Origin of the sequence: Catellatospora sp. KI3 (assembly GCF_029948125.1) — a bacterium.
Lineage (GTDB): Bacteria > Actinomycetota > Actinomycetes > Mycobacteriales > Micromonosporaceae > Catellatospora.
The window spans coordinates 112,126-168,268 of the sequence record NZ_JASAMB010000007.1 but is presented as its reverse complement, the minus strand read 5'-3'; the positions used below and the strand labels follow the sequence as shown (position 1 = coordinate 168,268).

General features: G+C 73.5%; 51 protein-coding genes and 1 pseudogene (2 of these 52 running past the window's edge). 16 read left to right on the top strand and 36 right to left on the bottom strand.

Going from position 1 to position 56,143, the window contains the following annotated elements:
• The 4 genes in view from QEZ54_RS14235 to QEZ54_RS14220 are tightly spaced (each overlapping or abutting the next) and all read right to left on the bottom strand, a layout consistent with a single transcriptional unit that may run on beyond the window.
• A protein-coding gene (locus tag QEZ54_RS14235; protein WP_281305055.1) for an aldo/keto reductase crosses the window boundary here: on the bottom strand, positions 1–790 show its 5' portion. Its footprint begins 188 nt before the window's first position; only the first 790 of its 978 coding nucleotides appear in the window; its start codon is at positions 788–790; its stop codon lies off the left edge, out of view.
• Complete coding sequence (locus tag QEZ54_RS14230) at positions 787–1,317, bottom strand: LUD domain-containing protein (protein WP_281305054.1); 531 nt, start codon at positions 1,315–1,317, stop codon at positions 787–789. Before QEZ54_RS14230 ends, QEZ54_RS14235 begins: the two co-directional genes overlap by 4 nt.
• On the bottom strand, positions 1,307–2,737 hold the full coding sequence (locus QEZ54_RS14225) for a lactate utilization protein B (protein ID WP_281305053.1): 1,431 nt from the start codon (positions 2,735–2,737) through the stop codon (positions 1,307–1,309). Before QEZ54_RS14225 ends, QEZ54_RS14230 begins: the two co-directional genes overlap by 11 nt.
• A complete protein-coding gene (locus QEZ54_RS14220; RefSeq protein ID WP_281305052.1) occupies positions 2,734–3,414 on the bottom strand; it encodes a (Fe-S)-binding protein in 681 nt (226 codons plus the stop codon). Before QEZ54_RS14220 ends, QEZ54_RS14225 begins: the two co-directional genes overlap by 4 nt.
• Before the next feature lie 117 nt (positions 3,415–3,531).
• Here QEZ54_RS14220 and QEZ54_RS14215 point away from each other — a divergent pair, with 117 nt between their 5' ends.
• Together QEZ54_RS14215 and QEZ54_RS14210 are read left to right on the top strand one after the other, a co-directional pair.
• On the top strand, positions 3,532–4,839 hold the full coding sequence (locus QEZ54_RS14215) for an enolase C-terminal domain-like protein (RefSeq protein WP_281305051.1): 1,308 nt from the start codon (positions 3,532–3,534) through the stop codon (positions 4,837–4,839).
• Positions 4,832–5,569 (top strand): SDR family oxidoreductase, encoded by a 738-nt coding sequence (locus QEZ54_RS14210; protein ID WP_281305050.1) that lies wholly within the window; start codon positions 4,832–4,834, stop codon positions 5,567–5,569. The genes QEZ54_RS14215 and QEZ54_RS14210 overlap by 8 nt, the downstream gene beginning before the upstream one ends.
• A 25-nt stretch (positions 5,570–5,594) precedes the next feature.
• Here QEZ54_RS14210 and QEZ54_RS14205 read toward each other — a convergent pair whose 3' ends face one another.
• The 3 genes from QEZ54_RS14205 to QEZ54_RS14195 form a co-directional block, all read right to left on the bottom strand.
• Entirely contained in the window at positions 5,595–5,975 is a 381-nt protein-coding gene (locus QEZ54_RS14205) for an STAS domain-containing protein (protein WP_281305049.1), read from the bottom strand.
• 171 nt (positions 5,976–6,146) lie between these two features.
• Complete coding sequence (locus QEZ54_RS14200; RefSeq protein WP_281305048.1) at positions 6,147–6,989, bottom strand: fumarylacetoacetate hydrolase family protein; 843 nt, start codon at positions 6,987–6,989, stop codon at positions 6,147–6,149.
• Complete coding sequence (locus QEZ54_RS14195) at positions 6,986–7,828, bottom strand: amidohydrolase family protein (RefSeq protein WP_281305047.1); 843 nt, start codon at positions 7,826–7,828, stop codon at positions 6,986–6,988. The genes QEZ54_RS14200 and QEZ54_RS14195 overlap by 4 nt, the downstream gene beginning before the upstream one ends.
• 129 nt (positions 7,829–7,957) lie before the next feature.
• Here QEZ54_RS14195 and QEZ54_RS14190 point away from each other — a divergent pair, with 129 nt between their 5' ends.
• Positions 7,958–8,647: a GntR family transcriptional regulator gene (locus QEZ54_RS14190; RefSeq protein ID WP_281305046.1), complete on the top strand. Its 690-nt coding sequence runs from the start codon at positions 7,958–7,960 to the stop codon at positions 8,645–8,647.
• A gap of 146 nt (positions 8,648–8,793) precedes the next feature.
• On the opposite strand, the gene QEZ54_RS14185 is transcribed toward QEZ54_RS14190, so the two are convergent.
• Genes QEZ54_RS14185 through QEZ54_RS14175 form a run of 3 tightly spaced genes read right to left on the bottom strand, consistent with a single transcriptional unit; the run spans position 8,794 to position 11,192 of the window.
• Positions 8,794–9,357 (bottom strand): NADAR family protein, encoded by a 564-nt coding sequence (locus QEZ54_RS14185; RefSeq protein WP_281305045.1) that lies wholly within the window; start codon positions 9,355–9,357, stop codon positions 8,794–8,796.
• A gap of 42 nt (positions 9,358–9,399) precedes the next feature.
• The gene (locus QEZ54_RS14180; RefSeq protein WP_281305044.1) at positions 9,400–10,596 is read right to left on the bottom strand and encodes an FAD-dependent monooxygenase; all 1,197 of its coding nucleotides are present in this window, start codon (positions 10,594–10,596) and stop codon (positions 9,400–9,402) included.
• Positions 10,593–11,192, bottom strand: coding sequence for a PadR family transcriptional regulator (locus QEZ54_RS14175; RefSeq protein ID WP_281305043.1), 600 nt, complete (start codon positions 11,190–11,192; stop codon positions 10,593–10,595). Before QEZ54_RS14175 ends, QEZ54_RS14180 begins: the two co-directional genes overlap by 4 nt.
• 609 nt (positions 11,193–11,801) lie before the next feature.
• Here QEZ54_RS14175 and QEZ54_RS14170 point away from each other — a divergent pair.
• The 3 genes from QEZ54_RS14170 to QEZ54_RS14160 all read left to right on the top strand — a co-directional run bounded on the left by QEZ54_RS14170 (position 11,802) and on the right by QEZ54_RS14160 (position 14,237).
• Positions 11,802–12,359, top strand: a complete 558-nt coding sequence (locus QEZ54_RS14170; protein WP_281305042.1) for a helix-turn-helix domain-containing protein — start codon at positions 11,802–11,804, stop codon at positions 12,357–12,359.
• Between the two features lie 157 nt (positions 12,360–12,516).
• Entirely contained in the window at positions 12,517–13,245 is a 729-nt protein-coding gene (locus QEZ54_RS14165; protein WP_281305041.1) for a lysophospholipid acyltransferase family protein, read from the top strand.
• Positions 13,246–13,298: 53 nt separating this feature from the next.
• Entirely contained in the window at positions 13,299–14,237 is a 939-nt protein-coding gene (locus QEZ54_RS14160) for an acyl-ACP desaturase (RefSeq protein ID WP_281305040.1), read from the top strand.
• A gap of 141 nt (positions 14,238–14,378) precedes the next feature.
• Here the strand turns inward: QEZ54_RS14160 and QEZ54_RS14155 are convergent, their stop codons facing one another.
• The 4 genes and pseudogenes from QEZ54_RS14155 to QEZ54_RS36385 form a co-directional block, all read right to left on the bottom strand.
• Positions 14,379–17,111 (bottom strand): PQQ-dependent sugar dehydrogenase, encoded by a 2,733-nt coding sequence (locus tag QEZ54_RS14155; protein ID WP_281305039.1) that lies wholly within the window; start codon positions 17,109–17,111, stop codon positions 14,379–14,381.
• A gap of 227 nt (positions 17,112–17,338) precedes the next feature.
• Positions 17,339–19,222: a cellulase family glycosylhydrolase gene (locus tag QEZ54_RS14145; protein WP_348650542.1), complete on the bottom strand. Its 1,884-nt coding sequence runs from the start codon at positions 19,220–19,222 to the stop codon at positions 17,339–17,341.
• Between the two features lie 246 nt (positions 19,223–19,468).
• Entirely contained in the window at positions 19,469–20,674 is a 1,206-nt protein-coding gene (locus QEZ54_RS14140; RefSeq protein ID WP_281305173.1) for a saccharopine dehydrogenase NADP-binding domain-containing protein, read from the bottom strand.
• Between the two features lie 495 nt (positions 20,675–21,169).
• Positions 21,170–21,547 (bottom strand): annotated as a pseudogene (locus QEZ54_RS36385) (metallophosphoesterase); the annotation flags it as partial.
• A 155-nt stretch (positions 21,548–21,702) separates the two neighbouring features.
• Between QEZ54_RS36385 and QEZ54_RS14130 the strand changes: the two are divergent.
• The gene (locus tag QEZ54_RS14130) at positions 21,703–24,525 is read left to right on the top strand and encodes a LuxR family transcriptional regulator (protein WP_281305038.1); all 2,823 of its coding nucleotides are present in this window, start codon (positions 21,703–21,705) and stop codon (positions 24,523–24,525) included.
• A 444-nt stretch (positions 24,526–24,969) separates the two neighbouring features.
• Here the strand turns inward: QEZ54_RS14130 and QEZ54_RS14125 are convergent, their stop codons facing one another.
• The 17 genes from QEZ54_RS14125 to QEZ54_RS14045 form a co-directional block, all read right to left on the bottom strand.
• The gene (locus tag QEZ54_RS14125; protein ID WP_281305037.1) at positions 24,970–25,803 is read right to left on the bottom strand and encodes an AbfB domain-containing protein; all 834 of its coding nucleotides are present in this window, start codon (positions 25,801–25,803) and stop codon (positions 24,970–24,972) included.
• A gap of 63 nt (positions 25,804–25,866) precedes the next feature.
• The gene (gene yidC, locus QEZ54_RS14120; protein ID WP_281305036.1) at positions 25,867–26,583 is read right to left on the bottom strand and encodes a membrane protein insertase YidC; all 717 of its coding nucleotides are present in this window, start codon (positions 26,581–26,583) and stop codon (positions 25,867–25,869) included.
• Positions 26,584–26,661: 78 nt separating this feature from the next.
• The gene (locus QEZ54_RS14115; protein ID WP_281305035.1) at positions 26,662–26,955 is read right to left on the bottom strand and encodes a DUF6412 domain-containing protein; all 294 of its coding nucleotides are present in this window, start codon (positions 26,953–26,955) and stop codon (positions 26,662–26,664) included.
• 165 nt (positions 26,956–27,120) lie between these two features.
• Positions 27,121–27,963, bottom strand: a complete 843-nt coding sequence (locus tag QEZ54_RS14110) for a putative protein N(5)-glutamine methyltransferase (RefSeq protein WP_348650541.1) — start codon at positions 27,961–27,963, stop codon at positions 27,121–27,123.
• A gap of 60 nt (positions 27,964–28,023) precedes the next feature.
• Positions 28,024–28,968, bottom strand: a complete 945-nt coding sequence (locus tag QEZ54_RS14105) for a S41 family peptidase (RefSeq protein WP_281305034.1) — start codon at positions 28,966–28,968, stop codon at positions 28,024–28,026.
• A gap of 561 nt (positions 28,969–29,529) precedes the next feature.
• Positions 29,530–31,638, bottom strand: a complete 2,109-nt coding sequence (locus QEZ54_RS14100; protein WP_281305033.1) for a LysM domain-containing protein — start codon at positions 31,636–31,638, stop codon at positions 29,530–29,532.
• A gap of 30 nt (positions 31,639–31,668) precedes the next feature.
• A complete protein-coding gene (locus tag QEZ54_RS14095) occupies positions 31,669–32,082 on the bottom strand; it encodes a hypothetical protein (RefSeq protein WP_281305032.1) in 414 nt (137 codons plus the stop codon).
• Positions 32,079–32,507 carry a TadE/TadG family type IV pilus assembly protein gene (locus QEZ54_RS14090; protein ID WP_281305031.1) on the bottom strand — a complete coding sequence of 143 codons (429 nt, stop codon included), beginning with the start codon at positions 32,505–32,507 and terminating at the stop codon, positions 32,079–32,081. The genes QEZ54_RS14095 and QEZ54_RS14090 overlap by 4 nt, the downstream gene beginning before the upstream one ends.
• On the bottom strand, positions 32,504–32,944 hold the full coding sequence (locus tag QEZ54_RS14085) for a TadE/TadG family type IV pilus assembly protein (protein WP_281305030.1): 441 nt from the start codon (positions 32,942–32,944) through the stop codon (positions 32,504–32,506). Before QEZ54_RS14085 ends, QEZ54_RS14090 begins: the two co-directional genes overlap by 4 nt.
• A 3-nt stretch (positions 32,945–32,947) precedes the next feature.
• Positions 32,948–33,151, bottom strand: coding sequence for a hypothetical protein (locus QEZ54_RS14080; protein ID WP_281305029.1), 204 nt, complete (start codon positions 33,149–33,151; stop codon positions 32,948–32,950).
• 21 nt (positions 33,152–33,172) lie between these two features.
• Positions 33,173–34,048: a type II secretion system F family protein gene (locus QEZ54_RS14075; protein WP_281305028.1), complete on the bottom strand. Its 876-nt coding sequence runs from the start codon at positions 34,046–34,048 to the stop codon at positions 33,173–33,175.
• Entirely contained in the window at positions 34,045–34,944 is a 900-nt protein-coding gene (locus QEZ54_RS14070; protein ID WP_281305027.1) for a type II secretion system F family protein, read from the bottom strand. Before QEZ54_RS14070 ends, QEZ54_RS14075 begins: the two co-directional genes overlap by 4 nt.
• Positions 34,941–36,482 carry an ATPase, T2SS/T4P/T4SS family gene (locus QEZ54_RS14065; RefSeq protein WP_281305026.1) on the bottom strand — a complete coding sequence of 514 codons (1,542 nt, stop codon included), beginning with the start codon at positions 36,480–36,482 and terminating at the stop codon, positions 34,941–34,943. Before QEZ54_RS14065 ends, QEZ54_RS14070 begins: the two co-directional genes overlap by 4 nt.
• Positions 36,479–37,267: a ParA family protein gene (locus tag QEZ54_RS14060; RefSeq protein ID WP_281305025.1), complete on the bottom strand. Its 789-nt coding sequence runs from the start codon at positions 37,265–37,267 to the stop codon at positions 36,479–36,481. The genes QEZ54_RS14065 and QEZ54_RS14060 overlap by 4 nt, the downstream gene beginning before the upstream one ends.
• Positions 37,268–37,277: 10 nt before the next feature.
• Complete coding sequence (locus QEZ54_RS14055; RefSeq protein ID WP_281305024.1) at positions 37,278–37,952, bottom strand: SAF domain-containing protein; 675 nt, start codon at positions 37,950–37,952, stop codon at positions 37,278–37,280.
• A gap of 43 nt (positions 37,953–37,995) precedes the next feature.
• The gene (locus tag QEZ54_RS14050) at positions 37,996–38,943 is read right to left on the bottom strand and encodes a hypothetical protein (protein ID WP_281305023.1); all 948 of its coding nucleotides are present in this window, start codon (positions 38,941–38,943) and stop codon (positions 37,996–37,998) included.
• Positions 38,937–39,503 (bottom strand): hypothetical protein, encoded by a 567-nt coding sequence (locus tag QEZ54_RS14045; RefSeq protein ID WP_281305022.1) that lies wholly within the window; start codon positions 39,501–39,503, stop codon positions 38,937–38,939. Before QEZ54_RS14045 ends, QEZ54_RS14050 begins: the two co-directional genes overlap by 7 nt.
• Before the next feature lie 401 nt (positions 39,504–39,904).
• Between QEZ54_RS14045 and QEZ54_RS14040 the strand changes: the two genes are divergently transcribed.
• Positions 39,905–41,110, top strand: a complete 1,206-nt coding sequence (locus QEZ54_RS14040; RefSeq protein ID WP_281305021.1) for a cytochrome P450 — start codon at positions 39,905–39,907, stop codon at positions 41,108–41,110.
• 131 nt (positions 41,111–41,241) lie between these two features.
• Here the strand turns inward: QEZ54_RS14040 and QEZ54_RS14035 are convergent, their stop codons facing one another.
• From QEZ54_RS14035 to QEZ54_RS14020, 4 genes are all read right to left on the bottom strand, one after another.
• Positions 41,242–44,037 (bottom strand): LuxR family transcriptional regulator, encoded by a 2,796-nt coding sequence (locus tag QEZ54_RS14035; RefSeq protein ID WP_281305020.1) that lies wholly within the window; start codon positions 44,035–44,037, stop codon positions 41,242–41,244.
• Between the two features lie 130 nt (positions 44,038–44,167).
• Positions 44,168–44,371, bottom strand: coding sequence for a hypothetical protein (locus QEZ54_RS14030; protein ID WP_281305019.1), 204 nt, complete (start codon positions 44,369–44,371; stop codon positions 44,168–44,170).
• 149 nt (positions 44,372–44,520) lie between these two features.
• Positions 44,521–44,781, bottom strand: a complete 261-nt coding sequence (locus QEZ54_RS14025) for a Prokaryotic metallothionein (RefSeq protein WP_212832537.1) — start codon at positions 44,779–44,781, stop codon at positions 44,521–44,523.
• Between the two features lie 134 nt (positions 44,782–44,915).
• Entirely contained in the window at positions 44,916–45,245 is a 330-nt protein-coding gene (locus QEZ54_RS14020) for an SH3 domain-containing protein (protein ID WP_281305018.1), read from the bottom strand.
• Positions 45,246–45,386: 141 nt separating this feature from the next.
• Between QEZ54_RS14020 and QEZ54_RS14015 the strand changes: the two genes are divergently transcribed.
• The gene (locus tag QEZ54_RS14015; RefSeq protein ID WP_281305017.1) at positions 45,387–46,823 is read left to right on the top strand and encodes a hypothetical protein; all 1,437 of its coding nucleotides are present in this window, start codon (positions 45,387–45,389) and stop codon (positions 46,821–46,823) included.
• A gap of 130 nt (positions 46,824–46,953) precedes the next feature.
• On the opposite strand, the gene QEZ54_RS14010 is transcribed toward QEZ54_RS14015, so the two are convergent.
• The gene (locus tag QEZ54_RS14010) at positions 46,954–47,808 is read right to left on the bottom strand and encodes an NAD(P)H-binding protein (RefSeq protein ID WP_281305016.1); all 855 of its coding nucleotides are present in this window, start codon (positions 47,806–47,808) and stop codon (positions 46,954–46,956) included.
• A gap of 91 nt (positions 47,809–47,899) precedes the next feature.
• Here QEZ54_RS14010 and QEZ54_RS14005 point away from each other — a divergent pair, with 91 nt between their 5' ends.
• The 7 genes from QEZ54_RS14005 to QEZ54_RS13975 all read left to right on the top strand — a co-directional run.
• Positions 47,900–48,295 carry a helix-turn-helix domain-containing protein gene (locus QEZ54_RS14005; RefSeq protein ID WP_281305015.1) on the top strand — a complete coding sequence of 132 codons (396 nt, stop codon included), beginning with the start codon at positions 47,900–47,902 and terminating at the stop codon, positions 48,293–48,295.
• Positions 48,296–48,331: 36 nt separating this feature from the next.
• Complete coding sequence (locus QEZ54_RS14000) at positions 48,332–49,234, top strand: ADP-ribosylglycohydrolase family protein (RefSeq protein ID WP_281305014.1); 903 nt, start codon at positions 48,332–48,334, stop codon at positions 49,232–49,234.
• A 690-nt stretch (positions 49,235–49,924) separates the two neighbouring features.
• Positions 49,925–50,635: a hypothetical protein gene (locus QEZ54_RS13995; RefSeq protein WP_281305013.1), complete on the top strand. Its 711-nt coding sequence runs from the start codon at positions 49,925–49,927 to the stop codon at positions 50,633–50,635.
• A 193-nt stretch (positions 50,636–50,828) separates the two neighbouring features.
• The gene (locus tag QEZ54_RS13990; RefSeq protein ID WP_281305012.1) at positions 50,829–52,568 is read left to right on the top strand and encodes a VWA domain-containing protein; all 1,740 of its coding nucleotides are present in this window, start codon (positions 50,829–50,831) and stop codon (positions 52,566–52,568) included.
• A gap of 37 nt (positions 52,569–52,605) precedes the next feature.
• Positions 52,606–53,094, top strand: a complete 489-nt coding sequence (locus QEZ54_RS13985) for a hypothetical protein (protein WP_281305011.1) — start codon at positions 52,606–52,608, stop codon at positions 53,092–53,094.
• Between the two features lie 123 nt (positions 53,095–53,217).
• Positions 53,218–54,420, top strand: coding sequence for an FIST N-terminal domain-containing protein (locus tag QEZ54_RS13980; protein ID WP_281305010.1), 1,203 nt, complete (start codon positions 53,218–53,220; stop codon positions 54,418–54,420).
• A gap of 7 nt (positions 54,421–54,427) precedes the next feature.
• Positions 54,428–56,143 carry the 5' portion of a bifunctional diguanylate cyclase/phosphodiesterase gene (locus QEZ54_RS13975; protein ID WP_281305009.1) on the top strand. It continues 582 nt past the right edge of the window, so the window shows 1,716 of its 2,298 coding nt (coding positions 1–1,716); it begins with the start codon at positions 54,428–54,430; the stop codon falls past the right edge of the window.

The window sequence follows — 56,143 nt, the reverse complement described above, 5'->3', positions numbered from 1 at the left end:
TGACGCCGTGGCGGGCGCAGACGGCGGCGATGGCGCGGGTGCGGGCGAGTACGGGTGCGGGCACGCGGCCGTACTCGAAGGTGGCGGTCTCGTCGGGGCGCTCCAGGGCGAGCAGGCCGCTGTTGAACACGCTGGCGTTGAGCACGCGGATGCCGCGCGCGGCGCAGGCGGGCAGTACGGCGTCCAGGGCCCGCTGCTCCAGCAGGGTGTAGCGCCCGGCGACCATGAGCACGTCCACGTCGGTGTCGGTGGCGAACCGTTCGAGCAGGCCCAGGTCGTTGGTGCCGATGCCGATCGCGCCGAGCACGCCCTGCGCGCGCAGGGCGGCCAGGGCGGGGTAGCCCTCGCGCAGCGCCGCAGCCGGGTCGGGGCTGGCCTCGGGGTCGTGCAGGAGCGCGATGTCGATCCGGGTGTGGCCCAGGCGGGTGAGGCTGTCGTCGAGGCTGCGGCGTACGCCGTCGGCGCTGAAGTCCCAGACGCGCCGGTGCGTGGCCGGGGTGTCGAAGCCGTGGTCGAGGTCGCTGCCGCCGCCGGGGTTGTCCACCAGCACCCGGCCGACCTTCGTGGACAGCGCGTACTGATCGCGCGGGTGCTGCGCGAGCACCCGGCCGAGGCGGCGTTCGGCCAGGCCGACGCCGTAGTGCGGGGCGGTGTCGAAGTAGCGGACCCCGTCGGCCCAGGCCCGCTCGACCGTGGCGGCGGCGCGGTCGTCGGGGACGGCCCGGTACAGGTTGCCCAGCGGGCCGGTGCCGAGCCCGAGCGGGGTGACGGCGGCGAGGGGGTCGGTCATCGCGGTTCCTTCCCGGCGTCGGCGTGGACGCACACGATGTCGAGGCGGCGCGGCCCGTGCACGCCCTCCACCCGGTCGAGTTCGATGTCGCTGGTGGCGGAGGGCCCGGAGATCATCGTGAGGGGGCGGGTGGGATCAGGCAAGACCGCGAACAGGTCGGGCACGTCGGCGACGACGCGGTCGTCGTACACGACGCAGACGTGGTGGTCGGGGACCAGCGTGAGCAGGCGGCGGCCCTGGCCGGGGCCGGTGTCGAGCACGATGGTGCCGGTCTCGGCGATCGCGGCGGCGCAGCCGGTGAGCACGGACAGCCCGGGTGCGTCCAGGTCGGCCGGGGTGAGCCCGTGGTCGGGCAGCTGCGGCCCGGCCAGGTCGCGGGTCCACGCCTGCGGCAGCCCCGGGGGTACGACCACAGCCGACGCCCCGGCCAGCAGCCCCGCCAGCACGCCGGGCAGCTCCGCCTCGGTGCAGTGGTGGACGCCCGCCCGGTAGTCCCCGGCCCGCTCGGCGAACAGTTCACTCAGCATGGGTGCGCCTCCACCAGTCGCGGAAGGACTCGGGCGGGGGCAGCGGCGCGTCGCGGTGCGCCGTCCAGGCCGACACCGGCCACGGGGCGCGCCGCAGGGTGCCGCCGCGCCGCCGGGTGAGCGCGCGCAGCGGCACCGCGCCGGTGCGGGCCGCGCGCAGGGCCCCCCGCCAGCGCCTGCGGTCGCGCATGACCCAGCTGAGTGTGGCCATGGCGGCCCGTTCGGCGGCGGGCTTGGGCCCGGTCTGGCGCAGGTGCACCAGGATCTCCGGGATATCGATCTTCACGGGGCAGACGTCGTAGCAGGCGCCGCAGAGCGTCGAGGCGAACGGCAGCGAGCTGTTGGCGCCCGCGTCCTGGCCGGTGAGCTGCGGCGACAGGATCGCGCCGATCGGTCCGGGGTAGACCGAGCCGTACGCGTGGCCGCCGGTGCGCTCGTACACGGGACAGACGTTGAGGCAGGCCGAGCAGCGGATGCAGCGCAGCGCCGCCCGCCCGACGGGGTCCTGCGCGGTCTTCGTCCGCCCGTTGTCCAGCAGCACGATGTGCAGCCGCCGCGGCCCGTCGTCCGGGGTGACCCCGGTGAACACCGAGGTGTACGGGTTCATCCGCTCCCCGGTCGACGAGCGCGGCAGCAGCCGCAGGAAGTCGCCGAGGTCGGCCATCCGGGGCAGCAGCTTCTCCACGCCCACCACCGCGATGAGGGTGCCCGGCAGGGTCAGGCACATCCGCCCGTTGCCCTCCGACTCCACGATCACCAGCGACCCGGTCTCGGCCACGGCGAAGTTCGCCCCGCACACGGCCACCTCGGCCGACAGGAACGTGCGCCGCAGGTACTCCCGGGCCGCGCCCGCGAGCACGGCGGGCTCGTCGGACTCCGCGCTGAACCCCGGCATCCGCGCGGCGAAGATCTCGCGGATCTGGCTCCGGTTGTAGTGGATCGCCGGGACCAGGATGTGCGACGGGGTGTCGTCGGCCAGCTGCACGATCAGCTCGGCCAGGTCGGTCTCGATCGCGGTGATCCCGGCCTCGGCCAGGGCCTCGTTGAGCCCGATCTCCTGCGTCGCCATCGACTTGATCTTCACAACCCGGTCGGCGCCCTGGGCCCGGACCAGCTCGGCCACGATCGCGTTGGCGGCCGCCGCGTCGGCCGCGTGGTGCACGCTCGCCCCCGCCGCCGCCGCGGCCCGCTCGAACCGCGCCAGCAGCTCGGGCAGCCGGTCCAGCACCTCGTCCTTGGTACGCGCCGCCCGCTCGCGCAGCTCCTCCCAGTCGGGCACCTCGGCCACCACGCGGGCCCGCTTGTCGCGGATGGTCCGGGTGGCCCGGCCGAGGTTGGCGCGCAGCTGCGCGTCCTTCAGCTCGTGCGCGGCGGCGGCCGGGAACGGCGTCACGGCCACGATCGGCAGGTGCCTGCTCATGCGGCGGCTCCCGTGCCGGCCAGGATCTCGGCGTAGTGGACGGGCTTCGGGGCGCCGGGGCGGCGGGCCAGGCCGCCGCCGATGTGGGCCAGGCACGAGTTGTCGGCGGCGGCCAGGTACTCCGCGCCGGTGGACACGGCGTTGGCGCACTTGTCGGCGAGCATCGCCCCGGAGACGCCGGGGTTCTTGAGCGCGAAGGTGCCGCCGAAGCCGCAGCACTGCTCGGGTTCGGGCAGGTCGACCAGCTCCAGCCCGGACACCGCGCGCAGCAGCCGCTGCGGGCGGTCGCCCAGGCGCAGCATGCGCAGGCCGTGGCAGGTCGGGTGGTAGGTGACCCGGTGCGGGAAGCGGGCGCCCACGTCGGTCACCCCGAGCACGTCGACGAGCAGCTCGGACAGCTCGTACACGGGCAGCTCGGTGTGGGCGCGCAGGTGGGCGGCGCAGGAGCCGGACGGGGTGACGATGACGTCGTGCCCGGCGAAGGCCGCCTCGGTGTGCCGCTCCAGCTCGCGGGCGGGGGCGGCGTAGCCGGTGTTGGCGTGCAGTTGGCCGCAGCAGGTCTGCTCCGGCGGGAACGCCACGGTGTGGCCCAGCCGTTCCAGCACGGTCACGACCGCCATCCCGGCCCGTGGGAAGAGTGCCTCGTTGAGACACGTCACGAGCAGCGCGATACGCACAGCGCCTGGCTCCTCTCTGGACGCGGGTTCCGCTCTTGCCGTCCGATCCTATAGGATCCATGATGTAGGCGAAAGGAGCCACGAGATGACCGACCAGCAGCCTGCGGGCAGGGACCGATGAAGGTTCTCGACCTGCGCGTACGCGACATCCGCTTCCCCACCTCGCACTCCCTCGACGGCTCCGACGCGATGAACCCCGACCCCGACTACTCGGCGGCGTACGTCGAACTCCTCACCGACGGTGCGGACCACGGCCACGGGTTCACCTTCACGATCGGGCGCGGCAACGACATCTGCGCGGCCGCCATCGAAGCGCTTCGACCGTACGTGATCGGCCAGGATCTGGACAGCCTCGACCTCGGCGAGTTCGGCCGCCGGCTCACCCACGACTCGCAGCTGCGCTGGCTCGGCCCGGAGAAGGGCGTGGTGCACCTGGCCGCGGGCGCGGTCATCAACGCCGCCTGGGACCTGGCCGCCCGCCGCGCCGGGCTGCCGCTGTGGAAGTTCCTCACCGCGATGCCCCCGGCCGCCCTGGTCGACTGCGTGGACTGGCGCTACCTCACCGACGCGCTCACCCCGGCCGCCGCCCTCGACCTGCTCACCGAGCGGGCACCCGGCCGCGCCGAGCGCGCCGCCGCGATCGAGGCCAGCGGCTACCCCGCCTACACCACCTCGGCGGGCTGGCTCGGCTACGACGACGCCAAGGTCACCCGCCGCGCCCTGCGCGCCGCCGCCGACGGGTTCGGCATGGTCAAGCTCAAGGTCGGCGCGGACCTCGGCGACGACCTGCGCCGGTTCACCGCCGCGCGGCAGGCGCTGGGCGCGGGCTTCCCCATCGCCGTCGACGCCAACCAGCGCTGGGGCGTGGGTGAGGCGGTCGACTGGATGACGGCGCTGGCGCACCTGGACCCGTACTGGATCGAGGAGCCGACCAGCCCCGACGAGATCCTCGGCCACGCCGCGATCCGCACCGCGCTGGCCGCGGCCGGCCCCGGCGGGCGGCCGATCCGGGTCGCCACCGGCGAGCACGTGCACAACCGGGTCATGTTCAAGCAGCTGCTGCAGGCCGACGCGGTCGACGTGGTCCAGATCGACTCCGCCCGGGTCGGCGGCGTGAACGAGAACCTGGCGATCCTGCTGCTGGCCGCCGCGTACGGCAAGCCGGTGTGCCCGCACGCGGGCGGGGTCGGCCTGTGCGAGCTGGTGCAGCACTTCTCGTTCTTCGACTACACCTCGGTCTCGGCGAGCCTCGACGGCCGCATGATCGAATACGTGGACCACCTGCACGAGCACTTCACCGACCCGGTCCTCGTCACCGGCGGCCGCTACGCCGCCCCCACCGCCCCCGGCTTCTCGGCGCGCATGCACGAGGAGTCGCTGACCCGATTCGAGTTCCCCGACGGTCCGGAGTGGAAGCATGACTGACTTCGCAGGCCTGGTCGCCGCCGTCACCGGCGGCGCCTCCGGCATCGGCGCCGCCTGCGCCGACCTGCTCGCCGACCGGGGCGCCCGGGTGGCGGTCCTCGACCGCGAGCCCGGCACCCCGCAGCGGCACCTGCCGGTGTTCGCCGACGTGACGGCGCCGCTGGAGGACGCCATGGACCGGGTCGCGCTCGCACTGGGCGGCCTGGACATCCTGGTGAACTGCGCGGGCGTCAGCGCCGTCGGCACGGTCGAGCAGGCCGGCGACGACGAGTGGCACCGCTGCCTCGACGTCAACGTGGTCGGCGTCGCCCGCGCCAGCCGCGCCGCGCTGCCGCACCTGCGCCGCTCGGGCAGCGGCGTGATCGTGAACATCTCGTCCATCGCCGCCGGGGCGGGCCTGGTCAACCGGGCGGTCTACGCGGCGACCAAGGGCGCGGTGCACGCGCTGACCCTGGCCATGGCCGCCGACCTGGTCGCCGACGGGGTACGCGTGTGCGCGGTCGCCCCCGGCACCGTGGACACGCCGTGGGTGGCCCGGCTGCTGGCGAACGCGGCCGACCCGGTCGAGGAGAAGCGGCGGCTGGCCGCCCGGCAGCCCACCGGTCGCCTGGTCACCGCCGCCGAGGTGGCCGAGGCGGTGGCGTACCTGGCCTCGCCCCGCTCCGGCGCGACCACCGGCACGTCCCTGGCGGTCGACGGCGGCATGTCGGGGCTGCGCCTGGTCCGCTGACGCCCCGGACGGCACGGTCCCGGGTTCAGTGCAGGCGGTGCCGGACCGGCAGCACCGAGCGCCGGCCCGGGTCACCGGCCGCCGCTCCGGCCACCGAGTCGTAGCAGGTCAGCACCTCGGACAGGCCGACCATGCCGAGCAGGTTCGCCAGCAGCTCCCCCACCCGGGCCAGGCGCAGGAAGCCGCCCTGCGCGGCGCAGGCACGATGCGACAGCAGCAGGGCCGACAGGCCGACCGAGTCGCAGAAGCGCAGCTCGCCCGCGTCGACCACGATCCGGAACCGGCCGCGGTCGAGCAGGTCGCTGAGCACCGCGCGCAGCATGGGCGCGCTGTCGAGGTCGAGCTCCCCGATCAGTTCGACCACGACCACGCCTAGGTCGTCGCGCTGCACGATCTTCACTGTCATCGGCTCACCGCCAGGTGTGGAAGAGGCGCCCCGTCCAGCAACGACCGCGGTCACGACCGGTCACGGGGCGGGGTGCGTCAAGGGGCGCTCTCACAGAGTATTCGGGTGCCTCGTCTCATCGATACCGCGCAACCGGTCGCCGCAAACCCGGCGACCGGTTGCCGACACTTCTCAGGCGGCCGCGCAGACGCTCCGCTGGCGGCCCAGCCCGTCGATCTCGACCTCGACCACGTCGCCCGGCGCCAGGTACGGGAACCGCCCCGACAGCGCCACCCCCTGCGGCGTGCCGGTGTTCACCACGTCGCCCGGGTCCAGCACCGTGTACTGCGACAGATGCCAGATGAGGTACGCCACGTCGAAGATCATGTCCTTGGTGGTGGAGTCCTGGCGCGGCTGCCCGTTCACCCAGGAGCGCAGCCCGAGGTCGCCGACCCCGCCCAGCTCGTCCGGGGTGACCAGCCACGGGCCCAGCGGCTGGAAGGTCTCGCACGACTTGCCCTTGGACCACTGCCCGCCCGACTGGTGCAGCTGGAAGTCGCGCTCGGACACGTCGTCGGAGAGGACGTACCCGGCGATGTGGTCCAGGGCCTGGGCCGGGGACTCCAGGTAGCGGGCGCGGCGGCCGACGACGACCGCGAGTTCGACCTCCCAGTCGGTGGTGGTCGAGCCGCGCGGGATGAGGATGTCGTCGTACGGCCCGACGACCGTGTTCGGGGCCTTGTAGAACATGATCGGGGTGGTCGGCGGCTGGGCGCCCGACTCGGCCGCGTGCGCGGCGTAGTTCTGCCCGATGCAGACGACCGCACCCGGCCGGGCGATCGGGGCGCCCACCCGCAGCCCGGTGGCGTCGAGTTCGGGCAGCTCGGCGGCGGCCGCCCGGACCCGGTCGAGGCCTCCGGCCGCCAGGAAGGCGCCGTCGATGTCGGCGGTGAGCCCGGACAGGTCGTAGTGGCGGCCGTCGGCGTACAGGACGGGGCGTTCGGCGCCGGGCGCGCCGAGCCGCATGAGCTTCATCTGGGGACCTCCAGGCGGTAGGTGCGGATCGCGGTACCCCCGGACACGGCGGCGTGCTCCGGGGCCGTCAGGGGCGGCAGGGCGGCCGTCAGGGCCGCGACGGTCGGCGCGTACGCCGCGACGAGTTCGCAGACCGGCCAGTCCGAGCCCAGCATGGTCCGGTCGGCGCCGAACAGCTCCAGCGCGGTCGCCGCGAACGGGGCGATCCGCTCGACCGTCCAGTCCGGACCGGCCTCGGTGAGCAGGCCCGACAGCTTCACCACCACGTTGGCGCAGGCGGCCAGCGGCGTCACGGCCGCCCGCCACGCGGCCAGCCCGTCCGGGGTGATCCGCGGCTTGCCGAGGTGGTCGAGCACGAACACGGTGCCGGGCAGGTCGCGGGCGGCGCGGGCGCAGGCGGGCAGCTGGTCCTCGCGTACCACCAGGTCCACCACCAGCCCGGCCGCCCCGGCCGCCGCCAGGCACGCCCGCACCTCCGGCCGGTCCAGCCAGTCCGGGTCGGGTCGGCCCTGCACCTGGTCGCGCACGCCGACGAGCAGGTCGCCGCCGGGGGCGGCGCGCAGGGCGGCCAGCGTGCCGGGCAGGTCCGAGTCGGCGAAGGAGACCCAGCCGACGACTCCGGCGATCCGGGGCTCGGCGGCGGCCAGGGCGAGGAACTCGTACGTCTCGGCCAGTTCGCACCGGCCCGCCTCGACCAGCACCGCGGCCCGCACGCCGTTCGCGTCGAGGTGGGCGGTCAGCTCGGCCGCGGTGTAGTCGCGGCGCAGCGGCTCCAGGCCGGGCTCGGCCAGCCAGGCGTAGTCTGCCGTCCAGAGGTGGTGGTGGGCGTCGATTTCCACGGTTCACCCTTCCTGGCGACATGCTCGCGCCGGTGTCGCCGTACCGCGACACCGATCGTAGATCCTATAGCATAATGGATGTCGGTAAGGTTTACTCGCTCACGCCGGTGAGAGTCAAGGGGGACCGTGATGACCACGCCATCCGTCAGCGGCCAGGTGCGCCCGGCGCAGCGGCTCACCCTCACCGATGACGTCTACGAGTCGCTCAAGACGCTGATCATGGAGCACGCGATCGCACCCGGCGACCGGGTCAGCATCGACGGCCTGGCCCGCAGCCTGGAGGTCTCCCCCACGCCCGTGCGCGAGGCACTGGCCAGGCTGGAGTCCGACGGGCTGGTGCGCAAGCGGGCGATGTCCGGGTACACCACCACGCCGCTGCTCACCCGGGCCGAGTTCGAGGAGCTCTTCGAGATGCGGCTGCTGCTCGAACCGGCCGCCGCCGCCCGCGCCGCCCAGCACGCCTCCGCCGAGGACCGCGCGCTGCTGCGGACCGAGGCGGCCGCCGAACCCGCGGTGGAGAGCGGCGACGGCTACCGGCGCCACGCCGCGTTCACCGCGCTCGACGCGCGCTTCCACGACCTGGTCGCCGAGGTGTCCGGCAGCGTCCTGCTGCGCGACTCGATCATCCGGCTGCACTCCCACCTGCACCTGCACCGGCTCTACTTCCCGTCCACGCAGGCCGGGGACACCGCCGCCGAGCACGGGCGCATCGCCACGGCCGTGGCCGCCGCCGACCCCGATGCGGCCTCGGCCGCCATGCACGCCCACCTCACCGCCGCCCGCACCCGCCACCTCCCCGCCTTCACCCGCCCCCAGTAAGGAAGGGCCCCTTCTTATCGCTTTCCGAGGTAGAAGGGCCCCTTCTTAACGGGCGCACCGGCCCGCCATGCCGCGAGTCGTGCGGGAGGGTTAACCAGGGTCCCTTCTACCTCGGATTCCGATAAGAAGGGGCCCTTCCTTTTCTCTCAGAGGGTGGGCGTTTCGCGGAGCGTGGTGCGGGCGTGCATGAGGGCGAAGCCGAGGAGGTTGAGGCCCGGCCAGGCCGCCGGGTCCCCCGCGCGGCGGTCGTCGGCGGCCACCCCGATGCCCCAGACCGCGTCCAGCGGACTGGCCTCCACGAGCACCCGCTCGCCCGTGCCGATCAGATAGGCCCGCAGGTCGTCGTGCTGGCCGAACTTGGCCAGGCTGGCGGCCAGGACGATGTCGGCGCGGTGCTGCCGCCATACCCCCTCGTCGAAGCCGCGGACCTCGCGGCCGAACGCCTTGGCCTGGGCCGGATGCTCGGCCTCAAGGATCTTCGCGGCGGCCGCGGCGTCGCGGAACAGCACCGCCTTGCGCCACATCATGTAGTGCTCGGCGCTGGCGAAGGTCTGCCCGTCGGCGGTGAACCCGACCGGCCACCACTGGCTCAGGCAGCCCCGGCCGAGGCTGCCGTCCGGCTCGGGCCGGTGGCCCCAGAAGTACAGGTAGCGGACCCGGGCACCGGTGGCGCGCAGGGCGATGACGTCGGCGGCGGACTGAGGTGTCACGCCCGACAGTGTCCCGGCAGCCCGCCACCGGCGCCAAGCCGGTTACGCGGTGACCGGGGCGTCCCAGTCGACGCGGTAGCCGTGCATCCAGCCGAACATCCGCTTCGGCGTGAGCACGGTACGCATCATCAGCGGCGCGAGCGCGCGGAACACCGCCTGGCCGACCGGGCCGGCGGCCTTGCGGCCGTTCTGCCGGGCGGCGAACGCGGCCACCCGCTGCACCCTGGGCCGCCGCAGCCGCTCGTACGCGGCGAAAGCGCTGGGCAGGTCGGGCCGGTCGCGCAGGCAGCGGGCCAGGTGCAGGGCGCTCTCGGCGGCCAGCGACGCACCCTGGCCGCTGCTGGAGGACGGGGCGTGCGCCGAGTCGCCCACCAGCACCATCCGGCCCCGGTGCCAGCGCGGCACCGTCGGCATGATCTCCGACGGGCCGAAGACCATGAACTCCTCCTCGGTCGCGTGGCGCAGCAGGTCCCGGGCGGGCAGGTCGTCGGCGTGCAGTTCGCGCAGCCGGGCCAGCCACTGCGCGGCCGGGACCGCGCGGGCCTGCGCCAGCGTCAGCGGCTGCTCGTACGGCATGTTGCTGAACCAGCCGACCTGCCCGTCCGGCTGCGTCCAGTAGCCCATGAAGGAGCGCCTGCCCTGGGCGAAGCGGATCATCCCGTCGCTGTCGGGGCCGGGGCCGCCGTAGCCGGCGAACGACTGCAGGCCGACGTAGCTCGGGCCGGGGGCGGCCGGGTCGATCAGGCCGCGCACGGTGGAGCGGATGCCGTCGGCGCCGATGAGCAGGTCGGCGCGGGCGCTCGAACCGTCGGCGAAGTGGGCGGTGACGCCGTCGGGCGACTCGTCGACGGAGACCAGGCGGCGGCCGTACTCGACGGCGATGCCCTGCGCGACGGCGGCGTCGCGCAGCAGGCGGTGCAGGTCGCCACGCCAGATGACCCGGCTCGGCGGCAGGCCGGGCACGCCGCCGAACGCCATCATGTCCGCGCCCGTGCCCGCGTCCACGATGGCCATGCCGGGCATCAGCTGCCCGGCCGCGTTCACCGCGTCGGCCAGGCCGAGCACGTCGAAGGCGGCCAGGCCGTTGGGCGCGACCATCAGGATGCCGCCGACGCCCTCGGCGGTGTCGGCGTACGCCTCGAACACGGTCGCCTCGATCCCGGCCCGGCGCAGCGCGAGCGCGGTCACCGGGCCGGCGATGCCGCCCCCGATCACCAGTGCGGTCCTGGCTGCCGTCATGTGTGTCTCCCCATCACCTCGTGCCACTGCCGGACGTACTCCGGCTGCTGGAGCGACTGGACGATGTCGGTGACGAGGCGGCGTTCGGCGTCGAGCATGACCCGCCGGTACTCCTCCTCCACCAGGAAGATCCACGCCAGCCCGCGGTCGGTGGACTCCGTGATGAGCCCGGTGACCTCGTCGAGCTGCGCGGTCAGCGCGGTCAGCCGCCGCTGCAGCAGCGTCACCGCCTCCTCCGGCGACAGCACGGCCAGCAGCGACAGCGCCACCCCGAACTGCGGGAACTCCTGCTTCGGCTCGGCGACCAGCTCGCGCATCCAGTCGTAGAGCTCGGCCCGGCCCGCGTCGGTGATCGCGTAGACGGTCCGCTCCGGCCGCTGGGTGTCGCGAACGGTCTCCCGTTCGGCGATGAACCCGGCCTTGACCAGCTGCTCCACCACCATGTACAGCGAGCTGCGGTTGTACTTGATGCTGCGGTCCTTGCCGTGCTCCTGCAGGCGCCGCCCCATCTCGTACGGATGCATCGGCTCGATGACCATCTCCGCCAGCACCGCCAGTGCCAGCGGATTCCCCACCTTCCGCCGCTTCTCAGCCACGTTCCATCATCCTTAGTCAGTCTCGACTATACACAGCCGACTAGTCAGCATCAACTATTCCCCTTCAACTACCCCGCCCCGCCAGCATCCCCCACCTCGTTGATCATGAACTTGTGGTCGGGTTCGACGGCGTATCCCCACCCCGCCACCGTGATCAACCAAGCGCGCAGCACCGGCACTCTCGGCCGACGCGCACAGGAAGAGACCGGGCGCCGCGATCTTGGGCGAGGCGCGGGTCGATGATCGCCGGTAGCGGCCATTTGGCGGGCGGGGAGACATGCTTCCGACCACAGACAGTGATCTTGAAGCTGGGGTCTCGGCGGTGATCGTCACCGGGGGGGCGAAAAGTGGGCGTTCGCGGGAAGGGGCGGGCACTGGGGGACGGGATTTCGCGGTGTTTTGGCCGGGGCGAATCTTCGGAGCCGGTCGCCGCATGATCGCGACCGCCGGTCCGAATGTCGGTTGTCGGCGGACTTGGTTGCATCGTGCGCAGCGGCCACCGATTCGGGCATTCACGCTAAATCGACGGTGCTGCTGGACGTTTACGCAGCTCAGAGGTTTACAGAATTCTGTTTGCAAAGAGAATTCTGCAAGGCTAGGGTTTTGGGCATGACCGATGACATCCGGCAGATCGCCAACGTGGACGAGTTCCGCGCACTGGCTCACCCGCTCCGCGTCAAGCTGCTCGGGGCGCTGCGCGAGCACGGGCCCGCCACCGCCACCGAGCTCGCCCAGCGCTTCGACACCGACACCGGCTCCACCAGCTACCACCTGCGTAAACTCGCCGAGTTCGGCTTCATCGCCGAGACGGACGAGCCCGGTCACCCGCGCGCCAAGCGCTGGCAGGCCGTGCACCGGCTCACGGACTGGGATCCGGTCGCGATGGCGGGCAGCGCGCAGGGCCGCGAGGCGGTCGCGGTGATCCGGCGGCAGCAGCTTGAGACGCTGGCCACCGACATCCGGGGGTACGAGGCAGCCGAGACCACCCTGCCCACCGAGTGGATCGAGGCGAGCGGCATCGGCGACCTGGTCGTCCGCCTGACCCCGACCTCCCTCAACGACCTCTGGCAGCGCTTCTACGCCCACGTCGACGAGCTGGTCGCCCAGGACGCCGCCGCTCCCGACGCCCGTACCGTGAGCGTGATCGTCTCCGGGCTCCCGCGCTGACCCGCCGACCCGGTCCCCGACCGGGTGGCAAGAACGCGCAAGTTGCCAGGCAGTGGGGCGAATGGGCCCGCAAGATACGCCCGATTGCCTGGCAACTTCGATGACCTTGGGGCGGGGGGCCGGTCGGCGGGGCGGGCGGTGGCTTTACTGTTACGCCATGTCGGACCGCGTATACCCGCCGGTGATCGCCCTCGCGAAGGCCTCTTTCCGCCTGCTCTCCATGCGGATCACGGTCGAGGGGGCGGAGCACGTGCCCACCTCGGGCGGGGCGGTGCTCGCCAGCAACCACATCAGCTACCTGGACTTCATCTTCGCCGGGTTCGGCGCCTGGCCGTCGCGGCGGCTGGTGCGGTTCATGGCCAAGAAGGAGATCTTCGACAACCGGTACGCGGGGCCGCTGATGCGGGGGATGCACCATATCCCGGTGGACCGGGAGGCGGGGCTGTCGTCGTACAAGGCGGCGCTGGCGGCGCTGAAGGGCGGCGAGGTGGTCGGGGTGTTCCCGGAGGCCACGATCGACCAGTCGTTCACGGTGAAGGACATCAAGAGCGGGGCGGCGCGGCTGGCGGCCACGACCGGCGTGCCGCTGATCCCGATGGCGCTGTGGGGCACCCAGCGGTTCTGGACCAAGGGGCGCCCGCGCCGGCTGCTGCAGCGCAACATCCCGGTGACGATCCTGGTCGGCGAGCCGATGCACCCGGGCCGCCGGGACAAGCAGGAGGACGTCGCGGCCGAGCTACGGTTGCGGATGAAGGCCCTGCTGGACCGGGCTCAGGCGGAGTATCCGGACAAACCGCGCGGCCCGGAGGATTCCTGGTGGATGCCCGCCCACCTGGGCGGAAGCGCTCCGCTCCCCCAGTCGATCGAGGAAGACGAGGACGACTAGCTACGGTGTCGTAGGTTACGGTACCGTAGTCTCGAACCTCAGGAGGACTGCGCATGACCGAGACCGTCGACACGATTGCCCTGCTCAAGGAGTTGGAGCCGGTGGTCGAGAGCAACCTCAACCGCCACCTGGCCACCGCCAAGGAATGGTTCCCGCACGAGTACGTGCCGTGGAGCCAGGGCACCGACTTCGACGGCGTGCTCGGCGGCGAGGCGTGGGAGCCGGGCCAGTCCAAGCTCTCGGACGTGGCCCGCACCTCGCTGATCGTCAACCTGCTCACCGAGGACAACCTGCCCAGCTACCACCACGAGATCGCGACGCTGTACGGCCGCGACGGCGCCTGGGGCACCTGGGTGCACCGCTGGACCGCCGAGGAGGGCCGCCACGGCACCGCCATCCGCGACTACCTGCTGGTCACCCGCGCGGTCGACCCGATCGCGCTGGAGCGGGCCCGGATGGCCCACATGGAGGGCGGCTTCACCGCCGACTACCCCGACCTGTTCGGCTCGCTGGCGTACGTCTCGTTCCAGGAGCTGGCGACCCGGGTCTCGCACCGCAACACCGGCCGCATCAGCGGCGACCCGATCTGCGACCAGCTGCTGGCCAAGGTCGCCGCGGACGAGAACCTGCACATGCTGTTCTACCGCAACCTGCTCACCGCGGCGTTCGAGCTGGCGCCCGACGCGGCGATGGACGCGGTGCGCCGGGTGGTGAAGCAGTTCCAGATGCCCGGCCACACCATCGAGAACTTCGGCCGCAAGTCGGTGCAGATCGCGGTGGCGGGCATCTACGACCTGCGCATCCACCACGACGAGGTGGTCCAGCCGGTGCTGCGCCAGCTGCGCGCGATGGAGCGCACCAACCTGGGCCCGGCCGGCGAGGAGGCCCGCGAGGATCTGGCCGAGTTCCTGGTCGGGCTGGACAAGGCCGCGAGCCGGTTCGAGGAGAAGCGGGAAGCCTCGCGCGCCCGCGCCGCGGCCCGAGCGGCCTGACCGGCCACGTTCGTCCGACCTGAGCAGCACCACGACCCGCATAGCATTGACGCTGGCCTATCTAGAGCACGGATCTTGGAAATCCGTCTACTAGATAGGCCAGCGTCGACTTCGGGCGTGGTCGGGGACCCCGCGGTGGGGTCAGGAGCCGGTGATGATCAGGGAGATGTCGTCGTTGAGGTCGCTGCCGACGTACTTGTGGTCGCCGGGGGCGTAGAAGCGGCACGGGCTGATCGCCGCGGCGCCCTTGGCGCTGTCGTGGCGGCAGACCACCGCCCGGGTGCCCGAGGCCACCTTCAGCGAGCTGGTCTGGTCGTTGCCGACCGCGCCGAGGTTGCCGGACTGGAACACGCCGGGGCCGAGCTTGGCCGAGGCGCCCTTGAAGTCCCGGTCGCGGTACACGGTGACCCGGGTGCCGCTGCTCGGGCCGGCCTGCACCGCCAGCAGCGAGATGCCGTTGTCCAGCGGCTGGCCCGCCAGCGAGTGGTTGCCCTCGCCGTAGGTGTGGCAGGGGCCGAGGTCGCCGGTGTTCTTGCGCCCGGTGCTGTCGTTGTTGCAGGCCACCACGTGGTAGCCGGGCTCCACCCGGAACGAGGTGATCGCGTCGTTGCCGACGGCGGCGAGCTGGCCGGGCTTGGCCTCGTACACGCCGGGGCCGAAGGCCTGCCTGTTGCCGGCGAAGCCGGCGTCGCTGAACGCGGTGACGGCGGGGCCGCCGACCGCGATGAGCGCGATCTGGTTGTCGAACGCGGTGCCGACGTTGAACTGGCCGGGGCCGAAGAAGCGGCACGGGCCGACCTCGCCGGTGTTGAGCCCGGCGCTGCGGTCGTTCTTGCACACCACAGCCCGGTAGCCCTCGGCGACCTTGAGCGAGCTGGTCAGGGTGTCGCCGACCTGGCTGAGCTCGCCCGCGCTGGCCTCGTAGCCGCCGACGCCGAGCGACTGCGCCGGGCCGGTGCCGTCGGCGCCTCGGTAGGCGACGACGCCGGTGCCTTGGGTGGGCGCCGACATGACGCTGATCAGCGACGGCTTGTCGTTGAGGTCGGCGCCGACGTAGTTGTGCTGGCCCGCGCCGTAGTAGCGGCACAGGCCCAGGTTGCCCGCGTTGGTGCGGCCGCCCGCGCTGTCGTCGGCGCAGACCACGGCCCGGTAGCCGGGGGCCACCCGCAGTGAGCTGATCTTGTCGTTGCCGACCGCGGCCAGGTCGCCCTTGCTGGCGTCGGCCACGCCCGCGCCGAACGACTGGAAGCCGCCCTTGAAGTCGCGGTCGGCGTAGGCGACCACGGGCGCGTCGGCCTGCTGCGGCACGTACCGGACGCGGTAGATCTTGGCGTTCTTCCCGGTCGGGCCGTCGGAGGCGGAGTCGGGGTAGAGGCCGGAGAAGTAGATCCCGTCCGGGCCCGCCGTGATGCCGGCGACCGTGGTCTTGCCGCCGCCGTTGTACTCGACCAGGGTCTTCGGGCCGGTCACCGAGCCGTCGGCGATGAAGCCGAACTCGACCACCCGCTTGCCCTTGTCCTGCGGGCCGGTGGCGTACGTCGGACCGCTCTCGGAGACGAACGCGTGCCCCCAGGTGTCCTCGGGGAAGCCGGACGCGTGGTGCACGCCCGGCTCGGCGAAGGTGATGTCGACCGGCGCGTGGGTGCTGGTCCAGTTGTAGAGCGCCCGGTTCTTCATGTCGGTGGCGCCGCCGTCCCAGCCGTAGTCGGCGCCCCGGTCCACCCGGGCGAACCGGTCGTTGGCGCCGGGCCCGTTCTCCACCTCGTACAGCTTGCCGTCCGTGGCCCGCCACGCGCCGCCGAAGGGGTTGCGCAGGCCGTACGCGAAGATGTAGTCGTGTGAGTCGATGCCGTCGCCGCTGTCGTAGAACGGGTTGTCGCTGGGCGCCGAGCCGTCCAGGTTCATCCGCAGGATCTTGCCGCGGTAGGAGTTCTTGTCCTGGGCGCGCGCCGGGTCCATGCCGTCGCCCATGTGCGCGTAGAGCTTGCCGTCGGGGCCGATGCTCAGGTTCGAGATCTGGTGCGAGGCGCTCTGCGGCTCCTTGTCCATCCGGATGATCGTGTTCGACGAGGCCGAGGTCAGGCCGCCGTCGGTGCTGTGGAACCGCACGATCTTGGGCAGGATGTCGCCGTCGTCCTCGTACACCATCGCGGCGAACAGGTCGCCGGTGGCGGGGTCGACGGCCAGGCCGGTCACGCCCATCTCGCCGGTGCCGGGGAAGTCGCCGGTCGGATCGAAGTTCAGCAGGTTCTTGGCGTACGTGCCGGTCGAGAAGTCGCCGCGGACGACCTTGATCTGGCCGTACAGCTCGCTGACGTAGAACAGCGGCTTGGCCGGGTCGACGGTGTGGCCCGGGGTCATCGCGATGTCGACGGGGAGCTGGAAGCCGCCCGCCACCTCCTCGACCCGGTAGCCGGGCTGCTTGACGATCCACTGCGGCGCGTCCGGCAGCGGCTTGCGCTCGGTCGCGGTCCGGAACGGCCGCTCCGACCAGGCGCTCCACTCGGTGCCCGGGTCGCCGCTGTTGTCCCGGAAGCGGACGCGCAGCTCGTAGTCCTTGTCCGGGACAAGGTCGGCGCGGCCCGCGTGCGAGCCCTCGAAGATGCCGTCGCCGAGGTGGATGTGGACCTTCTGGGTGCCGCCGATGCAGTTGCTGTACCAGACGCGCTCACCCGCGCCGGTGCGGATCTCCCAGTCGCTGCACAGGTGCGCGTCGCCGTCGGGGTCGTGGAACGGCGCCGTCTCCATGTGTACGTCCGCGGCGCTGACCAGCATGTTGTCGACGCCCGGCTCGGTGATCTGCGGTGCGTCGGGCGCGCCCGCCGCCAGCGCCGCCGCGGCCGGGACCGCGGTCGCCAGGGGCGAGGCCATCATGAACAGTCCCGATGTCAGCACCGCGCCGACAGCCCGGGATCTCTTGGCACCCATCGACTGACCGCCCTCCGGTTTCTAGGTCATTGACCGCGCCAGGCTAGCGACCAACCATGAAAAAACGGGCAATACACGCGGACCGGTTCGTAATATCGGGTATTTGCCACGAGAAAGTGGCGAGGCCCGCCCCCGACGGGGACGGACCTCGTTGATCCGGGCGAGATGACCGGTCAGCTGCGCGAGCAGGCGACCGTCGGCACGGCGTTGGTGCTGTTGTTCCAGGTGCCGGTGAAGCCGAAGCTGGTCGTACCGCTCGGCGCCAGGGTCCCGTTGTAGCTGAGGTTGCGCACGCTGTGGCTCGCGCCGCTGGGGGTGTCCTGGCCGCTCCACAGCTGGGTGATGGTCTGCCCGTTGGCGAAGGTCCAGCTCGCGGTCCAGGCGGTGGTGGCGGTCGCGCCGTTGGTGATCACGACCTCCGCCTGGAAGCCGCCGGGCCAGCTGTTGGTGATCCGGTACGCCGCGGTGCAGCCCCCGGTGCTGGTGCCCGACGTGGTGACCGCGACCGTGCCGGAGCGGGTCGAGCGGTTGCCGGCGGCGTCCTTGGCGTACACCGCGAAGGTGTACGCGGTCGACGCGGTCAGACCCGTGACCGACGCGCTGTTGGTGCTCGGCGAGGCGACCACGGTCTCGGTGGACCCGCTCACCCGGACCACGTCGTACCCGGTCACGCCCACGTTGTCGGTGGAGGCGGTCCAGCCCAGGCTCACCGAGGAGCTGGTCACGTTGGACGCCGTCGGGGTGCCGGGCGCGGTCGGCGCCTGGGTGTCGACGGGGGCCGTGGCGGTGGTCACCGCGACCGTGCCCGAGCGGGTCGAGCGGTTGCCCGCGGCGTCCTTGGCGTACACCGCGAACGTGTACGCGGTCGAGGCGGTCAGGCCGGTGACCGACGCGGAGTTGGTGCTCGGCGAGGCGACCACGGTCTCCGTCGAGCCGCTCACGCGGACCACGTCGTAGCCGGTCACGCCCACGTTGTCCGTCGATGCCGCCCAGGACAGGCTCACCGACGAGCTGGTGACGTTCGACGCGGCCGGGGTGCCGGGCGTGGTCGGCGCCTGGTTGTCGGTGCTCGTGTTGTAGATGGTGGCCTGGGTCGAGGTGGTCGACAGGCCGTTGGCGCCGGTGATGTACCGCGTACCCCAGGTGCTGCGCTGGGCCGGGTTGAAGCTCGTCACCATGTCGAGGTACTCGACGCCGCCGCCGTTGCCGCTCCAGGACCAGCCCATGTTGCCGATACCGGCGGACTGGGTCTTGGCCATGATGGTGTCCTCGTCGGGGTTGCCGTCGGAGTGCATGTCACCGAACTCGCACACGCACAGCGCCAGGTTGCGGCTGGTGAACGAGTCGACGTACGCGGTCACCTCGGCGGCGGTGTCGAAGACGCCGTACATGTGGACGCTGAAGATGAGGTTGCCGGTGGTGTCGGCCGCCAGCACGCTCGGGGCGTTGTCGCGCATGGTGAACGACCAGTCCTGGCCCCAGTTCGGCGCGTCGACCATGATGGTGTGCTGGAAACCCGCGCTGCGCAGCCGGCCGATGGCGCTCTTGGTGGCGTCGGTCCAGTTCGGCGTGGTGGCGTTGTTGCCGAACGGCTCGTTGCCGATGTTGAGGATGACGTAGTTCTCCTGGCCGGTCAGCGCGCTCTGCACGCTGATCCAGTAGTTGACCGCCTGGTCCAGGCTGTACGCGCCGCTCTGCTCCCCGTAGCCGGTGGTGTCGTGGTTCTCCAGCACGCAGATCAGCTTGTTCGTCTTGCACAGCGAGATGACGTTGGCGACGTCGGAGGCGGTGTTGGTGGTCCACCGGCCGCCGCTGAGCACCACCCGGACCGAGTTGGCGCCCGCCGCCTTGATGTTGGCGAAGGAGCTGGTCTGGGTCGCGTACCAGGCGTGCGGGTGGTTGATGCCGCGCAGCTTGAGCGCGGTGCCGTTCGCCTCGACCAGCTTGCCGTTGCTGACCCGGATGCCGGTGGCGGCCTGGGCCGGTTGGCTGACCGCGAGCATGCCGGTGAGCAGCGCCAGCGCGGACAGGGCCGCGAGCGCGATCTTCTTCTTCAAGGGAACACCTCAGGTAGGGAGCCCCGCCCGGATACCGGCGCGGGGGCGGACGAGAAGTCTGGGCGCAGCCTGGCCTTGCCCTGGCCCTTGGCTCCCTACATGCACCCGCCGACAGCTTAACCGATTAATCGATCCGCGCCCACCCCGCCCTGCCGCCGCCCGCCGCGCCGCCGCCGCGCTCCGCGGGTTGGGAAGGGACCCTTCTACATCGGAATGCGATAAGAAGGGTCCCTTCCTTACCCGCAATCAGAGGGTGCGGAAGGTGATGCCCGCCGCCTGCAGGCGGGCGAGCAGGGCGTCGCCCATGGCGACGGCGGTCGTCACCTGCCCGCTGGTCGGCGGAAGGTCGTCGAAGGACAGGCACAGGGCCGACTCGGCCAGCATCTTCGCGGTCTCGCCGTAGCCGGGGTCGCCGCCGGACACCTCGGTGACCACCCGGCGGCCGCCGCCCTCGCCGACGAAGCGGACGGTGAACCAGCTGCGCTCGCGGGTACGCGCGTCCGGGCCGGTGCCGGGGCGGCGCAGGTTCGACAGCGCCTGGCGGACCGGCCCCACCTGGGCCAGCACGAACAGCACGGCGGCGGCGACCAGCCCGGCCAGCGCCACCGGCAGCCACCGTACGGCCGCGGCGTGGCGGTAGCGGAAGTCGGGGCCGTACCGGTCCAGCGCCCGCGCCGAGCGGCCCACGATCGCCGGATCCACCGTCGGCAGCGGCACCGCCCAGGCCCCGCCGTCACGGGTGCGGCGCAGCCTGCCCAGCGGCGTGCGCACCATCCGGCCGGTCGGCGCGGCCGCCTGCTGCTCCAGGCGGCGCCGGTCGCGGGCGGCGGCCGCGGTCTGCTTGCGGCGTCCGAACGCCAGCAGCGCCGAGGCGAGCGTGCCGCCGGAGACGGCGCCCTTGGCGCGGACGTACCCGTCGAGGCGGATCGGGGCGCCGGGCGGGAGCAGCCCGACCGTGTAGTAGGCGCCCAGGTCGTGCGGCACCGAGTCGAAGCCGCAGGCGTGCACGAGCCGCGCCCCCGACGCGACGGCCGCCTCGTGGTACGCGGTGAACATCCGGTCGATGAACTCCGGCTCGCCGGTCAGGTCCACGTAGTCGGCGCCCGCCTCGGCGCACGCCGCCACCAGCGGTTCCCCGTGCACGACGTACGGGCCGACGGTGGTGGCCACCACCCGGGCCCGGCGGGCCAGTTCCCGCAGCGAGTCGGGGTCGGTCGTGTCGGCGGGCAGCAGCGGCAGGTCGGCGCAGGCCGGGTCGATGGCGGCCAGGCGCTCGCGGACGGCGGCCAGGCGGGCCCGGTCGCGGCCCGCCAGCGCCCAGCGGCAGCTACGAGGGGCGTGCGCGGCCAGGTACTCGGCGGTCAGCCCGCCGGTGAAACCGGTCGCCCCGAACAGCACCAGGTCGAAGTCGCGACCCCGGCCGCGCGCGTGATCAGGAGCGTCCGCCGACACGGTCAGCCGCTCCCGCGACACCTCGGCCGGCTGGCTCGTCGCGGCGCCCGCGTCGGCCGGGGACAGCAGGACCGCGTCGGGCAGGTCCAGCGGGCGCCAGTGCGAGGTGCCGGCGACGCCCTGCTTCGGGTCGACGCCGGTGAAGACGCGGCCGCCGATGCGGACCCGCACGTGGCGGGCCTCCCAGTCGACGGCGGCCCGCTGGCGCACCCGCCCCGGCGCCCGCCAGCTGCGGTCGCGGTAGCGGACGATCGCCGAGTGGCCGTGGATCTGTCCGAACCAGACGAAGCCGCCGGTGGAGTGGAAGCGCAGCCACTCCTCGTACAGCTCGGTGCCCGCCTCGGCCCACAGCGGTCCCGCCTTGGGGTCGACGCCGGGGCCGCTGCCGCGCCAGAGCAGGGGCTCGGGGCGCGCGTTCAGCAGCCGCGCGGCTGCCGCGGCGGTGGTCGGCTCGCCCAGCTCCTGCCAGCAGGGCGCGGTCAGCCCGGCGTGGGTGACCAGCTGCTCGTCGCCGTCGGCGGTGCGCACGGCGGCCGCCACCCGCAGCCGCCCGTCCTCCCACCAGCCGCGCAGCAGCCTGACGTCCGATTTGCTCAGCCGGTCGGCGGTGAACCGCTCGCCGTCCGCCAGGTACTGCGACTCGTGGTTGCCCAGCAGCTGGATCCACTGCTCGGGCTGGTCGTCGAGGCGACCTCTGACGATGTCGAGCACGCCCGCGCTGTCGGGGCCGCGGTCGACCAGGTCGCCGACCTGGACCACGGTCAGCTCCGGCGGCAGCCGCAGGTCCCCGCGCCGCGCACCGGCCGCGACCAGCGCCCGGCGGAGCTGGTCCGGGTGCCCGCCGACGTCCCCGATGACGATGATCCTGCCCATGGCGCTCCCGGTTTCTCGGCCGCCCAGCGTACCGCCGGATGCGCCGCCCGGCACGGGCCGCGGCGCAAGCCGGTGGCGGACACCGGACTGTCCGGCCGGGGCGACGGGGGGCGCGCCGACTTGGCTTAGCGCATCACTACGAGGAAGATACGTCGGTGCAGACAGACCGATTGTTCGTCGGGCGCCAAGAGACTCTGCAACTCCTCCGGTCGACTGTCGCGTACCGTCCCTCGGTCCTGCTCCTGGAAGGCGAGGCGGGCAGCGGCAAGACGCGCCTGGTCGACGAGTGGCGGCGCCAGCACACCGCGCTGGTGCTGTCCACGACGTGCCCGCCGATCCGGCCGCCGCTGCCGTTCGCCGCCGCCATCGGGCTGCTGCTGTCGGCCGGGCCGGTGCTGCCCGCCCCGGCCATGCTGAACCCGCTGCTGGGGGCGCTGGTGCCGCTGCTGCCGGAGCTGGCCGACAAGCTGCCGCCGCCGCTGCCGCCGCTGGCCGAACCCGCGCAGGCGCGCCACCGGCTGCTGCGCGGTATGCGGGCGCTGCTGAGCGGGCTGGCCCCGGCCACGCTGGTGGTCGAGGATCTGCAGTGGATCGACCCCGACTCGCGGGACCTGCTGTGCCTGCTGCTGTCGGCGCCGCTGCCGGGCATCGCGCTGGTGCTGTCGTACCGGCCGGAGGAGCTGGCCGTGCCCGGCCTGCCGCTGGGCGTGTCGGCCGCGTACGCCCCCGGCCTGCGCCAGGTGACGCTGCGCCTGGAGCCGCTGGCCCTCGACGACATCCGGCTGCTGGTCAAGCAGGCGCGGCGGCAGGATCCGCCGGCCGAGCTGGTGGCCCGGCTGGCCGCCACCACCGGCGGAGTGCCCCGGGTCCTGGAGGACCTGCTGGCGCAGCTGTCCGGCGTCGACGACGCCGATACCGCCGGCCAGCTCGCCCCGCCCGCCCGGCTGCGTGAACTGACCGCCGCCCGCGTCGCCGGACTCTCCCCAGCCGCCCGCTGCGTCGCCGAGGCGGCGGCCGTGCTCGACGAGTCCGCGCCCGAGGAGCACCTGTCCGATGTGGCCGGCCTCGACCCGGCCCAGGGCCGCGCCGCGCTGGTAGAGGTGCTGGCCGGGGCGGTGCTCGATGAGACCGCCGACGGCCGCTACGGCTACCGCGTCCCGCTGGCGGGCCGTGCCGTGTACGACGCGCTGCCCGGCCCCCGCCGCCGCGAGCTGCACGCCCGCGCCGCCAACGCGCTGGCCCGCCGCACCGGTGCCGCGGCCCTGGCCCGGCTGGCCCACCACAACCGGCGCAGCGGCCAGGAGAAGGCGTGGATGCGCTACGCCGAGGCGGCCGCCGACCGGTACATCGCCGACGGCGACAACGAGGCGGCCCTGGCCCAGCTGGAGGAGGTGCTGGCCGACCAGACCGTGCCCCGGGCCACCCGCACCCGGCTCACCATCCGGCTCGCGCAGACCGCCGAGCTGGGGCTGCGCTCGGACCAGACGGTGGCGCTGCTGCGGCGCATCATGACCGACGAGCGGCTGCCCGTGGCCGCGCGCGGTGAGCTGCGGCTGATGCTGGGCCTGGTGCTGATGAACCAGGTCGGCGACTTCCCCGGCGGCGCCGCCGAGGTCGAGAGCGCCGTGGACGAGCTGCAGGAGCGCCCCGCGCTGGCCGCCCGCGCCATGTCGGTGCTGTCCTGGCCGGTGCTGCACGGCACCTCGTTCGCCGACGACCGGGCCTGGCTGGAGCGGGCCGAGCTGGCCGCGGCCGCCGGTGACGACGTCGCGATCCAGATGGCGGTCGCCGCCAACCGGGCCACGCTGCTGATGAACTGCGGCGATCCGCAGGCCTGGCAGGCCGCGCGGCGGCTGACCGCCAACGCGACCACGCTGGCCGAGCGGCAGCAGGCCGCGCGCGGCCTGCAGAACCTCGCCGACGCCACGGTATGGCTGGGCATGCACGCCGAGGCCGACGACTTCCTGCGCCAGTCGATCGAACTGGCCGGGCGCGTCGGCGCCTCCGTCATCACCACCGCGGGCCGCTGCACCGCGCTGCACCTGGACTGGGCCATGGGCCGCTGGCCGGGCCTGGCCGACCGGGCCGCCGAGTTCACCGGCCCGGACGGGCCGACCACCGAGGTCGAGGGGCACCTGATCACTGGGCTGCTGGCGGTGGCGCGCGGCGACTGGGACACCGCCGAGACGTCGCTGACCTCGGCCGGGCTGAGCGCGCCGCACAACAGCACCGTGCACGTGGTGGCGGCGGCGTCGGGGGCGTACATCCGGATGCTGCTGGCCCGGGGGCACGGCGAGGAGGCGGTCGCCGAGGCGCGCCGGGGCATGGACCGGGTCCGGGCCAAGGGCGTCTGGTCCTGGGCGGCCGGGCTCGCCCCGTACGCGGTGCAGGCGCTGGCCGAGGCGGGGCACGTCGAGGAGGCCCGGGGGCTGATCGACGAGTTCGAGGCGGGCATGGACGGGCTGGTCGCCCCGAACGCGGCGGCGGCGCTGCAGATGTGCCGGGCCAACCTGGCGGCGGCGCTGGGCGCGCACGACGAGGCGGGCAAGCACTACCGCGACGCGGCCGTACAGTTCAGCGCGCTGCCCCGGCCGTACGAGGCGACGCTGGCCGAGGAGGGCATGGCCCGCAGCGAACTGGTGCTCGCCGAACGGATCGGGGACGCGCTGGCCGTGCTCGGCAACGCGGGCAACGTCTTCGCCCGGCTCGGGGCCGGCTGGGACGCGGCACGCTGCCAGCGGACGCTACGCGAGCACGGGGTGGTGGCCAAGGGCGGCCGGCCCGGCTACGGCGGCGGCCTCACCCCGCGCGAGCGGGAGGTGGCGCAGCTGGCCGCGCAGGGGCGCACCAACCGGGAGATCGCGCAGGTGCTGTTCCTGTCCCCGCGTACGGTCGAGCAGCACGTGGCGCGGGCCTTGCACAAACTGGGCGTCCACTCGCGGGCCGAACTGGCCGGCGCGGTCGCCGACCTGCCCTGAACGGCCTCCGGAACCGTCGCCGGTCCCGGAGGCCGCCTCCTCCCCAGGCCCGCCGGGGGTGGCACGCACTCCCGGCAGGGAGCCTCTCCTGGCCCTGTGCTGGTGGCAGGGGAGCAACGATCGGCTGCTCCCCTGCCTCAAAGCAGTACGCCGCCAGCTCTGGTTTACGGCGCACCGCTCTGCCACACCGCTCATCGAGCGCACTGACCGCGACCGGCGGTGACCGGTCCCGACCTGAAACCGTTCGGAGCCGCCGACGGGGGCACGATTTCCACCCAGCGACACGGAGACGCTGTCACGTGTCGCTGGGGAGTCGTCCGGCGGCTACCAGGTGGTCCACCCATGGCAATAACGATCGGTCAGGGCCGGCGTGGCGACAATCCGTAGAGCGCTAGGTAGGCCATACGCAAACAACCGCGTCGCGGTACGGATGACCCCGGGTACCTATACCCACGGTCCGGTCACGACGAACGTGGACTCCGACTCGAACGCCCGGGTGCGCTGGCCGCGGTCGATCCACAGCTCAGGGCCGCGCCGGTGCAGGAAGTAGTCCGGGTAGTTGTACGACTCGAAGCGCACCGCGCCCCGGCCCCCGTCCCGGGCGCAGAACGTCGCGTCGGCGCGCAGCAGCGCCGACCCGTCGTCCGGATCCAGGTGCAGCCGGTAGTCGCGGTGGCGCAGCCAGCGGCCGTCCAGGGTGCGGAACGAGAAGCAGCTGCTGTCGGCCAGCCCCGCCACCACCGTGTACGTCGCCGCCTGGCGCGTCTGCGCGGGGCTGCGCGGGTCTACCCGGCCGGCCGTGGCGAGGTCGCCGACGGCGTACACGTACACGTCGGTGGGGTCGCCCGCGCGCAGCGACCGCGCGCCGCCGACGGCGAGCGTGCCCGGCGCCGGCACCGCGCCCGGGGCCGGCGCCAGCCCGAACCCGCGCGTGGGCGTCGGCGACGCCGACGGCAGCGCGGGCGCCGACGGCGAGGTGCGCGAACGCGGCGGCAGCGGCGGCAGCGGCGACGGTGAGGGCGCGTCGCCGAATCCGTCGGTGAAACTCCGGCTGCCGCCCGTGGCCCACGCACCCGCGGGCGCGGCCGTACCGCCGTCCGAGCCGGTCACCGCCCAGGCGGTGGCGGCGACCACGAGCGTCGCCGCCACCGCGGACCCCAGGATCACCAGTCGGCGCCTACCCGGCGCCGCCGCGCGCTCCTGCGCTGCCAACTGCTCGACGGTGGCCGGAAGCAGTGGGTCGCCGTTGTCGCGGGCGCCGCGCCGATGCTTGCTCACGGTGCAGCAGGCTACCCACGCCAGACCCTCGATCGCGATCGGCTGTCCGACCATCGACAGTGCTCAGACGGTTGCCGGCACCGGCATGCCGCGCCGCAGCGCGGCGTTCTCCGCCACCGTCCAGGCGGTGCTGGTCAGCAGGTACAGGCCCGCGGCCAGCGGCAGCACCGCCGCGCTGACCAGGATGGCGTACGGCAGCCAGCGCGGCAGCGCCGCCAGCAGCCCCGTCGGCGGCTGCGGCTGCAGCGACGCCAGCCGCACCGCCCGCCGCGACGACAGCCACGCCAGCCCCGCCAGCGCCGCCAGCAGCAGCCCGAACACGGCCAGGTGCGGCCCGGCCGCCGGAGCGAGCAGGTGCGCACCCAGCGGCACCCCGCCCAACGTGCTGTCGAGCAGCGAGTTGGCGTGCCCGCCGATCTCGGTACGCACGAACAGCTGGTAGAGCACGATGAACGCGGGCGCCTGCAGCAGCATCGGGAAGATGCCCGCGAACGGCGACACACCCGCGCCGCGATACAGCTCGGTCATGGCCTGGCCGAACGCGACCGGATCCGTGCCATGGACCTCCCGCAGCCGCGCCAGCTGCGGGGCCAGCGCCGCGCGGGCGCGCTCCCCGCGCACCGCGGCCCGGGTCAGCGGATGCAGCAGCAGCCGCACCACCAGGGTGAACAGGACGACACCAGCGGCGGCACCGCCGAGCGGGGCGAGCACGTCCGACAGCCAGGTGACGACGTTGTAGGCGAAATCGGTGGCGTCAGCCACCGGGGCGAACGAAAGCATGGAGGAACCTCTCTGAGGATGGAGGAATCCGCACACGCGGCAGCGGCCGCCGTGCGGCGGTGAAGAAGCGGTGATTCCTCAGAGAAGGCCGGGTGCGCGCGGCCGGGCTCGGCCCGCGGCGTCGGGATCGGCGTGCCGGGGCACGCGCTGGCGCCTGGCCCGCTCGCGCAGGCTGCTCCCGAAAGCCGCGTGCCCGTGGCCGGACGCGTCGATGCCCGCCAGCGCCCGCAGCGCGACCACGGAGGCCACGACCAGCACGGCGGCGGAGGCGAGCATGCCGGTCAGGCCCGGCGTCCCGGCGGCGACCACACCCGTGCACAGCAGAGCGAGCCACAGGGTGGCGCTCCAGCGGGAGGCGAGGGCGATCGGCACGGCGCCAACGGTAGCGCGCCCGGACAACCCCGCCACCCGGCACGGGTGGGTTCGTGCAGTTTCGGGGAAACTGCACGAATCTTGGCGGCGATTCCAGCAGTTTCCCCGAAACTGCACGCTCACTTCGCGGCGCGGGCCCGGATGTCAGTGGGTGGGGCGCGGATGTCAGTGGGTGCGGGTGCCGGCGACGACGGTCACGTCGAGGTCGTCGTCGTGGTGCAGGGACGGGTTGAGGCCCGCGGCGCGCAGTGCCGTCGCGGCCGCCGCGGCCTGGTGCTCGCCGCACTCCATGAACACCTGGCCGCCCGGCGCGAGCCAGCTCCCGGCCCCGGCGACGATGCGGCGGGCGACGTCGAGGCCGTCAGCGCCGCCGTCCAGCGCCACCGGCGCCTCGTACAGCCGGGCTTCGGCCGGCAGTAGCGCGATCTCCGCGGTGGGTACGTACGGCACGTTGGCCACCAGCACGTCCACCCGCCCCCGCAGCGTCAGCGGGAGCGCGCCGTAGAGGTCGCCCTGGTACACGGTGCCGCCCAGCGGTTCCACGTTGCGCCGGGCACAGCTCACCGCGGCGGGGTCCACGTCGGCGGCGTACAACTCGACCGGCCCGTCGGCGCCCGCCGCCAGCACCGCCCCCAGCGCCCCGCTTCCGCAGCACAAGTCCACGATCACCGACCCCGTCCGCACGTACGCCGCCGCCCGCGCCACCAGCACCTCGGTACGCATCCTGGGTACGAACACCCCGGGGTCGACCAGCACCCGCCGCCCGGCGAACCGCGCCCACCCGACCACGTGCTCCAGCGGCAGCCCGGCCACCCGGCGCGCCACCAGCTCGGCCAGCAGCTCCGGCGCGGGGTCGCCGTCGCGCAGCACCGCCGCCTCCTCCTCGGCGAAGACACACCCCGCCGCCCGCAGCCGCGCCACCACCTCATCCTGGGCCACCACGTCCCCCTCGGCCGCCACGTAGCCCTCAGCCGCCACGTAGCCCTCGGCCAACACGTACCACGTCACCCTGGGCCGCCACGTCGTCCTCGGCCGCCACGTCGTCCGGCGTCGCCGCTGCCGCCGTCGTCACAGGGCCGCCAGGGCGGCGCGGGCCTCGTCGAGCAGGGTCGGCACCGACGCGGTCGCCAGTACGTGCTCCAGCGCGGCCCGGTACGCGACCGCGTAGGCCTCCTCAGCCGGCACGGACACGTCCGGCTCGACTCCGGCCCCCTCCCAGTTGGTCCCGGTCACCGGGTTCACCGAGCGGGCGTACGGCACCGTCAGCTCCAGCGTCGCGGTGAGCGGCAGGGCCCGCGCCGGGTGCGCTCCCCCGGCCGTCGACTCCCCGACCAGCACCGCCCGGCTCTGCGCCTTGAGGTTGTAGCAGATCTCCTCACCGGCCGAGAAGGTGTCCGGGCCGGTCAGCACGTACACGGGCCGGTCCAGATAGCGCTCGCCGGGCAGGTACGGCAGGCTCCAGTACTGCCGGGTCGCGCCGGTCTCAGCCGACTCGATGCTGTTCAGGTGCGTGCCGCTGTCGGGGAAGAAGTAACTGGACCAGAAGACCGCCCCGTCCGGCGAGCCGCCCCGGTTGCGCCGCAGATCCAGCAGCAGCGCGTACGTGTGCGACACCAGCTCCATCGCCGCCGCGACGGCCCGCCCGCCGACGGCCGGATCGGTGACGCCCCGCAGGTCGATGTAGCCCACGTTGCCGTCGAGCCGCTCCACCCGGCCGATCCGGTGGTTGTCGGTCCGCAGCCGCTCCCGGTACGCCGCCAGCACGTCGCCCGGCGCCCCCTCGCCCCCGTCGGCGTGCCGCCCCCTGCGGGCGCGCAACCGCAGATGCTTGTCGGCGCACAACTCCCGCAGATCGGCATTGAGCCGCTCGACCACCCCGGCCTCGTCCAGGCCCTCGTAGCGCCCCGCGTCGAACCGTTCCCGGATGTTCGCGGCCGCGAACACGGCCCGCTCCGGAAACACGTAATGCGCGCACATGAGCGTGAGCACGCTGTCGACCAGCTCCCTCGGCATGGCCGCCACGCTACTGCAACATGGCGCCCGCCTTCGCGGGCGCGGCGCGCTCGCCTTTCAGGCGGCGTCTTCCCTTGTCGCTGCCGAGCCTGCGGCTCGGTCACGCTCCTCAGTCCAGACGCCGCCGGCGAGCACGCAGTGGTGCGGGGTGCGGGTCGGGATGCGAGGTGCCGGGTTGGGGTTTGAGTGGAGAGAGTGACCGAGGGAGGCGATCTTGCGGACTCCCGTTTCCAGATGATCGCGAACTGCGGTCCGAGTCTCGGGTTGGGCCGCAGCGCATGCCTGGACAGTGACCGCAGAACGCGATCTTCGGACGGCCACGCCGTCATGATCAGCGTCGGCGGTCAGAACGCCGCCCAAAACACGCTGTTCTGACCGCCGACGGCGATCTTGGACGAAGATCGTCGCTGGCGGTCAACAGGCTGTCGCCGTCGACGGCGATCGAGGGTGGAGATCGCCGTCGACGGCGACAACGCGGTGGTGCGGCCCAGGGGCGAGGTCGGCGGGGCGAGGTCGGCGGAGCGAGGTCGGCGGAGCGGGGTCGGCGGGGCGGTGGGTGGGTCAGGTACGGAGGCGGTGGCGGGCGCCGGTGGGCTGCTGCGGGATGCGGGCGGCGGCCTCGGCCTGGCCCTCAGCGTGGGTGATGAGTTCTTCGCTGGTCAGGCCGCAGGCGGTGATGTCGGTGACGGCCAGCCAGGACATGTGTACGCCGCCGTCGCCGCCGACGGTCGCCGCCCACCGGGTGCCGGTCGGATGCGTCGCGACCACGACCACGCCCACCCGGCCCAGATCGGCCAGCAGCGCGTCGAGGTCGCGCAGCTGCTCTGTGTGCTCGCCCCACGGGTCGGCGATGAACAGCACGTGCGTGGCCCAGGTGGTGACGTTGTTGATGCGCGCGGTGACCGTGTCGGCGGTCTGCGTGTCGTGCAGCACCGCCGCGTTGGCTGCGGCCCGGCGGCCGATGCGCGCGAGCGCGTCGCTGACCGACGAGCTGAACCGCACCCGGTCGTTGAGCGCGGTCAGGGCGCGTACGTCGGCGCCGCTGAACCCGGCCACGACCACCGACGCCTCGTCGGCCCAGGCGGCGGTGGCGACCTCGGCGGCTAGGAACCGCAGCAGGTCGTCGCAGCGTTGCGGGTCGCCGACGAGGGTCAGCAGGCCGGTGCGCTCGCCGTCGACGTACAGCTGCCCGCCCTGCGGCCAGGCGCCGACCTTGAGCAGGCCGGGCAGCAGCGACGGGGCGGTGTGGACGTCGGGCAGCCAGGCGGCGCTCGGCAGCGACCAGGTGTTGGGCCACTGCACCTCGAACGGCTCGGGCGGGTCGGCGCACGGGGCGGCCAGGATGATGGCCAGGTCGCCGCCGTGTTCCCAGGCCGCGGCCACGTCGGGCATCTCCCACGGGGCCCGGCCGCGCAGGCCGAGGGTGAGGTGGCGCAGCCCGGCGTCGAGCCGGTCGGCGGCCTGGTGGCGCGGGACTTCGCGCACCCTGAAGTCGAAGGCGCTGCGCGGGCCGCGCCGACGCTTGCGGCGTACCCGGAGCTGGTGCATGCGGCGGATGCGGCGGCGCACCACCATGTGCCCGGCCATCACGCCGGCCAGGGCGAGTCCGGCGCCGGTGGCCAGCACCTTGATGTGGCCGGTGCCGGGGTCGGTCTCGTCGAGGCCGGGCGGGTTGGCGGGGGTGGTGCTCGCCGGGGTGGTCACGACCGGCGACGGGATCGCGGTCGGCGAGGCGGCGGGCAGGCTGGGGCGTACGGCCGGGGCGGGGACCGCCGACGGGGTCGGCGCGGGGGCCGGGGTGGCGGTCGGCGGCGGGGTCTGCGTGGCGGGCGGGGGTGTGGCGGGGTCCTCGACGGCGGGCAGCAGCAGTTTGCCGGTGGCGTGGCGGGCGTGGCCCCGGTCGTACGAGTCGGCGGGCAGCACCAGCCGCCAGCCCGGCTCGATGTGGTTCGGGTTGCGCACCAGCTGTGGGTTGAGCGCCGCGATCTGGTGGAACCGGTCGAAGTCGCCGGTGAACCGCTCGGCGATGCAGCCCAGGTAGTCGCCCTTGCGCACCACGTACACGGGGCGTTCGACGAGTTGGTGGGCGGGGGCGAGCCGGACCAGGTCGGTCGGCGGGCGCGACACCGGCACCAGGGCCCCGGTGTGCGGCACCGCGGTCGCGGGGCCGAGTGCCAGCACGGCGGATCCGCCGATGGGCACGGCCCCGACGGGGGCGGTCACGGGCACCACCGCGACGACGCGGCCGGCCATCGGCGCGGGCACCGAGCCGGTGGCGGCGGTGGCCATGCTGGTCCCGGCGAACACGGCGATCATCGCGCCGATCAGCGCCGCGACGATGCGCTGCTGTACGCCGAGGCCGGGGATGCGGCGGGCGCGGCGCCCGCGCAGCCGGGCCGGGATCTCCAGCAGCACGCTGATCGCGAACGTGAACCAGGCGAACCAGCCGGCGAGCGCGAGCAGCCGAAGGAACAGCCGCCCGTCGTCGGGCGAGGTCAGCAGCGTGGTCAGCTCGTCCAGGGACGGCACGTGGTCGGGCAGCGGGTTGCCCGCCACCTTGAGCAGTGCCATGGGCGCGCCGACGAGCACCGCGGCGAGCAGTGCCAGTGCCGCGAGCCCGGCGAGCAGGCGCACGAACCAGTTGGGCCTGGTGCGCTGGTCGATGGCCATGGGTGCGCCCTTTCGCTAGCTCTCGGCGGTCTATCCGATGAGGAGTGTTGCCGTCGCTTCGCCGGTCACCGTCCAGGTGCCCCCGCCGAAGAAGTCCAGCCCTACCGGGTTGGGGTAGGTGATGGTCGCGCGTACCGTCACGCCGCGGCGGTCCTCGGTGAGGGTGACCGTGCCGGTGGCGCCCACGGTGCGCATGTACGCGCGCGCCGCGGCGGTGGCCAGGGCGGCGTCAAGGACCTTCGGCTTGCCCTGGATCGCGTCCTCGGGGTCGATGGCCTGCCCGGCGGCGCGCGCCGCCTCGCTGGCGATGTTGTCGGCGCGCTGCAGCGCCCGGGTCCGGCCGGTGCCGACCACGACGAGCCCGATGGTGATGACCCAGGTGGTGGCGATGATGGCGAAGAAGACGGTGATCTTGCCGCCGTCGCGCCGGAGGAGCGGGTTCATCCGCGGCTCCGGTACTTGTCGAGCGGGCTGGTGAAGGTCGAGGTCAGGGTGGCGCTGCCGGGCATGCCGGGCAGGATGATGTCGGTGAAGTCTGCCACGCAGGTCAACGACACCCGCACGGTCGCCGACTGGCCCACCGGCACGTCGAAGCCGCTGGTGTCGGTGGCGACGGTCATCGTCCGGCAGCGGATGCCCTGAGCGGCGAAGGAGCGGGCGGCCGCGTCGCGCGCCTGGATGCCGGCCGTGGCCTCGGTGCGGGCCAGGCTCGCGGTGCGGGCCGCGTCGTAGGCGGCCGCGTCGGCGGCCTGGCGGGCCAGCCCCAGGCGCCCCGCCATGACCACGGCGATGAAGAACACGATCGCGGTGGGGGCGAGGATGGCGAGCTCGACCGCCGCCGAGCCGCGCTCGCGCGCCTCGCCCCTCATCGGGTGAACCTTTCCACCGGGCCGTACGCCGTGTGGGAGACCGTGAACTCCCAGAACGGGATGATGCTCTGCGCCTTGCCCGTGACGGTGACCGTCGCGACGTCGGCGTTGACCGAGGCGGTGACGTCGGTGTCGGCGATGCCGAAGCCGACCCGCCGCAGGAACGCGCGGGCCCGGTCACGCCCGGCGGTCGCGTCGGAGCCGTAGTTGCGGGCCGCGTTGGCGCCCTGGGTCGCGGCGGCCAGGGCCAGCGCCTTCGCCTGGTACACGAAGGCCGCCTGCACCACGAGGAACGTCACCACCAGCAGCGGCAGTGCCATGATCGCCATTTCGACGGCGGCCGCGCCCCGGTCGCGGCGGGCGAGTCGGCGTGCGCGCAGCCCCCGCCGGCCCCACGACGGGAGCCGGCGACGGCGTACGAGCGATTGTCCTGGCATGGCTCAGGGCAGGTTGACCGTGGTCGGAACGTTGTTGGCCCAGCCCCGGGCGACGCCGTAGATGATGCCGCCGACGAGGACCGCGGCCGACGCCATGATGAAGATCATCACAACGTGCGGCACCGGGCCCTCGCCCTTGTCCCGCGTGGCCGGGTCGGTCAGGGTACGCAGCTTCTCGCTGGCGGACACCACGAGTTTCAGCAGCATGGTGGTGGTGCTCCCTTCTTGTTATACCTGGGTGATCAGGCTCGCCATCAGCGGATATCCGACGAGCACGAGCAGGATGACGATGAGCAGGGTGGAGGGGATGTCCAATTTCGAGCTGCGGGTCTTGGCGTCCTCCAGCGCCCGGACCCTGATCTGGTCGCGCAGCGACGCCGACTGGGCCCGCAGCGTCTGGTAGACCTGCGCCCCGTCGTTGCCCGCGCTGCGCATGATGTCGGCGAAGCTGTCCAGCTCCACCACCTTGATGTCGGCGGCGAGCGTCTTGAGCTCGTCCCACGGCGGCCGCATCTGCAGCTGGGCGGTGAGCAGCGTGGTGCGCAGCCGGGTGTACGGCCACCCGTCGCAGATGCTCGCCGACCGCTCCATCGCCTCGACCGCGCCGTGCCCGGAGCGCACCTGGTGCGCCGTCAGGGCCGCGTACGTGCACAGCGCCCGGACGAACTCCGCCCGCGCCGACGTCGCCTTGGCGATCATGTCCAGGTGCGCCATCAGCGCCGCTGCCAGCGCGAACAGCAGCGTCGCCGCGACCGGGATGACTAGCGGGATGGAGAACCCGAGCAGCACCGCCGCGACGGTGAGCAGCACCGGCAGCATGAACGCCGCCAGCGCCGACAGCCCGATGCTGAACAGGTGGCGCCCGGCGGTGCGGCCGAGGATGTCGAGGTCGGCGGCGGGCAGCCGCAGGCGGGTCAGCCAGTCGGTGGCCGTCGGGGCGGATGCGGTGAGTTCGCCGTCCGGGCCGAGCGTGGGGTGCAGTCGGCGCAGCGCCGGGCCCAGCGCGGGCGTGGCCGGCACGAACTGGATGACCAGCAGGTACAGCCCGTAGCCGACGACCGCGCCGGCGGCGATCACCAGGCCGAACCAGAAGTCCACGGTCATGACGGCACCGCCGGGGCCTTGTCGGTGTCGGCGCGCAGCAGCCGCGGCAGCCGCGGCGGCAGCGACAGCCCTCGGATCCACAGCATCAGGCCGATGTACAGCGCCGTCAGGGCGACCAGGATCAGCTGCCCCATGCTGGTGCGGTAGGGCGCGGCGTACTCCGCGCTGAACGCGCCGAACACCAGCAGGGCCACCGTCACGCCGGTGAGGAACCGCACCGTGAAGCGGGCACTGGCCCGCTCGCTGTCCACGGTGGACCGGGACACGATCTCGTCAGACAGCGCCTGGGCGATGTCGGACAGCGCGGCGTATAGGCCGTCGCCCGCGTCGGCGGCCTGCAGGATCAGCGGTGCGATGACCTCGTCGGAGCTGTGGTCGTCGAGCTCCTCGGCGAACAGCCGCAGCGCGGTGGGCGCGTCGGTGCCCGCCTGCAGCCGGGCCGCCAGCGTCTTGATCTCGACGTTCAGCAGCGGCGGGGCGGTCCGCGCGGTGGCGATGATGGCGGCCTGCAGGCCGATGCCGTTGCGGACGTAGTCGCTGACCCGCCGGGTCCACATCTCCAGGGCGCCCAGCCGGGCGATCGCCTTCTTCTCCGCGCTGGCCGCGGAGAACAGCCACGGCACGCCCGGAATGGCCAGCAGCACGATCACGCCGCCGATGGGCCAGCCGGTGAACAGCCACGCGGCCGCCCCGGCCACCACCGAGAAGACCAGCAGGGACCGGTGGGTACGCCGCTGCGCGACGGTGCGCCCCGGACCGGCCCAGAACCGGCGCAGCCACAGCTTCGTGGGCGAGGCCGGACCGACCGGCTTGCTGGTGCCGACCAGGAACGCGATCGCCATCGCCAGGCCGCCCCCGACCAGCAGCACCGACAGGATCGCCAGTATCTGGATCATGAGCGCACCCGCTTGGTGTGCAGTTCCCGGGTCCAGGAGCCCCGGTTGTGCGCCCCCGCCTCGATGTACGGGATCAGCTCGCGCGGGTCGTAACCCACGTCCATCAGGTCGTCGCGGATGCGCTCGGGCAGGTGGCGGGGCACGCCCCGGCCGTCGGGCCCGGGGCCGAACACGGTCGTGGTGATGACCCGGCCGTCGCGCATGCCGCCGACCTCGATCACGTGCGAGACGAACCGGTGCTCGCCGCCGCCGATGGCCCGCTCGTCGACCACGGTCGTGTAGACGATCAGGTCGATGCCCTGGGCCGCCATCCGCAGCGCCTGCTCGGCGCCGATGTCGTTGCCGTACGAGCAGGCCAGCTGCACGATCGAGTCCATCACCTCGCGCGCCTGCCGGGCGTGGATGGTGCACATCGCGCCCCGGCTGACCGTCATCGCCCGCAGCATCGGCACGATCTCGCGACCGCGGGTCTCGCCCACGATCACCCGCCGGACCCCGAGCCGCTGCGTGATCGGCATCATGTCGTGCAGGGTCTTCTCGCCGCGGCGCTTGCCGTTGTTGTCGTACTCCCCGTGGCCCTGCAGGGCCTCCAGGCTGATCACCCAGTTCTCGTCATGCGGCATCGCGGCCTCGTGCAGGCCCAGCTCGCGCGACTCCTCCAGGGTGATGTACGGCTCCCCCGCCGGGATGGTGCGCGCCAGCGCCCGCAGCAGCGTGGTCTTGCCCGAGGCGGCCAGGCCCGCGACCATTATGTTCGCGCCCGCCTCCAGCGCCTTGACCAGGAAGCGGTACATCAGCAGGTCGATCATCCCGTAGCGGTCGCGCAGCTCCTCCAGCGACGCGGCGAACAGCGTGTGCTTGCGGATGTAGACGATCGGCCGGGGCGACACCTTGTACAGCACCGTCATCCGGGAGCCGTCGGGCAGCTGCATGTCCAGCTCCGGGTTGGACTCCGACAGCTGGCGCTCGGTCGCGGCCACCCGCATCGCCAGCACCTGGAGCATGCCGACCAGTTCGTCGTCGCTGTCGGCGACCGGCTCGCCGCGGCTGCGGCTGCCGTCGGCGTGGTGCAGCAGCACCTGGTCGCAGCCGATGATGTGCACGTTGGTGACGTACGGGTCGTCCAGCAGGCGCTGCAACCGGCCCGCCCCGAACATGCCCGCGACGACCGCGTCGAGCAGCGCCTGCTCCTGCGCCGGGCTGATCGGCTGGCCCGCGTGCGCCATCGCCACCGCGTAATCGGCGATGATCTCGCGGCCGATCCGGGCGGCGACCTCGCGCCGGTAGGCCGGAGTGACGTTGGCCGCGTCGGTGAGCAGCCGGGTCAGCGTCTCGGTGACCCGGCTCTGCAGCTGGCGCACCACGCCGTAGTCGATCGGCACCGGCAGGTTCGGCGCGGCCGACGGGGCCCCCGGCGACGGCGGACCCGCGTACGCGACGGCGGTGCCGTGCGGCGAGGGCACCCGGGCGTGGCCGTTGACCCGCACCGGCGGGTTGGGCTCGGGCGGCGGCAGCGGGATGTACGGGCGGGCGGTCATCGGACCACCGGCAGTCGCTCGGTGTCGCGGCGCGACGCCTCCGGCCGGGCGACGGCCATCGCCGCGCAGACGTTGTCGTACGCCGCGGCGGCGGCCTTCATCAGCGGCGCCCGGCGCCGCCCCCGGCCCTCGCCGGACAGCGCGGCCCCGCTGCCCGGATCCCACGGCAGCGCGGCGACCACCGGCACGCCCAGGTTGCGGGAGATGTCGCGGCCGGAGATGCCGCTGCCCACCAGCAGCAGCCCGACGCTGCTCTCCACGAACCCGGGCGGCAGCTCGCGGCGCATCGCCCCGATCGCGGAGGCGGCCGGGGACACGGTGCGCAGCGAGCGCGCCCGCACCGTGAGCAGCACCAGGTCGGCCCGCCCCAGCAGCGACCAGGGCGGGTTCGCCCCGGCCAGGCGGCCGCAGTCGGCCAGCACCGTGCTGCCGGTCATCCGGGCGAACAGGTCGCCCAGGCTGGTCCAGGCCAGGTTCAGCGACGAGCTCTGCGACGGCTCGGTCAGGCCGGGCAGCGCCATCCGCTGCTGGCGCGGGGAGTCCAGGTCGATGAGGTTGCCGGTCAGGTCCTGCTCGGCGGTGCCGCGCAGGGCGGAGGAGGCCAGCGGCAGCACGCCCCGGTTGGTGGGCAGCTCGTAGCGCGACAGGTATCCGGCGAGCAGGTCGCCGCCGGCGGGGTCGCACTCGGCCAGCAGGGTCGGGGCGGGCCACGTCAGCGTGAAGGCCAGCGCGGCGGTGGAGCACCCCGGCGAGCCCTTCGCCGAGACCAGGGCGATCAGCGTCATCGTGGCCGCCCTACGGCCCGTCGAGGGTGAGCACGAGGCGCTTGTCGGCCGCGTACAGCGCCACGGTGGGCGCGTCGGCGGTGGCGACCTCGACGTTGAGCAGGGTCTGGCCGACCTTGGTGCCGGCGACCCGGTCGATGATCCTCGCGGCGATGGTGCGCGGCGGGACCAGCTCCGGGGCGCCGCCGTCGACGGCCGGGCGCACCTCCGGTTTGAGCACCAGCAGCACCGAGGCGCCGACCGGGATGCGCGACAGGGTCGGCATCCGGTCCTCGTCCAGGGCGATGCCGACCAGGTCCATCCCGGGTGCGGGCACCGGCGTGTCGGTGATCTGGTCCATCGTGATCAGCGAGCCGGGCACCAGCGCCATCAGCGTCCGCTTGCCGACCACGTTCGCGGCCTGCCCGGCCGGGACCGGCTTGAGCCCGGCCGCGTCGTTGACCCGGACGATGACCAGGTCCGCCGCGGTGATCTCCGCTCCGGCGCCGATCGGGCGGCCGACGGCGAGGAAGTCGTGGGTGCTGCCCATCCGCAGGACGACGTAGCCGGCGGTCAGCGCGCCGAGCACGATCAGCAGCACCGCCAGCGAGGCCTGGGCCCACGATCTGCGGCGCGGCGCCGAGCGCGCCACCCCGATCGGCGGCAGCGGCGCCCGGGCCGGAACGTTGGTCGTCGTGATGCTCATGCCCACTTCTCCTGACTGCTGTGCCTCACGTGCGGGTGCGCGCTCATGAGTTGTTCACCACCTGCATCTCGTCGATGCGGATATTGACCGAGGACACCCGGGTGATCGTGACCGTGCCGGAGCGGCCGCCACCGGACCACGTCACGCGCCAGTAGCTGCGGGCGGTGACGGTGTACTTGCCGCCGGTCTTGTCGCGCGAGGACTTGGTGTACTTGTAGCCGCAGTTGGGCGACGCGTCGTCGCCCTGCGACGGGGTGTACTCCGTGCCCGCGTTGCGGCAGGTGACCCGGCCGCCGTCGCCCATGGTCCAGACGATCCGGGTCACGTTGGCCTCGGCGGTGACCGACAGGCCGGGCACCGAGGCGGTGGCGCGGAGCGGCCCCCAGGTGCGGTTGCTGACCTCGTTCCACATCCACACGGGCAGGCCGACCAGGCCCGGCCCGTTGGCGGGGTCGGGCGCCAGCCCGATGGCCGGGCCGCGCAGCGGCATCTGGTTGATCGCGCGCAGGGCCAGGCTGATCGGGGACGGCAGGCCGCCGTAGCCCGGTGGCGGGCTGGTCAGGTACTGCGTGGTCGCCTGCTGCCAGCCGGCGGACAGGCCGCCCCAGCACCAGACCGCGTACATGAAGCCGTTGGCGGGGTTGTGCCCGGCCCACACCGGATCGTCGATGGACAGCTCGAGGCGGTCGTAGTAGCAGCTGTCGGTGTGGTTGAACCAGCCGAGGCCCGGCTTGTAGCAGGACACCTGGCCGAGCTGCTCGTGCTCGCACAGGGCGTCGCCGCCTCCGCCGCCACCGCCTCCGCCGCCCCCACCGCCGCCGCCTCCGCCCCCGGTGACGATCAGGATGCAGTCGCCGCTGTTGGGCGGGCAGTAGATGTAGTCGGCCCAGGCCGCCGGGGGTGTCACCACCAGGCCGGCCACCACCGCCAGCAGCGTGGCGGCCAGTGCGGCCAGGGCCCGGCGCGGGGAGAGGATGGGACGGTTCAGCATGACGCACCCCTGTCTGCCTGCGACTCGACCCAGCGCCACGCGCCGTCGGGGTAGAGCCCCGCGCGCATGGTGACCGGGTAGCGCTGGTTCTGCTTCGGTGCCGAGACGGACTTGCCGGTCTTCTTGTCGACGGTGTCGGTGCCCGCGTCGTCGACGCAGACCTCGATCGTGATCGAGGTCCCGCTCACCGACACCACCCGGCGCAGCGCGACAGTCGGCTCGCCGGTGCGCACGTAGCCCTGCTCGCCCAGGACGCCCAGGTCGCGTTCGAGCGCGGCCATGTACCGGCCGCCGGAGTAGGCGTACATCGGGCGGGCGGTGATGTCCGGCGCCCAGTCGTACCTGCCGGTCTGGGCGGCCTTGACGTAGATCACGTTCAGCTTCTGGAAGTTGGCCCAGGCCGCGTCCACGTTCTGCTGGTCCTCGGGCTCCAGCGAGGGGCCGGGTGCGACCGGCTGGGCCGAGGCGCGGTTGGGCTTGATGTCGGGGTCGACGGCGCGCGGGCCGCCACATCCGGCGGACATGGTCAACGTGGCCGCGACAACCGTCGCGAGGACCACGAGTCGTCCACTGTGGCTGGATGGATTCACGCGCCCCCCTCGTCCCCGACGAGCTTCGCTGACTCCTTACACCTGCCGAGAAAACCGCTGTCTGGTAGCGCCTCCCCCGTTCCAGACGGCCGATCGTACGACGAGGTCGACCGATATAACAAGGGGTGGAGAATGTCCATACGTACAGTATTCGATACCAAATCTTCCGTGCTCTCATCAGGACGATCACACTGTCCACTTCGTGCCGTCGCGACACCTCCCATTCATGTTGATCAAGAAATTATGCGAATCATGGCATGGATGTCCGGTTCCGAAATTCATGATCGGTAAGGGTCGGCGGCCGTGATTTGCGGGGAATTGGGCGTTTACCTGGGTAGGATGGTGAAGATCAATCGACGGGGGTGGTCGTAATGGCGACAGTCAGCAGCGGAACTGGGCTGATCGCGCAGCCGGGAACCTTCGAGGGCGTCGTCGACTGGTACGCGCGCATGCGTGCCCACGAGCCGGTCAGCTGGGACGAGCAGTACGGCGCCTACCACCTCTTCGGCTACGACGACATCGAGGCGGTCCTGTCCGACCCGGTCACCTTCTCCTCCGACCTGACCGGCCTGATGCCGCCGCAGGCCGAGTTGGAGCTGTTCAGCCGGGGCAACTTCGTCCGGATGGACCCGCCGCGCCACGACAAGCTGCGCCGCCTGGTGAGCAAGGCGTTCACCCCCCGGGTGGTGGCCGAGCTGGCCCCGCGGATCACCACCATCACCGACGAGCTGCTCGACGCCGTCTCCGGCAGCCCCCGCTTCGACCTCGTCCAGGCCCTGGCCTACCCGCTGCCCGTCACCGTGATCGCCGAGCTGATCGGAGTGCCCGCCTCCGACCGCGCCGAGTTCCGCCGCTGGGCCGACTCGCTGCTCAACGCCCAGCTGCCGGAGCGGGTCATCCCGGACCAGGCCCGCCTGGACCAGGCCGGCGAGCGCCTCCGCGCCATGATCGACTACCTGCTGGCGCACATCCGACAGCGCCGCCGCTCCCCCGCCGACGATCTGACCACCACCCTGATCGCGGCGGAGGTCGACGGCGAGCACCTGACCGACGAGGAGATCGTGGGCTTCCTCGGCGTGCTGCTGATCGCCGGGCACATCACCACGACCACGCTGCTCACCAACACGGTGTGGTGCCTGGACGAGCACCGCGACGCCGCCGCCGCGATCCGGCGCGACCCGGCGAAGATCGCGCCGATGCTGGAGGAGGTGCTCCGCTTCCGCTCCCCGTTCCCGCGCCTGGCCAGGCTGACCACCGCCGAGGCGACCGTCGGCGGGCAGCGCGTCGCCGCCGGGAAGATCCTCATGCCCTGGATCGCCTCGGCCAACCGCGACGAGCGGCACTTCGCCCACCCCGACCGGTTCGACATCGACCGCAACCCGAACCAGCACCTGGCGTTCGGCCACGGCATCCACTTCTGCATCGGCGCGCCGCTGGCCCGCCTGGAGGCCCGCCTGGCCATGACCATCCTGCTGGAACGCTGCCGCGACCTCGAAATCGCCGACGGCGCCGAGTTCTACGACGCCCGCATGATGACCGGCGCCCACACCCTGCCCCTCCAGGCCACCTGGATCTGACCGCGACCACCGACCGGCTTCCGTCCGCCGACGGTTGCCGTGAAGGAGCGTGACATCGCGCAGCGATGCAGCGACGCGCGGCTGCCGTCGGCTTCCGGGACGGAAGCCCGCGCCCGCGGAGGCGGCGCCGTCTACACGGTGCGTTGGTGGGCGGAGACGGCGAGCTCTACTCGGGAGTGGACGCCGATCTTGGCGAGGATGCTGGAGACGTGGGACTGGACCGTGCGGCGGGACAGGAACAGGCGTTCGGCGATCTCGGGGTTGGACATGCCGCTGGCGACCAGCAGGGCGATCCGGTGCTCGGTCTCGGTGAGCGCCTCCCAGCCGGTCTTGGGGCGCCGGCGCGGGCCGACCCTGCCCCGGCGTACCCCGACCTGACGCAGCCGCGCCTGCGCGCGGGCCACGTCCCAGGCCGCGTCGCACCCGGCGTAGCCCTCCAGCGCCCGCGCCAGCGGCTCGCGCGCCCGCTCCGCCTCGCCGCGCGCGGCCAGTAGCGCGGCGGCGTCCTCGTCGGCCTGGGCCTGGTGGAAGCGCCAGCCGCAGCCGCCGAACCCCCGCGCCGCGGCCAGCACCAGGTCCGGGTCGCCCTCGGCCAGGCCCCGGCACAGGGCGGCCGTCGCGGCGAGGCTGGCCACGGCGGGCTCGGCCCGCGCCAGCTCGGCCACCGTGTCGGCGAGGGCCCGCCCGCGCGCGTCGTCCCCGGCCGCCGCGGCCAGCCGGGCCAGGTCGCCGCAGCAGTGGTAGATCAGGCGGTGGGGCAGGTGGTCGGCGACCGAGGCGTGCTCCCAGTACGGGTACAGCAGCTCGATCGCGTGCCGCGGCCGCCCCTGCTCCCGCAGCGCCCCCGCCCAGCCCGACAGGTAGGCGTACTGCGCCTCGGCCTCGCCGTGCCGGGACTGCGCCACCACGGCGACCTCGCGCGCGGGGCGGTCGCGGTGCAGCGCGATCAGCGCGTCGAGCCCGTGCAGCCAGGGCAGGTCGCCCAGCGGGTCGGGGTGCTCCCGGCCGGACTCGATCTCGGCCAGGGCGTCGTCCCAGCGTCCGGTCAGGAAGCGCAGCTGCGCCCGCAGCGCGTGCACCAGGGTCAGGTACGGCCCGCCGTAGCGTTCGTTGCCGTCCAGCGCGTACGCCAGCGCCGCCTCTGCCTCGTCCAGCCGGTCCAGCAGCAGCAGGCAGTAGCCGCTCAGCACGTGCTCCCCGGCGGGCAGGTCGGGCAGCACGCCCGCGCCCAGGTCGGCGACGGCCAGCTCGGCCAGGGCCAGCCCGCCCGGGACGTCGCCCTCGATGAGCCGCAGCACCCCCTGGACCATCCGGCCCAGCGCGACGGCGTAGTGGTCGCCGGCGGCGGTGCCGTCGGCGATGGCCCGCCCGGCCGCGGCGGCACTGGCTTCGTGCCGGCGCAGGAAGAACAGCGACTTGGCGCAGAAGCCGTGGAAGCGGCCGGTCCTCTCGGGCGGCAGATCGGGCCGGGCCAGCGCCGCCTCCGCCACCCGGACCGCCTCGGCCTGGCGGCCCTGCCGGAAGCAGGCATCCATCAGCAGCCAGTACAGCTCGGCGCGGCGGTGCGGGTCGGTGTCCTTGGCCAGGGCGCCCCGGGCGGCGCGCTCGGCCTCGTCCACCTCGCCCGCCCAGATCAGCGCCCGGACCAGCTGAAAGCGCAGCTCGTACGCCTGGGTGCCGGTGACCGAGGCCAGCGCCCGCCGCAGCAGCCGCACCGCCGTGCCCGGCGCCCGCGTGATCAGCTCCTCGGCCGAGCGGTCCAGCCAGTCCAGCGTGGCCGGATCGAGCACCGACCCGCTGACCAGGTGCTCGGCCACCCGGTCGACCCCGCCTCCCGCCGTGATCAGCACCTGCCCGGCGCGCAGGTGCAGCGCCGCGCGCAGCTGCTCGGGCACCCCCTCGACCAGCGCCTGCCGGATCAGCGCGTGCCGGAACTCCAGGTAAGGCCCCGCGTCGACCAGGATGCCCGCCTCGATCGCGGCCGACAGCAGCTCCGACAGCCCCAGCACCGGCTCGCCCAGAACGGTGGCCAGCTCGCCCACGTCGATGGTCCGGGACAGCACCGCGGCCTGCTGGAGGATCTCGCGCTCGCGCGCGGGCAGGTAGTCCAGGCGGCCCAGGATCGAGGCGAGCAGCGACGGCGGCAGCCGGCCAGGCCCGATCAGCTCGGCCCGCCCGTCCGCCACCCGGATGCCGCCCTCCCGCTGCAGCGCCGCGACCAGTTCGGTGAGGTAGAAGGGGTGGCCGCCGACCCCGGCGAGCAGCGCGGCCAGCCGCGGGCCGGGATCGGCGCCGAGGGCACCGGCGGCCAGGTCGGCGGCGTCGGCGGGGGCCAGCGGGTCCAGCCGCAGCGAGTGGGCGCCGCGCGCGTGCAGGCTGCGGATGAGCCCGGCCAGCTCACCCCGCGCGGGCGCGCGGGCGGCGAGCACCAGCAGCAGCGGATACTCCTCGATGCCCCGGCCGAGGCGGTGCAGCACCACCATGCTCTCTTGGTCGGCCCACTGGGCGTCGTCGACGATCACCGCGACGGGCCCCTGGGCGCACCAGGTGTCGACCAGGTCGAGCATCGCCTCGGTGACCGCGAGCTGGTGGTTGGCGGCGGCGGCGCTCTCGGCCAGCGCGCCCTCGCCGCGCAGCAGCCGCAGCACCCGCCCGGCGGCCGGGTCGTCGCCGGCCGCGCGCAGGTCCAGGCAGGCGGCCATGGTCGCGAACGGCATCTGCTGCTCGAGGTCCTCGGCGGTGCCGCGCAGCACCCGCATGCCCAGCCGGGCGCAGGTGGCGGCCGCGTGGTCGAGCAGGGTGGTCTTGCCGATGCCCGGCTCGCCCGCGAGCACCGCGGCCGCGCCGTGGCCGGCGGCCGCGTCCCGGGCCAGCGCGTCCAGCCGCTCGATCTCGCTCGCCCGGCCCACGAAGACGGGCGCCGCCATGGCCCAAGCCTAGTCGCGGGCGACGCCCGTACAGGGCGTTACCCGCACCAGCCTCAAGCCTGGCGGCGTCGGGATGGGTGAGACCGGTCCGCGGCCGTGGGGCGGCGCCTGGGCGGACCGTGGGGCTTGCTCAGCAGGCGGCAGGCTCGGCGTACATCTCGTCGATGACGGCCAGCACGCCCGCGATGGTGGTGCGCGCCCGGGTGGCGATGTGCTCCACCGGCGCGTTGCCCGCGAAGGCCTCCCGGATGGCGGCACGCATCGACGCACTGTCCGTGCCGTGGGGCAGCGCCTGGTCGATCAGGTTCAGCGTGCGGTCTGCGGCGAGGTACATCCAGTGGTCTCCGTTCCGTGCGGTGCGCCTTTCCGACATCCACGATCCGGCACCGGGGCGCCCGGAACATCCGCCAGCTAGCGGTAACCGGCGAGGGATTCGTCCCCCGCCGGCGCTGTCACGTCCTGTTCGCGATGTTCATCCCCGGGCTAGCCGGGGTGCACCCCCACCGCGTCGCGGATCTTGAAGCCCTCGCGGGCGTCGGCGGACCTGGCGCAGTGCGCGCAGCAGTAGAAGTGCCCCGACACCTCGACCCCGTGCCCGATGATCTTGCAGGCGCAGTGCTCGCACACCGGCGCCAACCGCTGCACCGCGCACTCGAAGCTGTCGAACACGTGCACGTTGCCGCCCGCGGTGTGCACCTCGAACGACAGCCAGTACTCGTTCTTGCAGACCTCGCACGTACCCATCACGCCTCCCGTAGGTCACTGAGCCCCTCATCCCGAGCACCGAAACCAGTCTCAGCGAAGGAAGGGCCCCTTCTTATCGTTTTGCGCAGAAGAAGGGCCCCTTCCCAACCGGTCGCCCACGGCGCAGCCTCGGGTCAGTACCCGCAGGCGCGCACGTCGACCGGGGACACCTGGAACGAGTGCAGGTAGCCGCCCAGCGAGGTGTAGAGCCACATCGCCGCGTACGGTCCGCTGCCGCCGACCGGCTCACCGGAGGTCCAGCAGAGCACCTCGACGGTGCTGCCCGCCGCGAGCTTCGCGATCACCGAGGCGTCGGTGCTCGGGTACGACCGCAGGTTCGTCGCCTCCCGCACCGTCGCCCGCTCGTCCCGGGCCCCCGCCCGCGCCGATGCGGCCGGGAAGGCGCCGAGCGCGACCGCGAGCGCGGCTGCCGCGACGATCGAGCGTCTGAATGTGGGTCCCATCGTCCACCGCCCTAGCGTGGGGTGAGGGACCGGCCGGTCCTACCAGGAGATGATCATCGACTCCAGGCTACGCCCCGCCGTCCGTCGACGCCGGACAACGCGGGACAGCGCGGGCGGCCCCGACCTGGCACCATCCCCCGCATGAACGGGGAACCCCTACCGCGAACGTCTCCACTGGCCGCCGCCGTCGCCGCGGTCGCGGCCACCGCCGTCGGCGCCACCTTCGCCGTCATGAACGTGTATCCGGCCATCGCCGGCGCCCGCGTCGACCAGCCGGAGGCCGACCACATCCGGCTCATCCTGCTCGGCACGCTGATCGCCGCCGTCGGCGCGGCGGTGCTCGCGGTGCCGCTGCGGCACCGGTTCGGCGGCTGGCCGCTGGCCGGGGCGGGTCTGGCCGCGCTCATGGCCGTCGCGGCGCTGACCAGCTCGATCTCCGGGCCGGAGGCGGTCCTGCTGTACTGGGCCGCGCTGAGCGCCACCGGCGGGCTGGCCCTGCTCGGCACGCTGAACGCCGCCGCCGGATCCGTCCACCGGCTCGCGATCGGTGCCGGACTGGCCGCGGGCCTGGCCGGCAGCCGCCTGCTCTGGCACCTGATGAACCTGGCCTACGCCCAGGTCGACCTGCCGCCGACCGCGGCCGAGCTGATGGTGCCCGGTGCCACGCTGCTGCTGGTGATCGTCGCCGCGCTGACCGACCCGCCCGGCCGACCGGTGCGGCCCGAGCAGCCGGAGCGGCCCGCGGGCACCGGCGGCCTGCTCGCCGTCGTGGGCGCGGCGGTCTTCCTGCTGGCGGCCGGTTCGGTGACCCTGCGGGTGCTGTACGAGGCGCTGCGCGTGAGCGCCGACGGCCTCGCCTCGCTGCGGCGCATGGAGTTCGTGCAGGACCTGACCTACTTCGGCCCGCTCGTGCTCGCCCTGCTCCTCGCGACCCTGCTCACCTGGTACGCCGCCCGTCGCGGCGGCGCCGACCTGGCCCGCTGGACCGTGCTGGCCTTCGCCGCCGCCGCTCCCCTGGGCTACCTGCAGATCGGCGTCCGCGGCGACGGCGAGCTGATCGACCAGCTCCCCGCGGCGCTGGCCGCCGTGGCCGGGGCGGCCGCCGGGACGCTGCTGGTACGCCGCGCCGACCGGTGGTTCGCCTGGGAGACGATCGGCCTGGCGCTGTCGGCGGTGGGGGTGCTGGCCGGGCTCGTCGCGTACCGCCAGACGCCGACCTGGTGGACCATGTCCGGCCTGCTGCTCGCGGGCGGGCTGGGCCTGGCGCTCGGCGCGGGCGTGGTCCGCGTCCTGGGCACCGCCGAGGGCGGACCGGTCCGCACCGCGGGCTCGGTGGGCCTGGGCTTCGCCACGCTGCTGCTGGCCGCCCAGGCGCTCGGCCCGGTGGTCTGGCGCGCCCAGCAGTCCGACGGGTACGGCGAGATCCCGCTGACCATCCCGGTGCTGACCGGCGTACTGGCGATCGTCCTGCTGGTGCTGTTCGGGGTGGGCCGCACGATGCGGCGGCTGCGTGCCGACCTGCTCGAACAGGCCCGCGTCGCGGCGGCCGCCGAACCGGCCGCGCCGGCCGCGAACTGAGACCCGACGATCTGCACGCGGGCGGCACCACTCCGACTTCGGCTGGTGCCGCCCGCGTTCGCAGCTCAGGCGTCTCGCTTTCCCAGCTGGGCGCCCCGCGATCGCGGCTCAGGCGCCCCGCGATCGCGGCTCAGGCGCGCAGGGCGGCGGCCACGGCGTCGGCCAGCGGCGTGGTCGGGCGGCCGATGAGGCGGGACAGGTCGCCGCTGGTCTCGGCCAGTTCGCCCTTGCCGATCGCCACGTCGACGTCGGCGAGGATCGCGGCGAAGAACTCCGGCAGGCCCGCACCGACCAGGATGCCCCGGTAGACGTCGGGTGCCATGTCGCGGTAGCCGATCTCCCGGCCGGTCTGGCGGCTCAGCTCGGCGGCGTACTCGGCGAAGCTCCAGGCGGTGTCGCCGCCCAGCTCGTAGCTCCGGTTCTCGTGGCCCTCGCCGGTCAGCACCGCGACGGCCGCCGCCGCGTAGTCGGCCCGCGCCGCCGAGGCGACCCGGCCGTCCCCCGCCGCCTGGACCACGGCACCGTGCGCCAGCACCGGCGCCAGGTTCCCGGTGAAGACCTCGTGGTACCAGTTGTTGCGCAGCAGTGTGTACGGCAGCCCCGATCCGAGCACGACCTGCTCGGTGGCCCGGTGGTCGTCGGCCAGCGCCGCCGTCAGCCCGCCGGGCGCGCTGGTGTACGCCAGCAGCCCCACGCCCGCCGCCGCGGCCGCCTCGACCACGGTGCGGTGCTGGCCCACCCGGTCCTTGCCGACCTCGCTGCCCGAGATGAGCAGCACCCGGTCCCCCGCCGCGAACAGCCCCGCGAACGACCCGGGCGTGTCGTAGTCGGCCACGTGCAGCCGCACCCCGCGCTCGGCCAGCGGGGCGGCCTTCTGCCGGTCCCGGACCACGGCGGTGACCTGTTCGGCGGGCACCCGGGCCAGCAACCCGTCCACGACGTGGCGGCCCAGCTGTCCGGTGGCTCCGGTGACGACGATGCTCATGTCGGAAATCTCCTTGTCAAACGGTTCTGCCATCCACCCTAGGCCGGAACTAACCGTTTGATCAGTACCCACTTTGAAGTAAGGTACTGGCATGTCGGTAAGTATGGTCAGCAGCGGATCGTCGAACTCCAGCTCCGCGGAGAGCCTGTGCCCGTACCGGCTGGTGCTGGAGCACGTCACCAGCCGCTGGGGCGTGCTGGTGCTGATCGAGCTGCTCGACGGCCCGCGCCGCTTCAGCGAGCTGCGCCGCGCGGTCGGCCGCGTCAGCGAGAAGATGCTCACCCAGACGCTGCAGACGCTGGAGCGCGACGGGATGGTGCACCGCGACGCCAAGCCGGTCATCCCGCCGCGCGTCGACTACTCCCTCACCGAGATCGGGCAGGAAGCGGCCACCCAGGTCCGTGCCCTGGGCCGGTGGACCCAGCAGCGCATGGACGACGTCACCCAGGCCCGCGCCCGCTACGACGCGGCCCGCCAGCCCGCCTGACCCGAAACCGGTTGCCCGACCGGTGACGATGAACCGGTGACGAGACTCGCCCCGACCCTCACCAGCCTGCACGGACTCGCGCTCGGCGACGCCTTCGGCGAGACCTGGTTCTTCAAGCCCGCCGACCAGGTGGAGCGGCTCATCGCCGCGCGCGCCGCCGCCGACGGCCACTGGCCGTGGACCGACGACACCGCGATGGCACTGGTCCTCACCCGGATGCTGATCGACCAGGGCGAGGTCGACCAGGACACCCTCGCCACCGCCTTCGCCGCCGAGTACGAGGCCGACCCCTACCGCAACTACGGGCCGTCGATGCACGGGGTGCTGCGGGCGATCCACGAGGGTGAGCACTGGCCGTCGGTGACGGCGCGCCAGTTCGACGGGCAGGGCTCCTGGGGCAACGGCGCGGCTATGCGCGTGGCACCGCTCGGGGTGTGGTTCGCCGCCGACCTGGACCGGGTCCCCGCCCAGGCGGTGCTGTCCGCGCAGGTCACGCACGCCCACCCGGAGGCGCTGGCCGGGGCGGTGGCGGTCGCCGTCGCGGCGGCGCTGGCGGTGCGCGGGGTCGCGGCCGGGGAGCTGCTCGACGCCGTGGCGGCGCGTACGCCCGACGGCGAGGTGGCGGCCGGGCTGCGCCGGGTGGCGCGGCTGCGGTTCAGCCTGGCGCCGAGCTGGGTGGCGGGCGAGGTCGGCTGCGGGCTGCGGATCTCCGCGGCGGACACGGTGCCGTACGCCGTCTGGTGCGCCGCCCGGCACCTCGACGACCTGCCCGAGGCGCTGTGGGCGACCGCCTCGGCGGGCGGCGACATCGACACCACCTGCGCCATCGTCGGCGGCATCATCGCCGCCCGCACCGGCCTGGGCACCGTCCCCGCCTCCTGGCTGGCCTCCCGCGAACCCCTCCCCGCCTGGACCGACCCCGCCGCCGGTACCGCCTGACCACCCGCACCGCCCATCGGCAACGGACCGCGCCATGACCCCCGGCTCCGGCGGGCACGCCCCGGGGCGCAGCACGCGCTCCGGGCACGCCCACCCGAGGCGCACCCACCGGACGCGCGCCCACCCGAGGCACGTCGGCCCGAGGCGCGCGGCCTGTCCACAGATCGCGATCTTCAGCGCGCTTCGTCGTGAGTGATCAGCGCCTGCGGACAGGAAGCGGGTTCGGGACCTGCGGTCGCGCAGCTAACTGACCGGAAGTCGCGATCTAGAGGCTGTTTCCCGACGATGGTCGCGGTCTGGGGTCAAAGTCTCGGTTGTCAGCCGACGCGATGACCCCCGAATAGCGATCTTCCCCAGCCCAACGCCCTCATCACCCCCGGACACCGGCCGCACCTCGCGCAAGTCCAGCCACACCCCGAGCCCAGCCACTGGTCCGAGCCTCTGGCCCAGCCACGCCCCGAGCCCCGAGCTCAGCCACGCCCCCAGCCCAGCCACGCCCCGAGCCCTGGCCAGCCACCTCCCCCGGGCGTGGCCGAGCCCGGCCACGTCCTCGCCCGAACGGCAGTCGACGCGAATCCGGCACTCGGGTTGCGCCGAACGGCCTAACCCGCCGGGGTGGTTGCGCGTTGTGCTGGGTGACGGCGCCGGTGTCACCGGGCGTCGACCCCGATCACGGCAGGAGGTGCGCCGATGTGGGCGACACCACGTAGCACGATCGGCCGCCGCCGCGGCGCACGGGCGGCCGCCGCGACGCTCGCCGCAGACCAGGCAGCGCTGCCCCGGTTTGAGCCGGTCGACCGCTTCGACCCGGCGCCGGTCGACCCCGGCCAAGACCTCGACCAAGCCCACGACCAAGCCCACGACGAGGCACTCGACCGAGCCCACGACCAGGCTCTCGACCTCGGCGCGGGCCTCCGCCCGATCGTCGGCACCGAAGCGGACGGGCCGCCGTGGGCCACCGAGCCGGCGCTGGACGAGGCCGCCGCCCCGACCGGTGGCGGCGGGCCGCGTACCGTGGCGCGGCTGCTCAGCTTCACGCCGCACCCGCCCAAGCAGGACCGGCTGTGCGTGGACACGGCCGCGCTGCTGCGGCCGCTGATGCGGGCCGGGATCATCGACTCGTGGGCGGTCGACCACACCTATCCGGTGCACCGGGCGTGGCGGCTCATCCCGTCCCGTCTGGCCCGCGCCGGGCAGCTCCCGCTGCACGGCTTCGTCGAGCCCGACGGCGGCATCACGCTGTGTGAGATGGACGACCCGTTCGGCGAGACACCGCTGAGCATGCTCGACTGGATCCTCGACTGGACCAGCGCGGGCCGCCTCGCCAGTCACTGGTGGACCACAGCCGTCTACGTGACCACCACCACCGGCCTGCCCGCGACCGGCACCCTCCGCACGTGAACCCCGCCCGCACGCTGCAGTTTCGGGGAAACTGCGCGAATCGCGGCCCCCATTCGAACACTTTCCCGGAAACAGCTGCCGAAACCGCGCACATCACCACCCTCATATATTGAAACTCTTTGTTTCCTGACGAGTAACATATGGCCGAACGTATGTGGCGGGAGCACGTCACGGTCACGAAACATAGGACCTTGTGCCTGGTCGTCATCGTGATCCCCGACGTAACACCGCCCTTCGAGTCACCGCCGCCGTCGCCGCGGCGGGTCTGGTACTGGCCGGTTCCTTCCTGGTCTACCGGGAGCTGAACGCCCCGTCGTGCGAGGGCGAGGCGCCACTGAGCGTGGCCGCCTCCGCCGACATCGTCGACGCGCTGCGCGCGACGGCCGACTCGCTCAACCAGCAGAAGGTCGCCGTCGACGGCAAGTGCGCGGCGATCGAGGTGACCATGGTCGAGCCCGCCGACATGGCGGCGGCGCTGGCCGAGCTCAACAGCGTGTCGCTGACCGGCATCGGCCAGCCCAGCGGCAACACCCAGATCCCCGACGTGTGGGTGCCGGACTCCGCGACCTGGCTGGCCCGGCTGACCACCGCCGCGCCGGCGTTCCAGGTGGCGCAGGCGCCTTCGATCGCGCGCAGCCCGGTCGTGGTCGCCATGCCCGAGCCGATCGCCGCGAGCCTGGGCTGGCCCGCCAAGACGCCGACCTGGAACACGCTGCTGCAGGCGATGACCTCGGGCACGGGCCTGCGGGTGGGCATCGTCGAGCCGACCCGCGACGCGGCGGGCCTGTCCGGCCTGCTCGCGCTGGGCGCCGCGGCCGGGACCGGCGCGAACGCCCAGGCCGCCGCCACCGGCGCGCTGCGCTCGCTGGCTTCGGGCCGGTCGGTGCTGCGCGATGATCTGCTGGCGCGCTTCCCGCGCAGCAAGGACCCGGCGGCGCTGAAGTCCGGGCTGAGCGCGGCCTCGCTGTCGGAGCAGGCTGTGATCCACTACAACGCGACCAAGCCGCCGGTGCCGCTGGCCGCGCTGTACCTGGAGCCCGCCCCGACGGCCCTGACCTTCCCGTACGCGGTGATGCCCGGCCTGCCCACGACCAAGGCCGGGGTCGCGCAGCGCCTGCTCGACGAGCTGCGCCAGCCCGCGTTCCGGGACCGGCTGGCCGGCCTGGGCCTGCGTGCCGCCGACGGCACGTACGGCTCGGCGCTGGCGACGCCGAAGGGCGCCCCTGCGGCCGCGTCGCCGAACCCGGCGGCCACGCCGAGTCCGGCGGCGACCGTGGCCGCGGTCGACCGCGCCCTGTCCACCTGGGTGGCCGTGACGCTGCCCGCCCGGATGCTGGCCGTGATCGACGTGTCCGGCTCGATGCTGGAGCGGGTCGCCACCGCGGGCGGCGCGACCCGGGCGCAGGTGACGCTGGAGGCGGCGCGGCGCGGCCTGGGCCTGTTCGACGACTCGTGGGCGGTCGGCCTGTGGACGTTCTCCACGAAGCTGCAGGGCGACCGCGACTACAAGCAGCTGGTGCCGATCGGGCAGCTGTCGCAGCAGCGCAACCAGATGCTGGCCACGCTGGGTTCGATCACCCCGAAGCCCGACGGCGACACCGGCCTCTACGACACCCTGCTGGCCGCGTACGAGACGGTGCAGCGGGACTGGGATCCGGGCCGGGTCAACTCGGTGGTGATGATGACCGACGGCGACAACGACGACGACAACGGCGTCTCGCTGGAGCAGCTGCTGGCCACGCTGAAGGAGAAGGCCGACAAGAACCGGCCGATCCAGGTGGTGATCCTCGCCATCGGCGACAAGATCAACCCGGCTCCACTGCAGGAGATCACCAAGCTCACCGGCGGCGGCGTGTTCCAGGCCAAGGACCCGGCCAAGATCGGCGAGATCTTCCTCAAGGCGATCTCGCTGCGCTCGGCCAACCCCTCCTGACCGGCGGGCGGCGCCAGGGCGTGAAAGCATCCCGGGTATGACCGTGAGCACGCCCTGGCGCCGCCTGCCCGCACCGGCCCGCGCGATCGCCGCGGCCACCGCCGACGCGGTGGCCGCCGCCCGCGCCCGCGACGACGCCGAGCTGGACGCGGCCGCGGCCCGGCTGGCCGGCTGCGACCAGGCGCAGGTCGGCGTGGTGCTGGGCGAGGCGGTGCGGCTGCTGATCGAGCGGCTGCACCCCGACGGCCTGTCCGGCGAGGACGTGCAGGCGCTGTTCGAGCAGTGCGCCCGCTCCGCGCTGGCCTGGACCGAGCTGGACGTGGACACCCTGGTCACGGTGCTGACCGGCGCGCTGGGCGTGCACGATCCGGCCGAGGTCCCGCGCCGACCGGACCCGAAGCTGCTGGACCGGCACGCGATCCTGCTGCTGGCGCACCTGCTGGCGGGGGCGGGCGAGCCGCTGGAGCCGTACCTGACGGCGGCCTTCGCCGAGGTGGCGCGGACCGAGACCGAAGAGCTGCCCTGACCGTCCCGCTGCCGCGCTGACCAGCGCCGATCCTTGGATGACACGGCGGTACGCGCGTTATGGTCGCTATGTGATATTCCGCAGTACGCCGCCCCGGCCGGTGGTGCGGTGGAAGGCACGCGCATGCCCGTGACGTCGTCCGAGCAGCGCGGCCAGCGGGTACGCGCGGCGGTCGGCGCCAGCACGGCCGCCGACAGCGTCCAGGCGGGCACCGAGGCGGCCACCGCCGCCCTGGCCGGACTGGGCGGCGACGCCCCCGCGCTGCTCATCATGTACGCCTCGATCCGCTACGACCTGGCCGTGCTGCTGCACACGGTGCGGCGGCTGACCGCGCCCACCCCGCTGGTCGGCGCCACCTCCAGCGGCCACTTCCAGGACGGCGCCCTCACCATCCCCGGCGCCGGGGTGTCGGTGCTCGCCCTGACCTCTGGCGACTACCGCTTCGGCACGGCCTCGGTCACCGGCATCCGCGAGCACGCCGTCCAGGCCGGCCAGCAGCTCGCCCGTGCGGCCCGCGCCGCCGCCGGGCCCCGCCACGACCGCGACGCGGCCCTGATCCTGCTGGCCACCGGCCTCTCCGGGCACCAGCAGGAGCTGCTCAACGGCGTGCACAAGGTGGTCGGCGCGAAGGTGCCCGTGGTCGGCGGCAGCGCGGGCGACGACCGGATGCTGGAGCGCACCTGCGTCTTCGACGGCGACCGGCTGCTCACCGACGGCGGCGCGGCCGCGATCTGGGTCGACTCGCCCTGGCCGCTGAGTGTGGTGGCCGACCACGGCTGGGAGGCGGTCAGCCTGCCGCTGCTGGTCACCAAGACCGACGGGCACGTGGTGTGCGAGATCGGCGGCCGGCCCGCCGCCGAGGTGTTCCAGGAGCACTTCACCCCCGACGCGCCCCAGCGCCGCCCTGGCCTGGTGCGCCCGGCGCCCGGCTACCAGTCGGCGTACGGGTTCGGGCTGATCGAGCCGGACGGCACCCGGATCATCCGCGGCGCCTACCTCGACAGCGACGGGCTGCTGCGCACGTTCACCCCGCTGCCGCCGTACGCGGCGGTGCAGATCGTCACGTGCACCTCGGCCGACCTGCTCGGCGTCATCGACGACGTGGTGCGCGAGGCGGTGCTCGGGCGCGAGGCGTCGGTGCTGCTCGCGTTCAGCTGCGTGGCCCGGCTGGACGTGCTGGCCGAGCAGGGTCCCGTCGAGGCCTCGCTGATCCAGGAGGCGGCCGGGGAGATGACCACGTTCGGCATGTACACGTACGGCGAGTTCGCCCGCACCACCCGGGTCTCCGGCTTCCACAACGCCACCCTGACCGCGATCGCGCTGTGAGGCGGCGATGGCGGACTGGCACCCTGAGACCGAGGTCGAGCAGCTGCGGCGCAAGCTCGGCCAGGCGGCCGAGGCCGCCCGCGACGCCTACCGCGACACCACCCGGCTGATCCGGCTGCTGTCGGTGCTGGGGCAGCCGGCCAGCGCGGAGGAGATGACCGAGCGGCTGCTCACGGTGCTGTCGGACGTCTTCTTCGCCGACGTGGTGTGCATGGTGCGCCGCGAGGGCGACCGGCTGGCCGTGACCACGGCGTGCGGGCTGCCGGAAGACGATCCGGCGTACACGACGAGCTGGCCGGCCGGGCCCGCGGCCCGGCACGCGCTGGCCGAGGGCCGCACCGTGACCAGGGGCGACGGCGAGACCGACACGGCCCTGAGCGCCGCGGACATCCCGGGGACGGTGGCGCCGCTGCGGATCCGCTCGGCCGCCTGGGTGCCGATCTACGGGTACGCCGACAGCCTGATCATCCTGTTCCGGTCCAGCCCGCTCCCGTTCGCCACCTCCGACGTGCCGATCCTCAACTCGGTGGCGTCCCGGCTCTGCCTCACCCTGCGCGAGCGCGAGCGCAACGCCGTGATCGAGCGGCTGGCCCACCACGGCCACCTGCTCACCCGGCATCTGCGGCTGGAGCCGCTGCTCGACGAGGCCGCCGCCCAGTTGCTGCTGCTCACCTCGGCCGACCGCACCTGGGTCGAGCTCGTCGAGGACGGCCAGGCGCACCTGCGGGCGCACCGGGGGCTGCGCCCCGACGAGATCGCGGGCTGGCCGCACCCGTTCGGGGTGGACGGGCCGCCGGGCTCGGAGTCGGAGTCGGGCGTGCTCAGCGTGGCGGTGCCGCGCGAGGAGGGCCCGATGGCGCTGCTGTACGCGGCCCGCGACCGGGGTGAGCACTTCGCGCCCGGTACCACCGAGATCATGACGATCTTCGCCAACCACCTCGGGGTGGCGATGACCAACGCCGATCTCTACCACGCGCTCAAGCAGCGGGCCACCCTAGATCCGCTGACCAACCTGGCCAACCGCAGCGCCATGGTGACCCACCTGGAGGCGGTGCTGCAGCGGCCCGAGCTGACCCGCGTCGGGCTGCTCTTCTGCGACCTGGACGGGTTCAAGGCGGTCAACGACCTGCTCGGCCACGAGGCCGGGGACGAGCTGCTGCTGCAGGTCGCCGAGCGGCTGCGCGGCAGCATCCGCCCCGACGACCTGCTGGCCCGCTTCGGCGGCGACGAGTTCGTCATCGTGCTCGACGGCATCCGCCAGCTCGCCGAGGTGGCCGAGGTCGGCGCCCGCGTCTGCGCCGACCTCGACGACCTGTACGTGGTCGCCGGCGAGCAGGTGCGCGTCTCGGCCAGCGTCGGCGGCGTGCTCGGCATCCGGGGCCAGACCACGCCCACCGCCATGCTCCGCGACGCCGACGCCGCCATGTACGTGGCCAAGGGCCGCGGCCGCGGCCAGGTGGAGGTCTTCGACGAGGACGCCTCGCACCGCTCCCGCGACCGGCTGGACCTGCGCTCGGAGCTGCTGCACGCGCTCGACCGCGACCAGCTCCACCTGGTCTACCAGCCGATCTTCACCCTCGACACGCACCGGATCGTGGCCTTCGAGGCGCTGCTGCGCTGGACGCACCCGTACCACGGCACGGTCTCGCCGGAGGTGTTCATCCCGATGGCGGAGGACTCCGGCCAGATCACCGCGATCGGCGAGTGGGTGCTGGCGCGCGCC

Bases quoted from the DNA above. Each gene is read 5' to 3' on its own strand.
- QEZ54_RS14230 (WP_281305054.1), bottom strand. From the start codon at position 1,317: ATGCTGAGTGAACTGTTCGCCGAGCGGGCCGGGGACTACCGGGCGGGC.
- QEZ54_RS14225 (WP_281305053.1), bottom strand. From the start codon at position 2,737: ATGAGCAGGCACCTGCCGATCGTGGCCGTGACGCCGTTCCCGGCCGCC.
- QEZ54_RS14215 (WP_281305051.1), top strand. From the start codon at position 3,532: ATGAAGGTTCTCGACCTGCGCGTACGCGACATCCGCTTCCCCACCTCG.
- QEZ54_RS14210 (WP_281305050.1), top strand. From the start codon at position 4,832: ATGACTGACTTCGCAGGCCTGGTCGCCGCCGTCACCGGCGGCGCCTCC.
- QEZ54_RS14205 (WP_281305049.1), bottom strand. From the start codon at position 5,975: ATGACAGTGAAGATCGTGCAGCGCGACGACCTAGGCGTGGTCGTGGTC.
- QEZ54_RS14200 (WP_281305048.1), bottom strand. From the start codon at position 6,989: ATGAAGCTCATGCGGCTCGGCGCGCCCGGCGCCGAACGCCCCGTCCTG.
- QEZ54_RS14190 (WP_281305046.1), top strand. From the start codon at position 7,958: ATGACCACGCCATCCGTCAGCGGCCAGGTGCGCCCGGCGCAGCGGCTC.
- QEZ54_RS14180 (WP_281305044.1), bottom strand. From the start codon at position 10,596: ATGACGGCAGCCAGGACCGCACTGGTGATCGGGGGCGGCATCGCCGGC.
- QEZ54_RS14170 (WP_281305042.1), top strand. From the start codon at position 11,802: ATGACCGATGACATCCGGCAGATCGCCAACGTGGACGAGTTCCGCGCA.
- QEZ54_RS14165 (WP_281305041.1), top strand. From the start codon at position 12,517: ATGTCGGACCGCGTATACCCGCCGGTGATCGCCCTCGCGAAGGCCTCT.
- QEZ54_RS14160 (WP_281305040.1), top strand. From the start codon at position 13,299: ATGACCGAGACCGTCGACACGATTGCCCTGCTCAAGGAGTTGGAGCCG.
- QEZ54_RS14155 (WP_281305039.1), bottom strand. From the start codon at position 17,111: ATGATGGCCTCGCCCCTGGCGACCGCGGTCCCGGCCGCGGCGGCGCTG.
- yidC (WP_281305036.1), bottom strand. From the start codon at position 26,583: ATGCTTTCGTTCGCCCCGGTGGCTGACGCCACCGATTTCGCCTACAAC.
- QEZ54_RS14105 (WP_281305034.1), bottom strand. From the start codon at position 28,968: ATGCCGAGGGAGCTGGTCGACAGCGTGCTCACGCTCATGTGCGCGCAT.
- QEZ54_RS14100 (WP_281305033.1), bottom strand. From the start codon at position 31,638: ATGGCCATCGACCAGCGCACCAGGCCCAACTGGTTCGTGCGCCTGCTC.
- QEZ54_RS14095 (WP_281305032.1), bottom strand. From the start codon at position 32,082: ATGAACCCGCTCCTCCGGCGCGACGGCGGCAAGATCACCGTCTTCTTC.
- QEZ54_RS14090 (WP_281305031.1), bottom strand. From the start codon at position 32,507: ATGAGGGGCGAGGCGCGCGAGCGCGGCTCGGCGGCGGTCGAGCTCGCC.
- QEZ54_RS14085 (WP_281305030.1), bottom strand. From the start codon at position 32,944: ATGCCAGGACAATCGCTCGTACGCCGTCGCCGGCTCCCGTCGTGGGGC.
- QEZ54_RS14080 (WP_281305029.1), bottom strand. From the start codon at position 33,151: ATGCTGCTGAAACTCGTGGTGTCCGCCAGCGAGAAGCTGCGTACCCTG.
- QEZ54_RS14075 (WP_281305028.1), bottom strand. From the start codon at position 34,048: ATGACCGTGGACTTCTGGTTCGGCCTGGTGATCGCCGCCGGCGCGGTC.
- QEZ54_RS14070 (WP_281305027.1), bottom strand. From the start codon at position 34,944: ATGATCCAGATACTGGCGATCCTGTCGGTGCTGCTGGTCGGGGGCGGC.
- QEZ54_RS14065 (WP_281305026.1), bottom strand. From the start codon at position 36,482: ATGACCGCCCGCCCGTACATCCCGCTGCCGCCGCCCGAGCCCAACCCG.
- QEZ54_RS14060 (WP_281305025.1), bottom strand. From the start codon at position 37,267: ATGACGCTGATCGCCCTGGTCTCGGCGAAGGGCTCGCCGGGGTGCTCC.
- QEZ54_RS14055 (WP_281305024.1), bottom strand. From the start codon at position 37,952: ATGAGCATCACGACGACCAACGTTCCGGCCCGGGCGCCGCTGCCGCCG.
- QEZ54_RS14050 (WP_281305023.1), bottom strand. From the start codon at position 38,943: ATGCTGAACCGTCCCATCCTCTCCCCGCGCCGGGCCCTGGCCGCACTG.
- QEZ54_RS14040 (WP_281305021.1), top strand. From the start codon at position 39,905: ATGGCGACAGTCAGCAGCGGAACTGGGCTGATCGCGCAGCCGGGAACC.
- QEZ54_RS14035 (WP_281305020.1), bottom strand. From the start codon at position 44,037: ATGGCGGCGCCCGTCTTCGTGGGCCGGGCGAGCGAGATCGAGCGGCTG.
- QEZ54_RS14030 (WP_281305019.1), bottom strand. From the start codon at position 44,371: ATGTACCTCGCCGCAGACCGCACGCTGAACCTGATCGACCAGGCGCTG.
- QEZ54_RS14025 (WP_212832537.1), bottom strand. From the start codon at position 44,781: ATGGGTACGTGCGAGGTCTGCAAGAACGAGTACTGGCTGTCGTTCGAG.
- QEZ54_RS14020 (WP_281305018.1), bottom strand. From the start codon at position 45,245: ATGGGACCCACATTCAGACGCTCGATCGTCGCGGCAGCCGCGCTCGCG.
- QEZ54_RS14015 (WP_281305017.1), top strand. From the start codon at position 45,387: ATGAACGGGGAACCCCTACCGCGAACGTCTCCACTGGCCGCCGCCGTC.
- QEZ54_RS14010 (WP_281305016.1), bottom strand. From the start codon at position 47,808: ATGAGCATCGTCGTCACCGGAGCCACCGGACAGCTGGGCCGCCACGTC.
- QEZ54_RS14005 (WP_281305015.1), top strand. From the start codon at position 47,900: ATGTCGGTAAGTATGGTCAGCAGCGGATCGTCGAACTCCAGCTCCGCG.
- QEZ54_RS13995 (WP_281305013.1), top strand. From the start codon at position 49,925: ATGTGGGCGACACCACGTAGCACGATCGGCCGCCGCCGCGGCGCACGG.
- QEZ54_RS13985 (WP_281305011.1), top strand. From the start codon at position 52,606: ATGACCGTGAGCACGCCCTGGCGCCGCCTGCCCGCACCGGCCCGCGCG.
- QEZ54_RS13980 (WP_281305010.1), top strand. From the start codon at position 53,218: ATGCCCGTGACGTCGTCCGAGCAGCGCGGCCAGCGGGTACGCGCGGCG.